Below are 57,671 nucleotides of genomic sequence, written 5' to 3'. Positions count from 1 at the left end.
CCCGCAATCGCATCGGCGTATTGTCTGCTGCCTTCGGCGATGATGGTGCTATCACTGACCTTGCAGTTTTGGATTGTTTTATAAGAATTATACCCCGCGATGCCTCCCGCGAAAGCAGAAGAGCTGGAGGTACGGGCTTTGATGACACAATCGGAAACTGCACAGACTACATTGCTGTCACCGCTGATGGTACCGTCATTAAATCCCGCGATGCCGCCAGCACGGGCATACAAATCAACGGCCTCAGCGGTAATGCTGCCGCCGGTAAGTGTGCAGCTTATGATCTGGCCGTCATCATCGTTAACTCCTGCAATGCCGCCAGCACGGGCTTGGGAGCCGGGTTGAGTGGTTTCAGCGAAAATACTGCCGGTACCACTCAAAGTTACGTGACAATCCTCGATAATCCCGGAATTGTACCACGCGATACCACCCGCAGCGGCATCTCTTCCTGTGTGAGTAACCTTCCCCCGAATCTCGAGATTTAGGTTTTTCAGTGTGACCTCTGCCTCGATTCTAGTAAAGAGTCCACCTTCAATGGTGACATTTTCGGGGATCACAATCCTTACGCCGCCGCAGTCCAGGGTGCCGCCTTGGATGCCAGCGTCTGCCAAAATTACTGTCGTTAAGTTGCCGGGCTTATACTTTGACGTCAGGACAATGGGTCTCGTACTGTTGTTCTCAATGGCGTCCTGAATGGCGGTTACAAGTTCGTCAGGAGTTGTTATCGGGGCAGGCTCCGAGGGTTCGTCGCCGCCCTGATTGCCAATCTGTTCCACCGTCAAATGAATGGCCAGGAAATAGCCGCTGCCAGAGCGGACAGCACTAACCCGGGCGGAGTATTGGTCCTCCTTAGGCAGGCCCTGCAAAACCAACTGCCACTGAACAGCGGCCCGCATGGCGGCGATATTGATATCGCTGTCCGAAACAAAGACCACGTTCACGGCCTGCTGTCCAGGGGTGGCGATTTCCAGAGCCGGAATGGAGAAATCTACCTGGTAAGGGGCTAGGTTCAGCTCCTTGGCCAGCGCGGCCTGAACATCCTCGGCATTGGCTCCGCCCTCTTGGATGGCAGTTTTCAACGCCCGGTCAAAGTCGGAATCCGTATCTACCTGGACGTTTTCCAGCTCGTCTTTCAGCAGACGGAACAGGACGTTCGAACGAATGTTTCCACTGCAGCCTGTTAACAGGCTGAGCACCAGCACCGCCGAGATAGACAGCGCCAGCCAACGTTTTAGATGCTTCATTGAGACCTCCTTTTTTTCTGGACTAAGACTGCGCCGGGGACGGCCCCCGGCTGATGGGGAAGGGACTTTCTTATAATAAAGAATACCGGAAGTGGGGTAGTATTGTCAATATCCTAGTCAAGACAAAATCAAAGAAGGTGACGATAAATAGTGAATTTCGGTTCCGCTCGGCTGTTCTTTGCATCTGCGGATGATTTTTAAGCCACTTTCTGTTATTCGATTGCTAACCGGAGCGCGGCTCGTTCGATGTTTTACAGAACCTTTGACTGCCGCAACGTGGGCCTATCGTTTTCTGCTCAAGGTACAGCCCAGACGAAAAACTGCCGAGATTCAGGGTTTGCACGAAGCTCAAAACCCTAGGGGTTCGCAGGGGTTGCGACTGTCGCGACTCGGGCCTTGCGGTCCCCGCCCAAGCTACGGCGCGGATGAAAAAGCGCGAATAAAAAGGCCCCGCCGGCAGAGGGAAGTGCCGACAGGGCCCGGGGGAATGTCAGGGATCAGGGGTTAGAGGGGGATCAGTCGTCCGCGCTCTCGTCCAGGTTGCCCAGCTTCTTGGCCTGCTCCACAACGCCGGCCACCAGGTTCTCGGGCAGAACCTCGTACCGGGCGAACTCGGTGGTAAACCAGCCGCGGCCCTGGGTGGTCTGACGGATGAAGGTGGTGAAACTGGTCAGCTCGGCCAGGGGCACCTCGGCGATGATGGTCTGCAGGCCGTCCTCATCGGGCTCCATGCCCAGGACACGGCCGCGGCGCTTGGTCACGTCGCCCATCACGTCGCCGGTGTTGTCGTTGGGAACATGGGCTTTCAGGGTGTGGACGGGCTCCAGAATCACCGGGCCAGCCTCGGGCAGAGCGGCCTTGTAGGCCAGCTTGGCGGCCATGATAAAGGCCATTTCGGAGCTGTCCACCGGGTGATAGCTGCCGTCCAGCAGGGTGGCTTTCAGGCCCACCACCGGGTAGCCCGCCAGAACGCCCTTCTCGGCGGCCAGACGGACGCCCTTCTCGACAGCGGGGAAGAAGTTCTTGGGGACGCTGCCGCCGAAGACCTTCTCCTCAAAGACCACGCCGTCGCCCTCGCAGGGCTCGAAGTTGATGATAACGTCGCCGAACTGGCCGTGGCCGCCGGTCTGCTTCTTGTGACGGCCCTGCTTCTGGCAGGCCTTGCGGATGGACTCGCGGTAGGCGATGCGGGGCGCTTCCAGGCCGATCTCGACGCCGAACTTGTTCTTCATCTTGGCCTTGACCACATCCAGGTGCTGCTCGCCCAGACCGCCGATGATCTGCTGGTGGGTCTCGGCGTTGTTCTCGTAGCTCAGGGTGGGATCTTCTTCCATCAGGCGGGCCAGAGCGCTGGAGATCTTGCCCTCGTCGCCCTTCTTAGCCACGGTGACCGCCATGAACAGGCTGGGCAGGGGGAAGACGGGGGCGGGCAGTTTCACCACACGGCTGGGATCACAGAGGGTGTCGCCGGTGCGGGCGCTGACCAGCTTGGCCACGGCGCCAATGTCGCCGGCGCCGATGGCGTCGGTCTCAATCTGCTTTTTGCCCGAAAGGAACATGGGCTTGCCCAGTTTCTCGGTCTCGCCGGTGCGGGCGTTCACCAGGTTCATGCCGGCGGTGACCTTGCCGCTGATGACCCGCAGATAGCTCAGCTTGCCCACGAAGGGATCGGCCACGGTCTTAAAGACATAGACAGCGGAGGGCTCGTCGTCGGAGCAGTGGAGCTCCACCGGCTCGCCATCGGCGTTCTCGGCCATGATGCCCTCGGCGTGGGCCGGGCTGGGCAGCAGTTTGTGCATATTATACAGCAGCATATCCAGAGCCTGCTGGTTCAGGGCGCTGCCGCAGAAAACGGGGGTAATCAGGCCGTCCTTGACGCCCTTGCGCATCCCCTCGACGATCTCCTCGGTGGTGAAGGGCTCGCCGCCGAAGAACTTCTCCATCAGCTCGTCGTCGGTCTCGGCGATGGCCTCGCTCATGGCCTCGATCAGGCCCTGGAACCGGTGGCCGATGTCGGGCAGATCAATCTGAATCTGCTTGCCGCTCTCATACTTGAACGCCTTCTGGCTGAACAGGTTGATGTACACGGTGGTGCCGTCGTCCAGCTTGGCGGGAACGACGCAGGGGCAGACAGTGGAGCCGAACTTGATCTTCATGTCCTCCAGGATCTTGAAGTAGTTGGTGTTCTCCAGGTCGCTCTTGGTGACGAAAACCATGGTGGCCTTGCCGTTCTTGCGGGCCAGCTGGAAGGCTTTCTCGGCGCCCACGGTGACGCCGCTGCGGCTGGACACGCAGACCAGAACGCTCTCGGCGGCGCGGATGCCCTCGTATTCGCCGGCCTCAAAGTCGAACAGGCCCGGTGCGTCGATCAGGTTGTACTTGATGCCATCATACTCCACCGGGACGACGGCGGCCGACAGGCTGGTCTTGCGCTTGATCTCCTCGGGGTCGAAGTCGGAAACGGTGGTGCCGTCTTCTACACGGCCCATACGCTCAGCAGCGCCCGAAAAATAGACCAATGCCTCGGTCAGCGTAGTCTTGCCGCTGCCGGCATGGCCTGCAATCAAAATATTGCGGATATTGTTGTTTGCGTATTTCATCGGTTCTTCCCTCATTTCCGCCTTGCGGAGCGTCCTCTCCGCTTTTGTGGCATATTTTACAAAGATAATACCACGACAAAGCTGAATTTTAAATAGAATGAATCAATTTTTTAGCAAAGTGACCGCCAAAATTCGGACAAAAGGTTTGTGCACTTTGCCCGCCCAGCGGGAAAATTGATTGTAATTCGTCGGCATTTGGGCTATAATTGCAGCGACAGCCCGGCCATTCTTTGACCCGGCCGGGCGGCTGGAACATAAGGGGGAGCCGCAATGAAGCGCACCGATTACATCAACTGGGACGAATATTTTATGGGGATCGCTCTTTTGACCGCCATGCGGTCCAAGGACCCGAGCAGCCAGGTGGGGGCCTGCATCGTCAGCCCGGAGAACAAGATCCTCTCTCTGGGTTACAATGGTATGCCCATCGGCTGCGACGACGACGCCATGCCCTGGGAGCGAGAGGGCTCGCCCCTGGACACCAAATATATGTACGTCTGCCACGCCGAGCTGAACGCTATCCTGAACAGCGCCCACAACAACCTGAAAGGGGCCCGGGTGTATGTCACCCTCTTCCCCTGCAACGAGTGCACCAAGGCCATCATCCAGTCGGGAATTCAGGAGGTGGTCTATTACAGCGACAAGTACCACGACTCCGATTCCAGCGTGGCAGCCCGCTTCATGTTCAAAAAGGCCGGTGTCCGCCTGACGCCCTACACCAATACCGAACGCAAAATTGAGTTGACTCTTTAATCCGCGCCGTAGCCTGGGCGGGAACCGCAAGGTCCGCGCCGCGACAGTTTTTCGTCCGCGCCGTAGCCTGGGCGGGAACCGCAAGGTCCGCGCCGCGACAGTTTTTCGTCCGCGCCGTAGCTTGGGTGGAAACCGCAAGGTCCGCGCCGCGACAGTTTTTCGTCCGCGCCGTAGCTTGGGTGGAAACCGCAAGGTCCGCGCCGCGACAGTTTTTCGTCCGCGCCGTAGCTTGGGTGGAAACCGCGAGGTCCGCGCCGCGACAGCCGGAACCGCTGCGAACCCCCAGGGTTTTGGGGCCCGTGCAGACCTGTGCCGGGCGCCTTTTTTGTCCGGGTTTTACTTTGCGCGGACAGGATTTCAATAAACATCTTGACCCGGCGGCCTTCCGGGACTATAATAACTGCATATTTATACGATGATATAGCCACGAAAGGGATGATTATACATGAACATGAAGAACCGCAGCTTTTTGAAGCTTCTGGACTACACCCCCGAGGAGATCGGCGAACTGCTGGACCTGGCGGCCAAGCTCAAGGCCGAAAAGAAGGCGGGCATCCGCCACGACACCCTCCGGGGCAAGAATATCGCCCTGATTTTCGAGAAGACCTCCACCCGCACCCGGTGCAGCTTTGAGGTGGCGGCCCACGATCTGGGGATGGAGGTTACCTATCTGGACCCCTCCGGCAGCCAGATTGGAAAAAAGGAATCCATCGCCGACACCGCCCGGGTGCTGGGCCGGATGTTCGACGGCATCGAGTACCGGGGCTACGGCCAGGAGATTGTGGAGGAGCTGGCCCACTATGCCGGTGTCCCCGTCTGGAACGGCCTGACCAATGAATTTCACCCCACCCAGATTCTGGCCGACTTCCTCACCATCCGGGAGCACTTCGGCCATCTGAAGGGGATCAACTTTGTCTATTTCGGCGATGCCCGCTATAACATGGGCAACAGCCTGATGGTGGGCTGTGCCAAGATGGGCCTGAACTTCACGGCCTGTGCCCCCGCCAAGTACCAGCCTGACCCGGCTCTGGTGGCCCAGTGCCAGGCCATCGCCGCCCAGACCGGGGCTACCATCCGGTTTGAGACCGACCCCCACAAGGCCGCCCAGGGCGCCGATGTCCTCTACACCGACGTGTGGGTCTCCATGGGCGAGCCGGTGGAGGTCTGGGCCGAGCGGATCGCCGACCTGGCCCCCTACCAGATCAACCAGGAGCTGATGGAGCTGGCCGGGCCTCAGGCGGTGTTCATGCACTGCCTGCCCGCTTTCCACGACCACAAGACCACTGTGGGCAAGGAGATGGGCGAGCGGTTCGGCCGGGACGCCATGGAGGTCACCGACGAGGTGTTCGAGGGCCCCCAGAGCATCGTGTTTGACGAGGCCGAAAACCGGATGCACACCATCAAGGCGGTCATGGCTGCTACCCTGGGCTATGAGGGGTAATCAAAACTTCTGAGACAAAAACACCCGCTGGGGAGAACCCGGCGGGTGTTTTTATTGGTTATTATTTTCAGAGCCGCAGCAGCCCGGCCTGGAGCAGGCGGCGGCGGATCAGGGCCCCCAGAGGGACGCTGACGGCGATCTTTAAAAGGTCGAAGGGGATGAAGGGCCAGACGCAGACGGTCAAAGCATAGCCCAGATCACACTGCATCTGGATCACAAACCAGGCGGTGCCCAGTACATAGCTGGCCGCGATGCCCAGGGCCAGGCCCACCGCCGAGGGCAGGGGACGGCCGTTGCTCCGTTCAATGAACCAGCCGCCGATGCAGGCGGTCAGCAAAAAGCCCACCAGATAGCCGCCGGTGGGGCCCGCCAGCTTGGCCAGCCCGGCGCCGTAGCCGGAAAAGACGGGCAGCCCCACCGCACCCAGCAGCAGGTAGACCAAAACGCTCAGGGTGCCCAGCCGGGCGCCCAGCAGCCAGGCGGCCAGGCAGATCACCAGGTTGGTCAGGGAGATGGGCACCGCCCCGATGGGGACGGACAAAGGCCCCAGAACGCACATGACGGCGGTTATCAGGGCGGTGACCGAGAGCTGGGCGGGGGTCAGGGTGAATTTATGTTCTTTCATGACGGCATCACACTTCCTTTTTTATATGAAAGTATAGCGGCCCGAGGCGCTGGGGTCAACCCTCCCGGGCGGCGGCCCGCAGGGTTTTTTCCAGTTCCAGGGCGGCGACGCTCAAGGGACGGCTCTTGTCCTTCACCAGGCTGATCCACCGGGCGGGGATGGGCTGGTCCAGGCTCAGCTGGATGACTTCCCCTTTTTCGAGAGGGCCCCGGGCCAGCTCCATGGGCACAAACCCCAGCCCCAGCCCGTACCGCACCATGGGAAGGATCTGGTCGGCGGTGGCGGCCTGGATATCAGGGGAGAGGGTGAGACCCTGCTGGGCGAAGAGCTGGCCGAAAAAGGTATAGGTAGAGCTGCCCGGCCCCAGACAGACCAGGGGCAGGTCCGCCACCTCCTGAAGGGTCAGAGGCCGGGCGGCCAGATCGGCATACTCCGGCCCGGCCACCAAAACATCCTGGGTGGGGCGCAGGGGGATCTCCGCCAGCGGTTTAGAAATTTCGTCGCAGGGGGTGCAGACCACCGCCAGCTCCACCAGCCCCGCCCGCAGGGCCGCCACCGCCTGGGGGGAGGAGTGGTTGGTGATCTGGAACCGGACCCCCGGGTGCTGCTGGCGGAATCGCCGAAGCACCGGCAGCAAAAGCCCATGCAGGGCGGTTTCGCTGGCCCCGATGGACACCGATCCGCTCTGGAGGCTGCGGCTGCCCGCCAGCTCGTACTCGGCGGCCTGCAGTTGTTCCTGCATGATCTGGACGTGGGCAAAGAGCTTTTCCCCCTCGGGGGTCAGGGTCACCCCCCGATGGGAGCGCTGGAACAGCCGGCACCCCAATTCCCGCTCCAGGGCGTTGATGGTGCGGGTGACGTTGGGCTGGTTGCTCTGGAGCGCATGCGCCGCCCGGGTCAGGCTCTGGTAACGCGCCACATAATAGAAAATCCGGTAGTAGTCGTAGGGGATGGACATGGTCTCACCTCGAAAATATGTCAAAAGCTGATGCCAGCCATACAAAAAATACCTTTTACATATGCCTGCAAAAAAATTATAATTCTTTTTGGCAAAAAATACAACAGTCGCTTTGTGAAAAAGCGGATGGAATGGGAGGAGATATTTCATGAATAAGGATTTAACGGTAGGCAACCCTTATACCGTGCTCTGGCGGTTCTGCCTGCCCATGTTCGGCAGCGTGATCTTCCAGCAGTTATATAACATTGCGGACAGCCTGGTGGCGGGCAAGTTTGTGGGCGAGAACGCCCTGGCCGCCGTGGGCAACAGCTACGAGATCACCCTGATTTTCATTGCCTTCGCCTTCGGGTGCAACATCGGCAGCTCGGTGGTGGTCTCCCGGTTCTTCGGCGCCAAGAACTACTCCGAGATGAAGACCGCCGTCTCCACCTCCATGATCGGCTGCGCGGTGCTCTGCGCCGCCCTGATGGGGGTGGGCCTGCTGGGCAGCGACGCTTTGCTCCGGCTCATCAACACCCCCGCCGAGATCCTGGCGGATTCGGAGCTGTATCTGGACATCTATGTGCTGGGCCTGCCCTTCATGTTCTTTTATAATGTAGCCACCGGCATCTTCTCGGCCCTGGGCGACAGCAAGACCCCCTTCTACTTCCTGGCGGCCTCCTCTACGGCCAACATTGCGGTGGATATCCTCTTTGTCACCGCCTTCGATATGGGGGTTGCGGGCGTTGCCTGGGCAACCTTCCTCTGCCAGAGCATCAGCTGCGTGCTGGCCCTGTGGGTGGTGTTCCGGCGTCTCAAGGGCGTCCACACCGAGGGCAAGATGGTTTGGTTCTCCTGGAAGATGCTCCGGACCATCGCCGTGGTGGTGGTGCCCAGTATTTTGCAGCAGAGCTTTATCTCGGTGGGCAATATCGTGATTCAGTCGGTCATCAACAGCTTCGGCGCCAGCGTCATCGCGGGCTACTCCGCTTCCATTAAGTTGAATAACCTGGTGGTCACTTCCTTCACCACCCTGGGCAACGGCATCTCCAACTACACCTCCCAGAACATGGGCGCCCAGAAAATGGACCGGGTGCGGGAGGGCTTTGTCTCCGGCATGAAACTGGTCTGGGCCATCTGCCTGCCCCTGGTGGCCCTCTACTTCTTCGCGGGGCGGTGGCTGCTTTACCTCTTCATGAACGACACCGCCAGCGCCATGGCCACCGAGACCGGCCTGCTCTTCCTTCGGATTGTGGCTCCCTTCTACTTTGTGGTCTCGGCCAAGCTGGTGGCCGACGGCGTGCTCCGTGGCTGCGCCATGATGGGACGCTTTATGGTGGCCACCTTCACCGACCTGATCCTGCGTGTGGCCCTGGCCATCTTCCTGTCGGGCACTGCCCTGGGCTCCACCGGCATCTGGCTGGCCTGGCCCATCGGCTGGGCTGTGGGCGCAGCGGTCTCCCTGGTGTTCTATTATACCGCCGTGGCCCGGGCGCCCCAGAGTGAACAAATCTGTGCAGAAGCGTGAATTTTTCTTGAGCGGATTTTGCCGAAGTTGAATAGAATCGCATAACGAAAGTAAAATTTGTTCAACCTGACAATAAAATCAGCTCATCTATGAAAAAACTATGTCTGCTTTGTGAATTGCAGCAAAATTGGCGGACAGCTATAATGATACCAAGCAAGGAGGCTTACGGAGAGAGGCCTCCTTGCTCTGTCTTTTCAGGCAGTCACACAGCAAAATGAACGACTAATGGAGGGTATACATATGAAAAAGCTGATTTCCCGCCGTCAGTTCCTGGCTGCTGCCGGCGTTGTGGCCGCAGCTGGTGCGCTGAGCGCATGCGGTTCTTCTTCCAGCACGGCGGGTTCCGCCGCCGCCTCTGCCGGTGATACCATCAAGGTGGGCGTTCTGGCTCCCCTGACCGGCGAGGTTTCCAACTACGGCCTGGCTGTTTCCAACGGCGTGCAGCTGTACCTGGAGCAGGTCAATGAGGCCGGCGGCATCAACGGCAAGCAGATCGAAGTCATCCTGATGGATGAGCAGGGCGACGCCACCCAGGCGGTCAACTGCTTCACCCAGATGGTGGACGAGGGCATCACCGGCCTGATCGGCGATGTCACCACCGCCCCCACCCTGGCGGTTGTGGCCGAGAGCCAGGACTACAATATGCCCATGGTGACCGCCTCCGCCACCGCCGAGGCTGTGACCTACGACGCCGAGACCGACACCGTTTACTCGAACGTCTTCCGCACCACCTTCACCGACCCCTACCAGGGCATCAAGATGGCGGATTACGCTTACGAGAAGCTGGGCTACCGCAAGGCCGCCGTCATCTTCCAGAAGGGCGCTGACTACAACGAGGGCCTGGCAGAGAACTTTGAGATCGAGTTCGAGGCCAACGGCGGCGAGATCGTCGCCTCCGAGAGCTACTCCAAGGGCGACGTGGACTTCAAGACCCAGCTGACCACCATCCTGGGCAAGAACCCCGAGGTCGTCTTCTGCCCCAACTACTACGAGGATGTGGGCCAGATCCTGGCTCAGGCCGAGAGCGTTGGCCTGGATGTGCCTTTCCTGGGCGGCGACGGCTGGGACGGCGTGGCCGGCTACGCCACCGCAGACCAGCTGAAGGACAGCTACTTCTGCGCCAACTACGCTGTGGGCGCGGCTCCTGAGTTCGAGAGCGCCTACGAGGAGAAGTACGGCGAGGCATACCCCAACGGCTTCGCGCCCCTGGGCTATGACGCCGCCGTCACCCTGTGCTACGGCATCCAGGCCGCCGAGGAGGCTGGTCTGGAGCCCGCTACCGACGAGTACAAGCAGGCCGTGATCGACGCCATCAAGAACGGCACCATCGAGGGCGTCACCGGCAGCTTTACCTTTGACGAGCACAACAACCCCATCAAGACCGCGGCGATCCTGACCTTTGAGAACGGCGAGGCTGTCCTGAAAGAGCAGTACTAATCCGGGCCTTGGGCATAAAGGACGTATGAACCCTGCGGAGATCGCTCGAACCGAAGTGCTCGGAGGTCTCCGCATTTTTCATGGTTTCAAAATTCGGGCGCGCCCGCGCCCTGAAGAAAGGATGTATCTGGAACAATGACCGTGTTCTTTAGTCAGCTGATCAACGGCCTTTCCCTGGGCAGCATCTACGCGCTGATTGCACTGGGTTACAGCATGGTGTACGGCATTATCCTGCTGCTCAACTTTGCCCACGGCGACATCATCATGGTGGGCGCCTATATGTCCTGGTTCGTCATGAGCCAGCTGGGCCTGGGCCCGGTGGCGGCGGTCTGCGCCTCCATCATCACCTGTACGGTGCTGGGCGTGGTGATCGAGAAGATCGCCTATACCCCCCTGCGGGGCGCACCCCGTATCTCCCTGCTGATCACCGCCATCGGCGTCTCCTTTTTCCTGGAGTACACCACCGAGCTTTTGCTGGGCTCGGGGGCCAAGGTGATCCCGGCCTACTTTGAGAGCAAAGTCTTCCGCCTGGGGGATGTCAACCTGGGCCTGACCGCCATCATCACCCTGACGGTGACGGTGGCCTCCATGCTGGTGCTCTCCTTCCTGGTGCGGCAGACCAAGCTCGGCAAAGCCATGCGGGCTGTCTCGGAGGATATGGACGCCGCCCGGCTGATGGGCGTCAACGTCAACAGCACCATCTCCTTTACCTTTGCGGTGGGTTCGGCCCTGGCCGGCATCGGCTCGGTGCTTTACTGCTGCAGCTACCCCCAGGCGACCCCCACCATGGGCTCCATGCTGGGCCTGAAAGCCTTCGTCGCCGCCGTTCTGGGCGGCATCGGCTCCATCCCGGGGGCCATGATCGGCGGCATCGCCATCGGCCTGTGCGAGAGCTTTGTCTCGGCCATCGGCCTGTCGGCCTGGCGTGACGCCGTCACCTTTGCGATCCTGATTCTGGTGCTGCTGATTAAGCCCACCGGCTTTATGGGCCGCAAGGTGCAGGAAAAGGTCTAAGGAGGGGTTTAAATCATGTACACTGTCAAACGCAAAACCCTCAAGATGCAGCTGCGCTACTCCATCAATGCAGTGCTGATCTGCGTTTTGTTCCTGGTACTCAACTACCTGACCCAGAACGTCCTGTCCACCTACCAGAATAAGGTTCTGCTGCTGGTGGGCATCAACATCATTCTGGCGGTTTCTCTGAACGTGGCCACCGGCTACCTGGGCCAGCTGCCCCTGGGTCACGCGGGCTTTATGGCGGTGGGTGCTTACACCTGCGCCCTCTTCACCAAGTACAGCCCCCTGCCGGAGAACCTCAACGGCCTGTCCTTCGCCCTGGGCCTGGCCCTGGGCGCCCTGATGGCCGGTCTCTTCGGTGTGGCCATCGGCATCCCCGCCCTGCGGCTCACCGGCGACTATCTGGCCATCCTGACCCTGGGTTTTGGCGAGATCATCCGGATCACCCTGAACAACATCGACGACGTGCTGGGGTACGACCTGTTCTACGGCGCAAAGGGCCTGAAGAACATTCCCAAGTACTCCAACTACTGGACGGTCTTTGTCTGCGTGGTCATCACCTGCTTTGCCATCCACGCCATGATGAAGTCCCGCCACGGCCGGGCCATCCTGGCCATCCGGGACAACGAGATCGCCGCCGAGTCCTGCGGCATCCAGACCACCTACTATAAGGTCATGGCCTTCTCCTTCTCGGCGGCCTTTGCGGGTCTGGCGGGCGGCCTCTACGCCTGCTACCTGGGCGTTCTGGACCCGTCCAGCTTCGGCTTCATGAAGTCCATCGAGATCCTGGTCATGGTGGTTCTGGGCGGCATGGGCTCCATGCTGGGCTCCATCCTCTCGGCCAGCGTGCTGACCATCCTGCCCGAGGCTCTGCGCAGCTTCGCCGATTACCGAATGGTGATTTACTCCCTGGTGCTGGTCTTTATGATGATCTTCCGTCCGGGCGGACTGCTGGGCAGCTATGACTTCTCCCTGAGCCGCATCATCGAAAAGGTTATGAACCGGAAAGGAGAGCGCTGAGCCATGAGCGATAAACTGTATAGTATTCCTTCCGGCGGTTTCCTGACCGAGCGGGACAAGGACAAGCGCCCCATCCTGGACGTGCGTGAACTGGGCATCGACTTCGGCGGCCTGACCGCCGTGGATGGCTTTAACCTGATGATCGGCCGCAACGAGATCACCGGCCTGATCGGCCCCAACGGTGCGGGCAAGACCACCGTCTTTAACCTCTTGACCAACGTCTACCAGCCCACCCGGGGCTCCATCCTGCTGGATGGCGTGCCCACCGCCGGCAAAAAGGCCTATCAGGTCAACCGGATGGGCGTGGCCCGTACCTTCCAGAACATCCGCCTGTTCAAGGACCTGTCGGTGATCGACAACGTCCGGGTGGGCCTGCACGAGTCCATGAACTACAACCTGGCCTCGGCGGTCTTCCGGATGCCCTCCTTCTGGAAGCAGGAGAAGCGGACCACCGAGGAAGCCCTGGAGCTGCTGGACCTGTTCCACATGGCCGACCTGGCCGAGACCACCGCGGGCAGTCTGCCTTATGGCGCCCAGCGCCGTCTGGAGATCCTGCGGGCCCTGGCCACCCGTCCGAAGCTCTTGCTGTTGGACGAGCCCGCCGCCGGCATGAACCCCTCTGAGACCGCCGAGCTGATGGAGACCATCCGCCGGATCCGGGAGGAGTTCGACCTGGCCATCCTGCTGATCGAGCACGACATGAACCTGGTCATGGGCATCTGCGAGGGCATCGCGGTGCTGAACTTCGGCCGGGTCATCGCCAAGGGCACCCCGGATGAGATCCGCAACAATCCCCAGGTCATCGAGGCCTATCTGGGCAAAAAGGAGGGCTGAGCCATGGCCGAAACGATGCTGAAAGTTGAGAACATCAACGTCTATTATGGCAACATCCACGCCATCAAGGATATTTCCTTCCAGGTCAACCAGGGCGAGATCGTCACCCTGATCGGCGCCAACGGCGCGGGCAAATCCACCACCCTGAAAACCATCTCCGGCCTGCTCCACCCCAAGACGGGCGAAATTGTCTACCAGGGCAAGAACATCCGGGGGATGCGGGCTCACAAGATCGTGGAGTCCGGCCTGGCCCAGGTGCCTGAGGGGCGCCGGGTCTTCCTCCACATGAGCGTGGAGGAGAACCTGGAGATGGGCGGCTTTACCCAGCCGGCGGGCACCATCGCCCCCAACATGGAGAAGGTTTACTCCCTCTTCCCCCGGCTGAAGGAGCGCCGCCGCCAGATGGCGGGCACCCTGTCCGGCGGCGAACAGCAGATGCTGGCCATGGGCCGCGCCCTGATGAGCGGGGCCTCCATGCTGATGCTGGACGAGCCCTCCATGGGCCTGTCGCCCCTGCTGGTGCAGGAGATCTTCAAGATCATCCAGGACGTCCACAAGCAGGGCATGACCATCCTGCTGGTGGAGCAGAACGCCCAGATGGCCCTTTCCATCGCCGACCGGGCCTATGTGCTGGAAACCGGCCGGATCGTCATGGAGGGCACCGGCAAAGAGCTCCTCACCAACGAGGAGGTCAGCAAGGCCTATCTGGGCGGCTGATCGAAACCCATAAACAGGAGAGAGCGAAAATGTGCGGGGGTATTATCTGCCAAAAAATTGCAGCAGCCCATGTGAACGTTTGAAAAACCAGTTTTAGATGTTTGCATGGGAGATACCGCAATGAAAGAGAATCACTACGACAACGAAACCTTTTTCCAGAAATACAGCCAGATGACCCGTTCCCAACAGGGCCTGCAAGGAGCCGGGGAGTGGTCCGAGCTCCAAAAGCTGCTGCCGGATTTCCGGGGCAAGCGGGTGCTGGATCTGGGCTGCGGCTACGGCTGGCACTGCAAATACGCGGCGGACCAGGGGGCGGCCTCGGTTCTGGGCACTGACCTCTCGGAGAAGATGCTCCAAAAGGCCGGGCAGCTCAACCCCGCGCCCCAGATCACCTATCAGCGGGCCGCCATGGAGGACCTGTGCTTTGCGGCGGGGAGCTTCGATGTGGTTTTGAGCTCCCTCGCCTTCCACTATGTGGAGGCGTTCGGGCCCCTGGTGGAGCGGATTTACAGATGGCTGACCCCGGGCGGGGACTTCGTCTTTTCGGTGGAGCACCCGGTCTTTACCGCCTACGGCAGCCAGGACTGGTACTACAACGAAAAAGGGGAGATCCTCCACTTCCCGGTGGATAACTACTATTACGAGGGCCGGCGGGAGGCCATTTTCCTGGGGGAAAAGGTGGTTAAATACCACCGGACCCTGACCACCTATCTGGACACCCTGCTCCGGGCGGGGTTTGAACTGTGCCGGATTGTGGAGCCCCAGCCCCCCGAGAATATGATGGATCTGCCGGGGATGAAGGACGAAATGCGCCGCCCCATGATGCTCCTAGTGTCGGCCCGGAAAAAGTAAAATCCAGCTTTTCTTCTACCGGCTGCTTCGGCGGCCGGTATTTTTCTGACCGATTATTACAGATCGGAATGGATGCCCTGGCGGGGACACCCCCGGGCACTGGCAATATAAACAAAAAAGCGCGGGCTGTTTTTACGCGGCCCGCGCTTTTCTTATACGTTTTGTAGAATTAGCCTTGGGGATAACACTCTGTTCCCAGCAGCTGCTGGGCCCGCCGGACGGCCTCGTCGGTGGGGGTGGGCACCCCTTCCAGGGGATAGGGGATGCCCAGCTGCTTCCACTTAAAGACCCCCAGGGTGTGGTAGGGGAGAACCTCTACTCGCTCCACCGTTTTCAGACTGGCGATGAACTCGCCCATTTGTTTGAGCCCCGCCTCGTCGTCGGTCAGGCCGGGCACCAGCACATGGCGGATCCAGAGGGGGATGCCCTTGTCCGAGAGGTACCGGGCCAGGGCCAGGATGTTCTCATTGGACTGGCCGGTGAGGGCCCGGTGCTTTTCCGGGTCCATCTCTTTCAGGTCCAATAGAACCAGGCTGGTGGATTCCAGCAGCTTGTCAAACCGGGCCAGATAGACCGGGTCCTCGGGGCGGAAGGGCTGCCCTGCCGTGTCCAGGGCGGTGTGGACGCCCTTCTCCCGGGCCAGCCGGAACAGCTCGGTGACAAAGTCCAGCTGCAACAGGGGCTCGCCTCCGCTGACGGTGATGCCGCCCTTTTTGCCCCAGTAGTTGCGGTACCGCCAGACGTGGCGGAACAGGTCCCCGGCGGTCCATTCCTGGCCGCCGCAGCCCTGGCCGCAGGCCCAGGTCTCGGGGTTATGGCAGTACTTGCACCGGAGGGCGCAGCCCTGCAAAAATACCACGAACCGGACCCCCGGGCCGTCCACCGAGCCGAAGCTCTCCAGGGAGTGGACCAGCCCCTTTGTCTCACATGCTTGCATGGCAGGTGCGGGCGATAACGTCCATCTGCTGCTCGCGGGTCAGGTCGATGAACTTGACCGCGTAGCCCGAGACACGGATGGTGAAGTTGGCATACTCCTCCTTCTCGGGGTGCTCCATGGCGTCCAGCAGCTTCTCTTTGCCAAAGACGTTGACGTTCAGGTGGTGGGCGCCCTGGTCAAAGTAGCCGTCCATCACCTGGACCAGGTTCTCCACCCGCTCGGCCTCGCTGTGGCCCAGAGCGTCGGGGTTGATGGTCTGGGTGTTGGAGATGCCGTCCAGAGCCCAGTGATAGGGCAGCTTTGCCACCGAGTTCAGACTGGCCAGCAGGCCGTTCTGCTCCGCGCCGTAGCTGGGGTTGGCGCCCGGGGCGAAGGGAGTGTAAGCCTTCCGCCCGTCGGGCAGAGCGCCGGTGTACTTGCCGTAGACCACGTTGGAGGTGATGGTCAGGATGGAGGTGGTGGCCTCCGAATTGCGGTAGGTGTGGCGCTTCTTGATCATCTCCAGGAAGGTCCGCAGCAGCCAGACGCCGATCTCGTCGGCCCGGTCGTCGTCGTTGCCGTACTTGGGGAACTCGCCCTCGGTGACGTAGTCCACCACCAGGCCGGCCTCGTTCCGGACGGTCTTGACCTTGGCGTACTTGATGGCGCTCAGGGAGTCGATCACGTGGGAGAAGCCTGCGATGCCGGTGGCGAAGGTGCGGCGGACGTCGGTGTCGATGAGGGCCATCTCGGCTTCCTCATAGTAGTACTTGTCGTGCATGTACTGGATCAGGTTCAGCACGTTGACGTACAGCCCGGCCAGCCAGTCCAGCATCTGGACGTACTTGGGCAGGACCTCGTCGTAGTTCAGGTACTCGCTGGTGATGGGGGCGTACTGGGGGCCCACCTGCTCGCCGTTCTTCTCGTCCACGCCGCCGTTGATGGCGTAGAGCAGGCACTTGGCGAGGTTCGCCCGGGCGCCGAAGAACTGCATCTCCTTGCCGGTCTGGGTGGCGGACACGCAGCAGCAGATGGAGTAGTCATCGCCCCAGACCGGCTTCATCACGTCGTCGTTCTCGTACTGCACCGAGCTGGTGTTGATGGACACCTTGGCGGCGTACTTCTTGAAGTTTTCGGGCAGGGCCGAGGAGTAGAGGACGGTCAGGTTGGGTTCGGGGGCGGGGCCCATGTTCTCCAGGGTGTGGAGGAAGCGGTAGCAGGTCTTGGTGACCATGCTGCGGCCGTCCATCCCGATGCCGCCCACCTCCAGGGTGGCCCAGACCGGGTCGCCGGAGAAGAGCTGGTTGTAGCTGGGGATGCGGGCGAACTTGACCATCCGGAACTTCATGACCATGTGGTCGATCAGCTCCTGTGCCTGGGTCTCGGTCAGCAGGCCACGCTCCAGATCCCGCTGGATGTAGATATCCAGGAAGGTGGAGATCCGGCCCACGCTCATGGCGGCGCCGTTCTGGGTCTTGATGGCGGCCAGATAGCCGAAGTAGAGCCACTGGCAGGCCTCCTTGGCGTTCTGGGCGGGCTGAGAGATGTCGTAGCCGTAGGCCTCGGCCATCTTCTTCATCCCCTTCAGGGCGGAGATCTGGCGGGCCACTTCTTCCCGCAGGCGGATCACGTCGTCGGTCATGGTGCCGTCGCCGCAGTTAGCCAGATCGTGCTGCTTTTCCTCGATCAGGCGGTCGATGCCGTAGAGGGCCACCCGGCGGTAGTCGCCCACGATCCGGCCGCGGCCGTAGGTGTCGGGCAGGCCGGTGATGATGTGGCTGTGGCGGGCCTTCTTCATCTCGGGGGTGTAGGCGTCAAACACCGCCTGGTTGTGGGTGCGGGTGTAGTCGGTGAAGATCTTGTGCAGCTCGGCGCTGGGCTGATAGCCGTAGGTGGTGCAGGCCTGCTCGGCCATTTTAATGCCGCCGTAGGGCATAAAGGCACGCTTGAGGGGTTTATCCGTCTGCAGGCCGACGATCTGTTCCAGATCCTTGAGGGCTTCGTCGATGTAGCCGGGACCGTAGGCGGTCAGACTGCTGACCACTTCGGTTTCCATGTCCAGCACGCCGCCCTTGGCACGCTCGGCCTTTTGCAGCTGCTGCAAAGCGCCCCAGAGCTTGTCGGTGGCTTCGGTGGGGCCGGCCAGGAACGACTCATCCCCGTTATAAGGGGTGTAGTTCTTCTGGATGAAATCCCGGACGTTGACTTCTTCTTTCCAGATGCGGCCCTCAAAGCCTTCCCACTGGGTATAATCCTTCATGAGTAACCTCCTGATTTTTATAGTTAGAAAACGCTAACCACTCGGAGTTATAGAAAGGGCCCGTACACAACGCAAAGGGCCCTTGATAACCGGAATGGTCTTTCCTGCCGGGGGTTGGACGCGCCCAGCCTCACCGGCTGTATTTATAATAACATGAAACCATAAAAAAGCAAGAGGGGGAGGGGGACTTTGGGCATCGAGAAATTTTGCCAGCCAAAACCCCATTTTTTGTGTAGATAGCACAAGCCACCCACAAGATACAGGATTTTCACCTCGGGGTGCGAATTCCTCTTGACAGGCGCGGCGGGATATGGTATTCTTTGGGTGCAGCAAGGTTAGATAAAACTAACTTAATGGAGAGAAAATTCTTCCGCTGCGCCATTCCTCCATTCTATTTTTCATTTTCTCCTTTCCCCGGGCGGATGCGGCGCGGCTTATGGTTTGCGCCCGCTGTATCCCCCACCAAGGCAGAAAAAGCGGGGCCCCGGTCTGACCAGCCGGATCGCCCCGCTTTTTATCTTGTAAGGAGTGGTTCAGGCTTTGTCCTGAGGCTCGGCCCCCAGACGGTGCTGAATCAGGAAGAAGGCCACGGCGCTCATGGCGAAGGTCAGGTAATAGCTGGCCAGCCGGTAGAGCACCAGCGCCGACATAGCGCCGCTGGCCCCCAGAAAGCTCTGGAACACCAGCAGAAAAGCGGTCTCAATGGAGCCCATCCCCGCCACGTTGGGCAGGGCGTTGGAGAGCAGCATCATCAGCGCCGCCAGCATCTGGGCCTGCCAGAAGCCCAGGGGTTCCAGCCCCATAAACCGGATGCCCAGCCAGGGGATGGTGTAGAGCAGAGACAGTTTGACCAGCTGAATGCCCAGCAGCCGCAGGCAGAGGGGCTTATTGGCCAGCAGGCGGCGGCTCTCGCCCCCCAGCTCGTTGAGCTGTTCGGTCCAGCCGGCCCGCCGCTTCTGCCAGGCTTCGGACTTGGGCAGAAGGTTCATGGCCCGGATCACCAGCCCCTGAACCCGGGCGCTGGCGCAGACCAGAATCAAAGCCAGGATGATGGCGGCCACCACCGCACAGGCGGGCAGGAGGTATTGGGCCGCCTCACGGGCGCCGCCCAGAAACCATTCCATTTGGAAAAACAGCAGACACAGCCCGTATAAAAGCACCGCTGTTTTATGGAAAACATAGGCCAGAGTCAGCAGACCCACGCCGGGGCCCACCATCACGCCGCAGCGGTAGAGGTAGTAGCCCTGCATGGGCAGAGTGCCGGCTCCAAAAGTGACCACGTTGCCGAAGGTGCCCAGCAGCGTCGCCCCCACACCCTGGCGGTAAGTGAAATCGGGTTTGCGGCTGCGGAGCATCTGCTGGGCGATCAGCCCGTCCAAAAGGGGAAAACTGGCCCCCAGGGCCAGCAGAAGCAGGGCCTGGGGCAGGGTGATCTGCTTCAGGGCGGCCTGGATCTCGTCCAGATGATCCTTGAACAGATAGAACATGAGGACCGTCAGCGCCAGCAAAACCAGCAGGGAAAGCAGCGCCCGCTTGCCGGAAGGGCGGCTGGAAGAAGATTCCGAATCCATCATAGAAAACTCCTTTCTCCGCCCGGCGGCCGGGGCCCTGGGGCGGAATATAGTCTAGTATAGCACAACCGATGGCAAAAGTTTACCGCCTGAATGTGAATTTTCTGTCTGAAAACAGCGCAAAACAGCCCGGAGAGGAAGAGCTCTCCGGGCCGGAATGGCTTGACGTTATTCCTCGGGGGCTTTGTCGAACTCCTGCACATAGGTGGTGAGGGTTTCTTCAAAAGCCCGGGGGGAGTAATATTTTTCGTAGAGGGTGCGGCAGGCCGACTGCATCCCGGCCAGCTGTTCGGGGTGGTCGATGGCGTACTGGAGCCGCTGGGCCAGCTGCGCGGGGTCGTCGTCCCGGTAGATGAAGCCGTCCACCCCTTCGGTGACCAGGCCGGCGGTGCCGGTGTGCTCCGAGACGATGGAGGGTTTGCCGAAGATCAGCCCCTCGGTGACAAAGGTGGGCATGGGGTCATCCCGGGAGCTGCACACCACACAGGCGCACTGAGCCATCAGGGATTTGATCTCGGGCCGTTCCAGCCGCTTGACGTAAAAGACGTCCTCGGGGCAGTCCCGGGTCAGCTCCCGCACCTGGGCCAGAAGGGCCTTGTCCGAACCTTTGCCCACAAAGAGGAAGGCCGCCCGGCGGCGGGTTTCCTCCGGCAGAAGCCGGATGGCCTGCACCAGGATATCCTGGCCTTTGCGCCGTTCAAAGGCGCCCACATTCACAAAGAGGGGGCGGCCCTGGGCGTAACCGGTGTCGTATGTCCCAAAGCTCTCCTGCGCGTAATCGGGCAGGCCATAGATCAGCTGCCGGATGAAAAAGTCGGGCCGGATGGAGTGCATGGCCGCTGTGGCATGGGAACCCACGGCGCAGACGTGGATATTTTCCGCCAGCTGTTTGGGGACCCGATGGGCGATGTAGCCGTACCCCGCGAACGCGTCGTGGAGCCACCACAGCACCGGCACCGGCGCGCCGTTCAGCATCCGGATGGCCTCGGCCTCCACCACCGTGTTGGCCAGGACAAAGTCGCAGCCGGTGGCCAGCCCCCACAGGGTGGAAGAGGTGACGCAGTCGGGGTTGGTGACCACCGATGCCCCCGCCTCCACAAAGAGGGGGAGGGAACCCCCGTCCGAGGGGCCCAGGACCGCCACTTCGTACCCCAGCTTTTGGAGGATGGGCAGGGCGCTCACCGCCACAATGGGGGCGCCGGTCATGTTCAGCTCGTGGCTCAGCAGCAGGGCCCGGCGGTCCTTCTCCCCAAAGATATCCCCGGCCGAGATCTCTCGCCGGTAGCGCAAAAGCGCCTGGGGAATGTGCCGGGGGTTTTGGGCCCGGCCGGCCGCCAGGGTCAGCAGAGCCCCGGGCTGGCCGAGGTCGCAGCCCGCATCCCGGCATTCTTCCAGCAGCCCCCGGGAGAGGACGGCGCACCGCGCCCCCGCCAGATGCTTGGGCCCGCGGTAAAGGGCGGTGTCGCCCTCAAAGCCGAACACAGCGTCACAGGCGGCGAAGTCTGATCCCTCCTGCAAAGCCTGGGCAAAGTAGGAGAGGGTGGTGCTCAGAAACTCTACGTCCTCAGCCACCACCACCACCCCCGCCACCGAGGGCGTGAGAGCTGCACCCAGCTCGGACACCAGCCGGAACTTGCGGTGCAGCTGAAAGTCCAGGGTGTTTTCCAGAGCGCGGCTGCGCCCTGGGGCATACACCAACAGATAGGTGTTCTGGGTCTCGTAATAGGGCTGTTTGGGCAGCTGGAGCTGCTGTAATTTGGCGTAGTTGCTATACATGTTTTATCCTCTTATGATCCGCAGAATGCCGCGCACCGGCGCAGTCAGCCGCCAGCAGGTGCTGGCTTGCATCTGCTCCAGGGAGACGCGGTAGGCCTCGGTCTGCTGCCGTGCTTCGGCCAACAGCCGGGAAAGCTGCTGAATCTCCTGGGCCTGCCGGGCCGCCTGCTGGGCTTGCCCGGCGGCGTCGGCCCGGGCGTCCGCCTCCTTTTTTTCGGTCTGCTCAATGGCCTGGAGCATGGCGTCAAACAGGGGCTCGTCGGCGCTCTGGATCAGGGGGTAGTAGTTGTACGATACAATGATTTTGGTTCCTGCGGGCAGCCGGCTCTCGCTTTCCAGCCGGTAGTTGGGGTCGGACCGGGCAAACAGGGTGCGGCCCTCTTCCAGCTGAATACCGTTCTGGGGGCAGGGGGTCAGCTCGTCGTCCGACAGGGTCAGCCCGGTGACATAGCAGGGCAGCTCGCCGGGGTCCAGCCGGAGGGCCCGGGCCTCACAGGGCAGCTCAAACACCGCCGAGACCGAACGGGTGGAGGGCTGGTAGGCCGACAGGGGCGCCGACAGAGAATCCTGCTCCGAAAAGCCGGTGCCGCGGTCGTAGAAGAGTTTGGGCTGTAACAGGGCAGGGTTGGCGTCGTTGTCGTGGCGGGCGTGCTTGGACAGATAGTCCTGCAGCTCCTGCTCCAGAGCCAGGCAGCGCCGGGCCAGTTTGGAGACGCCTTCATCCGCAAGTGCCAGCTGCTGTTCCAGCTCTGCGATCCGCTCGAGTGGGGTTTGCTTGGTTTCAGGGGGCATGCCAGATTCACCTCTCACAGTATTTTAAAAAGATCCGGCCGGAGCCCGGCGGGATCTGTATGGAGCGCGGTTCAGAGGGAGTTTGGGCGATTTTGCAAGGGATGATACGCCCCCCGCCGCAGGGGGGGCTGTTTTACCCGTGCCGGGAGGCGTAGCGGGAGAAGGGGGCGGTGGTTGTAGCTGTGGCGGTCGGAGCGGTGCGGGCGCTGCGCCGGGGCCGCAGCCGGAAGATCCGCCGGCGATTGACCAGGAACAGGCAGACGATTAAGATCAGCCAGCAGCGCAGGGCAAAATGCAGCAAAAGACCCAGCAGGGGGGTGGCGGCGAACTGAGCCGCAAAGAGGTACCAGGGCACCGCCGTCAGCTCCACCGTATGGACGCAGAAGATCTGGAGGGAGCGGCGGCCCACATTTTCCAGGGTGTGGGCCAGAGAGCCCTCACACTTCCGGCTCAGGCCCACGAACCAGTGCACCGCCCAGAAGCCGATGACCCCATTGCAGAGGATACCCACCGGGCCCAGGGTCCATTCGCCCATGGACATATTGTCGGTGGACTGGGTGGCCAGAGCGCCGCCGGCAGCCAGCAGAGCGCACAAAAGCACCAGGCCCTTGAACTTAAAGGACAGGGGCTGGTCGAACCAATGCCGCTTTTTGGCCAGATAGCCGATGTACAGATAGGGCACCACGGTCATGCCCTGGGACAGGCAGAAGGGCAGCTCCCACACCAGGCAGGTGGCCCAGCCCAGAACCATGGTAAACACCACCGCATAGGGGATGTACCGCTCGGGGAAGGTGTTCATCAGGATATCCAGGATGATCCAGCCCACCGCCATGGCCAGCAGGTACCACATGGGCCCGCAGGAGAAGAAGGTGATCCCGAAGTACTCGGCGGTGTGGGGCAGCCCCAGCAGCATCCCGCCCAGAACTTTGCCTGTCTCGGCCACAGAGTTTTCCCAGATGCCGAAACAGGCGTAGTGGAAGGCCAGGTGGATCACCGCAGTGGCGGCCACCGCGTACAGATAGGGCGGCAGCACGCCCTTAAGCTGCTGGTGGATGCATTTGCCGATGGACCGCTTCCGGAAGCCATAGCCGCTGGCGATATAGAACGCTGACATCAGCGCTTCGCGGTAAATAAAGATCAGGAAGGTGGAAATGGAGATACCGCCGCTGGTGTTCAGCGCATACAGCTCGGCGGTATGTACAAAAACCACGGTCGCTATGCCCAGTCCCTTAAAAAGGTCGAACATACCGAGGGAACTGGCAGTACGTGGCTTGGTGGATTTCATCAAAAAGCTCCTCCTCTTGGGCCACTTCCAGCGTTGGACTCAGGATGGAAGCGAAAAAATATAAGCAATCGACAAAATTTATTTGAATCAAGTATAATGCTTTTTAATCTGCCTGTCAATTTGAATTGAGTCCGCCAGGCAGGCATCCAGGGGGATGCCCGGGCAGAATTGTATCATAATTTCGTGATAATTGCAGCAAAAGGGAATAATTTCAAGAGGAAAAAACGCCCACATTAAGCAAAACGACTAAAACAAAAATTTATACGGGCTACCTGTAATACAGGTCTTGCATTGCGGAGTGTTAAGCGGTATACTCTTTGCCAAGGGGTGGTGCGCCGGGCCCGGCTTTGCCCTCGCCTGATACGATAGATGGATATTAGGGAGGAAGAACTATGATTTCATCTGTATACCAACTGGTCACCCAGAATATGGAACATACCTATGCAGAACGTATTGCGATGCGTTACTATAATGAGGCGCAGCAGGTCGTAGTGGAAAAAACCTATCGCACCTATGCCCACGAGATTCGCTGCGCCGTCACCAGCCTGCGGGAAAAAATCCCAGACCTGGCCGGGCGCAAAATCTGCATCCTCAGCGGGAATAACTATCACTACGCCGTCAATATCTTCGCGCTGATGCTGGCGGGGGCAGTTGTGGTTCCTCTGAACCAGAATAAGAGCTGGGACGAGCTTTCCTACGAGCTGGACCTGGTGGAGCCCGAGGCCGCGCTCTGGGACGGCGGGGATTACCCCTATAATGAGAGTCTGATCCAGCGGTTTGGCGACCGGCTGCTGCCCATCGACCATTATACGGCCTGCACAGTGCCCGCCGAGATCTCCGAGTGCGCCGACCTGGACGCCCTTTTGATGATCATGTTCACCTCGGGCACCACCGGCCGCAGCAAGGGCGTCATGCTCTCGCAGCGTGCAATTTTCAGTGTGATGCATCCGTTTACCGGAATAGGGGAGCGTTTTTGCAAGGAGCTTCAGAACGAAAACACCGTGCTGAGCCACTGCACCGTTCTGCCCATGTTCCATATGGCAGCGTTTACCTGCCTGTTCTCCTGGAGCATGAAGGGCTGGGCCCTCAACCTGTGCAGCCTGCGCAGCTTCTACCGGGATATAGCCCTGATGCCCAGCGAGGCCATGGGCGTGGTGCCGGTGATTATGCAGACCATCCACAGCGATATGATGCGGGGCCGGCGGGACCGGCTGAGGCCCCTGTGGTCTCCCGTCTGCGGTTCGGCCTCCTTTGACCCCCAGATGCTCTTGGATCTGGCCGGGCAGGGGATGTTCATCGTCCAGACCTACGGCCTGACCGAGACCTGCGGCGACGGCATGATCAACTACGCCCAGGACCCCAAACACATCGGGGCGGTGGGAAAACCGGAAGGCATCTGCGAGATCAAGCTGGATGACGGGGAGCTGTGCATCCGGGGCGACAGCGTGATGCTGGGCTATTACAAAGACCCAGAGGCCACCGCCCAGGTCATCGACTCGGAGGGCTGGTTCCATACCGGCGACCTGGCCCGGGTGGACGAGGAGGGATATTACTTCCTCACCGGGCGGAAAAAGAACCTGATCATCCTCTCCAGCGGCGAGAACGTCAGCCCCGAGGAGCTGGAGCAGGTGCTGGGCCGCTGCGACGCCATCCAGGAATGCCTCGTCAAAGAGAAAAACCGCAAAATCTGTGCGGTGATCCGCTGCCCGGAGGACCGGCAGAAAGAGGCCGAGGCCTACGTTGCCGACTACAACCGCACCCTGCCCCTGTATAAGCGGATTAACTTAATTGAGTTCTGCACCGAGCCCCTGCCCCGCAATGCCACGGGCAAGCTCGTACGCAAATAAAAACCAAAACCTGAAAAAGGCATAACAGAAAGGAACGGAAATAACTATGCAGAGATCGGAAATTCTGGCTCAGATCAAGGCAATTCTGGAGGACGTGGCGGAGATTTCTCCCGATGAGGTCACCGAGGACAGCGTTCTGATGGACGATCTGGATCTTTCCTCCATGGAGATCCTGACCATTGTGGCGGATCTGGAAGAGACCTTCGGCATCCGCATCCCCGAAAAAGAGCTTCGCGGCTTCGTCACCGTGAGCGACCTGGCGGACTATCTCACCGCCCAGGTGGTGTGATCCAATGGCCCAGAATCGCTCATCCGCCTATATTTTCCAGGGCGTGATGTACTTTTACCGGCAGGAGAAAATCTGCTGCCGCTACGAGATCACCCTGCGGGACGAGGTAGACCTCGCTTTGCTCCAAGCGGCACAGGACGAGGTCCTGTCCCGGGCGGAGTATTTCCGCCAGCAGCTGGTGTGGGAAAAGCGGGACGCCTATCTGGAGCCCAACGACCAGCCCTGTCTGGTCTTCCAGGGCAGCCAGCTGCGGGAGATCCCTGAAGAGACCAATGGCTATCTCTTCTACTTCTCCTGCGAGGGCCCGGTGATTTATCTTAACTGGCACCATTTCCTGTCGGATGGCCGGGGCATGGCCTCCTTTGCGGCCCTGGTGCTGGAGGCGTACTGCAACCGGCGGTATGGCGCGGGCTTTGTGGGGATGACTCTGGTGACCCCGCCCCCCTACGATGAGCAAGCCCTCTTTGATCGGTTCCCCAGCTGCCATGCGAAAAACGATCAGAGCGAGCAGGTGCCCGAAATCGCCGAGGGGGCCGCTCACCGGACCCTGGTTCGGGTGGATAAGGCGAGTTTGGTCCAGCGGGCCCTGGCCAGCGGGGTCAAGCCCTTCAGCTGCCTGACGGCGCTGCTGACTCTGTCCATGCGGCAGTACCTGGGCCGGGACGAGATCTTTTACTCTTATTCCGCCGATACCCGGGACGACATCGGCGCGCCGGACGCACCCTACAACTGCGTGACCTCCTTCCAGGGGCGGGCGGCGTTTGGCCCGGACCCCCGGCTGGAAGATTTTGTCGGCGCGTTGGACCGGGAGGTTAAATCCAATCTGGAACCCGAGCGCAAACTGGAGCGGATGGCCCAGCAGATGAACTGGATCTATGAGGTGTCCAAGCTGAAAGCCCCCCTCAAGATCAAGCAGCGAGTGTTCCAGATGGGCGAATACATGGGCGGCGTCCCGTCGGATTTCTGGATCAGCTATCTGGGCAATCCGCTCCGCCCCACCTCCCCGGAGCTGATGGACTACATAGAAGATTTTGAGGTTTGGGTTCCGCCCGATGGCGCTTCCATTTGTGTGGAGGCGGCCAGCGTCAACGGCCAGATTATCCTCTGCATTCAGGATAAGACCCTGCGCTCCGGCCTGGCAGACGTAATCCGCGCTGTCATGGAGCAGGAGCAGGTTCGGGTGATACAAGCCCAAGACCGGACCCCTGCCTTTACCTGAGAGATTGATTTACATAAAAAACCCCCGCAGCAGATGCTGCGGGGGTTTTTGGTTGGCGAATTACTGGGCGCCCAGAGCTTTGAGGATCTGGTTGCCAATGTACTTGTGGCCCCGGATGGTGGGGTGGGCGTCGTTGGCGGTGGAGGTCAGGGGCACCGGCACAAAGGTGGCGCCGGTCTGCTCACACAGCTCCCGGGCAAAGCGGTTCAGCTTGATGAAGTGATCGGTCACAGGGTAGAGAAGGGGCACCGGGTTGTAGTAGCCGATCACCAGGATCTGGGCGTCGGGGTTCAGCTCCCGCACGGCGGCGATCACCTGGGGCAGATATGTGGTGGTGTTGGCGTAGCCGTCCTGGCACTTCTGGTACATACCGGTGGTCAGCGCCTGGAACAGGTCGCTGAACTCCTGGGGGGTGAGGACCAGCTCCTGGACCGCCTCCATAAAGAGGGAGAAGCTCTCGAGGGTGAAGTCCCGCAGGGTGCCCGAGACAATGTAGTTGGCCAGCTTTTCGGATTTCCAGTTGGTGGCCTCGCCCAGAGAGACAATAAAGGGCACCGTGATGTCGTTGCAGCCGATGGCGATGCTGATGATATCGGCCTGACGGACGTACTCCTGGTATTCCGGGTAGGAGTAGTAGGTGCCGGCGAGGACGTTCACCCCCGACATGGAACCGGTCTGGAGCATTTCCAGCATGTCCTTGGTCATCAGGGCGGGCAGGCCCAGGTTGATGGCGTGGTCACGGTCCAGGCCCAGCCCCTCGGCCACGACGCTGACGTAGCAGTCCGGGGAATATCCTTTGAAGTTGGGGGTCATATCATAGCCGTACTGTGCGGGCAGGTAGACCACGTCTTTCAGGCCCACACCGGCGGCGATGCTGTCGCCCAGGGCCACATACATAAGGGAGTCATCCTCCTCGGCCTGGGGGGCCGGCGCAGCGGGCTCTTCCGGAGCCGCAGGGGCCTCCGGGGCGGGCGCCTCGGGCGGAGCGGGGGTCTCCTCGGGTGCCGCGGGTACCTCCGGTGCGGGGGTCTCAGGGGCAGCAGGGGCTTCCGGCGCAGTTTCTTCGGGGGTCAGCAGCACGGTGCCGGGGGCGGTCTCTACCGGAGGAACCGGTTCAGCCGCCAGCGCACCCAGGGGCAGGCTGGCCAGCAGTACGCTTGTCAGCGCAAGGCAAGCAATCAGTTTTTTCATGTCAGACTCCTTTTTGCGCGGGCCGGAGCCTGCGCGAGAAAATAGAGATAAGATACTGTCATAATAAACAGCAGTGCGGCAAATGTCAAGATTTGGACTTAGGTACAAAAGAACCGGGCCTTCCGTCAGGGGGACCCGGTATTTTTATTTCAGAGGGGGTTAGTAATCAGAGGGCTGGATCGACTGTTCCAGGGCCCGGTAGTCCACCTTGCCCACGGGGGTGTAGGGCGGGGTGTCCACAAACTTGTAGCCCACGGGCTGGACGTATTCGGGCAGCTCCTCCTGGCAGAGCTGGCGCAGCTCCTGAACCACCTGGCGTTTTTTCTTGTGGCAGGACGGGTCCAGCTGGATGAAGGCGAAGGGCAGCCGGCCCTGGAAATGGTCCTTGTCGGCGCAGCTCACCACCGAGCAGCCCCGGACCGCCGGGTGCATACTCAGGGCGTTCTCGATCATGGTGGGGAAAACCTTGAACCCGTCGTGGCGGATGATCATCCGCTTGATCCGGGAATCCAAAAAGACGTAGCCGTCCTCGTCCATGTAGCCCAGATCGCCGGTGTGGACCCACACCCGGCCGTCCGGGTGTTTGCGGAGGATGATCTGGGTCTCCTCGGGTTTGCCATAGTAGCCCTGCATGGTGGCGGGGCCGCAGATGCACACCTCGCCCCGCTCGCCGATGGGCAGCTCCTTGTCGGTGCCCGGCTCAAACACCGATACCAGGGTGTTCACCAGGGGGATGCCCACGCTGCCGGGCTTGTTGTGGTGGCCCGCGCAGGCGGTGGCGGCCGAGCAGACCTCGGTCATGCCGTAGCCCTTGGCCAGAGGATAGGGGGCGCCGTGGGCCGCCAGAAAATCGTTGACGGTTTTCTCCGCCCCCAGAGAGAGGGAGTCGCCGCCCGCTGCAAAGTTGAGGATGAAGGACAGGTCGGCGTTTTTCAGCTTCCGGTCTTCCGCCAGGGTCTGGTAATGGGTGGGCACGCCGAACATATGGGAGGGTTTGTGCTTGAGCACCAGACGGCCCAGTTTGGCGGGGTCCAGGTTGGGGACGATCACCACCGTGATGCCCAGGCAGAGGGGCAGGTGGACGCCGCAGGCAAAGCCGTAGGCGATGAAGGGGGGCATAACGTTCAGCAGCCGCTGCTGGCGCTCAAACACCTCTTCGTAGGCGGTGAACTGCTGAATCAGGGAGTTAAAGGCGTTGTCCCCCAGCATCACCCCTTTGGGGGAGCCGGTGGTGCCGCCGGTGTGGACCACAACACAGCAGTGGTCGGGGTCGTAGGGCTCGGCGGCGGTGCTTTCGCCCTGGCCGGCGGCGAGAAAAGCCTTCCACCGCACCACATTGGAGCCGTAGCGGTTTTTGTCGTGGTTCGCCAGGAGGTAGGCCAGCTTCACCGGCCCTTTCAGGGAGTCGGCGGGGGAGATGACCACCACTTTTTCCACCGAGGTCCGCTTGATGGCCTGGCGGCATTTTTCATAGGCCGCGTCCAGACAGAAGAGCAGCCGGGAATCTACTTCCTGAATGTAATCCCGAATTCCCTCCGGGCTGTAACGGGGGTCCACCAGGTTGAGGGTGGCGCCCAGCAGGTCGGCGGCGTAGTAGAGGTAGATGGCCTCGGGGGTCATGACGCTGACCACCGTGGCGATGTCGCCTTTTTTCATCCCGATGGCCCGCAGGGCGGCGGCTGTCTTTTTGACGTTGACGATCAGATCGGCGTAAGAGATGGTGTTGCCGTAGTAGCTGAGGGCGATGTCCGTCAGGTGGCCTTTGTTCTGCTGGCAGAGGTAGTCAAACACGGTGCAGGCCGGGGGCTCCATGTCCCAGAACTTTTTGTCATAAAAGGCGAGCCAGGGCCGGGCCTCGGAGGCGTACCGGACGGTTTTGACGGTTGTTTCCATAACAGATACCTTTCTGTTTTGAGATCCTGGCGGGGGTCCGCCAAAGGATTTTACAAGCTGAAAAACAGCTGTAGCATACCTATTATTATAGGTATAAATATAGGGGAATGTCAATGAACGGTCTGTGACAAAATCGTGTAGAATTGCTGCAAAAAAAGACCTGCCCGCAGGCAGGTCTCTTCGTTGCAAAATAGGGGGAAAAGGGGGGCAAAAATCAGACTTTGTAGCGGAAGAAGATGTCCCGCAGGAAGTTGATCAGTTTGCCCACAGAAGTGATGATATTCACCACGTTGTTGCTGCCGGAGTTGCTGGCCGGGGCCTCGCCGTCGGTGCGCCAGATCTGGGTGCCCATGAAGGGGTTGGCGGTGCCGATGAACATGTAGTCCTCGGTGGTGGCGAACACCCGCAGGCCGTGGTTGTAGGGATCGCCGAAGCCGTTGTCGGTGATCTCCTCAAAGTTCACGCCGTCCTCGCTGACGTACATGCCAAAGCCCCGTTTGGCGGTGGCCAGGTAGCGGATGCAGGTCAGGTAGGACCGGATGTTCTGCGCCAGGTTGTCGTTGACCAGCTCGCGGTAGGCCTTGCCCAGCAGGCCGTTCTGGCCCTCCAGCTTCTCGTCCAGATCCTCGTAGACCTCCAGGAACTCCTCGGGGGTCTGGGCGTCGAACATCTCGGTGCACTGGTCCAGCTCCTGGTTGATGGCCAGCAGCTCGGCGGCCTCCTCATCGGACAGGCTGCCGGGCACCAGCTCGCCGCTGACCAGAGCATCGGCCAGGGTATCGACCTGCTCCTCGGTCAGGGTGATCTGCTCGACCGCAGTCTCCCCGTCGTTGGACAGGGTGGACATCTGCTCCATGGACCAGCGGGTGTTGGCGCTGGCCAGAGCCTCCATCACCATGGCCTCGGCCTCCGCCTCGGTGGCCGGGGTCTCCGTGGTGCGGATGCCGTTCACCGCTTTGCGGATGGCCAGCTCGATCACGGTGCGGATATAGCCCAGCTGGCTCTTCCACTCCTCTTTGGTCATCCGCAGCAGGTTGCCGTTGACGAACTGGCCCAGGGGCTCCAGCAGGCTGGAGGTGTCAAAGGTGCCCAGGTACAGCTTGCCCTGCCAGACGGTGGACTGCCAGATGTACTGGTTCTCGTGGTCGCCGAAGCCGGAGCCGATGCCGGACAGGCTGCCCTCGGGGAACATCTCGGTGGCATCGCCCACCACCAGCTCGATGTTTTCGTTCTCATCCATCCGATACAGGTTGACCGACTGGGTCAGGTTCCGGGCCAGGAAGGTGAAGTCCTGGTCGAAGATGACCGACTGGAGGGGGATCTCCTCGTCGTTGTACTCGCCAATGTACAGGTAGCCGTCATACACCACCAGGTTGCAGGCGCCCGAGCGGGTGCGCTCCGGGTCGATGCCGAAGGTATACTTGGCGCCGTCGGCCTTGTCGCCGATCACCGGGGTCCAGGTCCAGCTGTCGGGGTTATCCACCGAGCCCTTTTCGGGATCGTAGTCGCCCCGCACGATGGCGAAGGACTGCATGGTATAATCGTCGGGCATGTTGTCGGGGGTACCGGTGCACAGGGCCACATACAGGCTGCCGTTGTAGGAGATCATCTCCCAGATGGAGCCGCCGTAGATGCTGTCCGAGTAGTGGTAGGCCGCATAGCCGAACAGGTCCTTGTCCTCGGTGGTCTCCTCATCGGAGGCGATCTTCACAAAGGCGTCCTGACCGTCCCAGGGGTGGTTGGAGGCCAGGATATAGGGGCCGTTAACACCCACGCAGCTGACAATCAGATAGCCGTTGAACTCGGTGATGCCCCGAACGCTGACGCAGATGTTCTTCTGATAGGCTTCGGCATACTCCTGTGCGCTGGCAAAGCCGGTGTACACCTGGCGGCACTCATCGGTCTCGGGGTCCACCTGCCAAACACTGGGGTAGCCCAGCTGGCTGCCCTCGGCTACGGCGCCGCAGAAGTACAGTTTGCCGTTGTACTCCACCGCGTTGCGCAGAGCGGCGGCCTGGCCGGTGGTGGCACGGGACATCAGAACCTTCATCTCACCGGTGTGGACGTTGAACTTGACCAGAACGCCGCCGGTGTTGGCGTCGTCCTCCTCCCCGTAGAAGAAGGAGCCGTTGAACAGAGCGTCCAGCTCGGCGGCCATCATCTCGTGATCGAATTTCTCACCCAGAACGCTGTCCATCATGTTCAGAGTCTGGGCCAGGGAGGCGTAGTTGGTGGAGACATAGAGATAGTCGCCGTAGGTGATGGCGGCCCAGGAATAGCTCTGGCCACGGGCGCCCTGGCCCTGGTCATAAGCGGCCACCTGGCCGTTGCCCACATAGTCCACCAGACCGTCGGGCTGCTTGGTGCCGCTCTCGGGGTGGGAGAACTTCTCGAACAGATAGTCCGCTCCGGTGTAGGTGTAACGCGCCGTGAAGGGCGCAGCGAAAACGTTGACCGCAGTGGATACGGCCAGCATGGTGCCGACGGCCAGAGCCGTAGTACGTTTGGCGATGTGGTTCTGTTTCATTGCTTTAATCCTCATGGAAAACCTAGATGGAAGAGTGCGGAGGGAGCAGGAGGTTTAGCAGGTACTCCCTGTGTGCGATTCCACCGCCGCGGCGGCCTCGGGGGCCGGTGCGGCGCTGGGGTCAGCGGCCTGAGCTGCCTTTTTTGCCGCCCGCTCGGCAGCCCGTGCCCGGGCCCGCTCGGCGGCTTCCTGCTGGCGTTTTTTGCTCCGCGCCCGGATCCTGCACACAGAGCACAGACCGTCGGCGCTGTCGGGTGCGACGGGTTTGCCGCACTCGGAGCAGAACGTCTTTTTGAATTTGAGTACGCTGACGGGGCCCAGGCTGGTCAGCTGGCGCAGCTTCATGCCGTCGATGGCGTGGTAGCTGCAAGCCGCCACGCAGACGCCGCATTCGCTGCACTTCCAGGGGGTGATGACCACCCGGGACTGCCCGTCGGGAAGATCCTCAATTTTGAGGGCGCCGGCGCGGCAGGATTTTTCACACTTGCCGCAGCCGAAACACTTGGAGTTGAAGGCGGGCAGATGCCAGCCGTAATGTATCGGCGTCTCGGTGGCCGCCTTCAGCTGTTTGATCCGCTGGTTGAGCAGCAGCCGGAAATCCAGCGCCTTGCCCCGGTCCGGGTCCTGAAGGCCGGGCAGCATCCGGAGCAGATACCGGCTGCCCGCCTTGGAGGAATCGGTCATGTGGGAGAACATCTCCCGCCGGGACAGGCTCTTGACCTGGTAGGGCGCCTCCTCCGGCTGATACGCCAGGGTGAAGCGGGCCTGGAACAGCGCCGTGCCGAAGAATTCCACCAGCCGGGTGAGTTCGGCCCGCAGCTTCTCGGCGCACAGATCGTTCTCACATTCCCCGCAGGGGGTCAGATCCAGAACAATCTTTTTGTTCAGCGCCAGATAGGCCAGGGACTCCCAGGACAGCGCGCAGATGCAGTCCCGCACCAGATCGTTGTGGCGGCTGCTCTTCTGGCATCCGATCCAGATGGTGTCGTTGTCGCTGTCTGCGGGGGCGATGTCCTGCTGGATCTGCTCGGGCGAGGGCTCGATGCACCGGCTGCGGCAGACCGAGACACACAGCCCGCAGTCGGTGCAGGCGGACCAGTCCCGGATCAGATTGGGGCGGGCAAAAATGCTCTCCCCATAGGGGCAGATATCCTTGCAGTCGGAGCACTTGGACCGGTGCGGGGAGAGATTCCAGCACTGGCGGCGGTCGATCTCGGGGTGGCTGGTTTTCATCAGCGCATCCATGGCATATTTCGTAAAAATACCCATAGAACATTAAACCTCGCTTGTCGATGAATTCTCAGGCGGGTCCTGCACTGTGGTAACGCAGGCGTTCTCCAGCAGGAAGGACTGCACCTTCTGCGCGGTCAGGGCGGCCGTCATGGCGTGAGGCGGGATCCGCAGAAGCAGATCGTCCTCGGACAGGTTCTGCGCCGCCGAGAGCCGCCGGTATTCGGCCCGGACCTCCGGGTCGGAGACGGTGATCCCCTCGGCCTCGGCGATGGCCTGGGCGGCCAAAACGCTCCGGATCTGGCGCTCGGCCGCGGCGCGGCACTGGGCCCGCAGCTGTTCGGGGGTGATCCCCTCGGCCTCGCAGTAGCCTTCCAGGCTGCCGCCCTCCCGCTGGAAGCGGGCGGCGCGGCGCTGGAGCTCCTGCTCGGCGGCGGCATCCAGACGGGCCGGGTCCAGCTGAACCGTCAGGTTGGCCCCGGCGGCAGCCAGCAGCTCGGCCCCGGCTTTGCGGTCGGCAGCGGCCTCGTGGGGCAGCTGCTTTTTCTGCCGGATGGCCTCCTTCATGGCGGCAAGGCTCTCATAGCCCCGCCCGCGGGCGAAGGCGTCGTCGGCCTCGGGCATCAGCTTTTCGGCCACTGTGTGAAGGGTGAGGGTGAACTGGGCGGTCTGGCCGGCCAGCTCCGGGATCTCGAACTCCTCGGGATAGGTGAAGTCAAATGTAAAGGTCTCCCCGGCGCAGTGCCCGTACACCGCCTGTTCGGCGGCAGGCACCAGCCGGCCGTTGCCCAAAACCAGGGCGGCGTTGGTCATCCGGCTGTCGGGGATGGGCTTGCCGTCCAGATAGCCCTCAAAATCCAGGGTGATCCGGCTGCCGTCCTGTGCGGGGCGGTCGGTGAGCTGGTAGTGGGCGTGCAGGCGGCACTGATGGAGCAGCTCCTGCTCCACCTCCTGGTCCGAGACCGTGCGGACATGCCGTGTTACCGGCAGGCCCTTGTACTGGCCCAGCGTGACGGGATGATGCGGTTTCGGTTGATTTGACATAATCCTCTGATGCGCCTCCTTATCAGGGTATGGCGCTCAGCAGTCGGCGCAGCGGAACTCGCCCTTCAGCCAGTTGGTGTCCAGCGAGACCGAGCCATCGTCCCAGACAAAGGTGGGGATGCCGATCCGGCCCTCCGCCTTGACGCTGTCGTACTGGGGCAGGGTGTCCCGCATGGCGAGAAACTCCTTCAGGTTCTTGGTACTTGCGGTGATGTCGACGTACTCATATTCAATCGACTGCTCCGCCAGCAGCTGCTTTGCCTCGCGGCAGGTGGAGCAGATTTCGGCGCCGTAAAGTTTCAGCATATTATGTTACCTCCTAAAATATTGAAAAATATGCAGAATGGCCATGGTGACAGTATACACCCTTGCGAGGCCTGGGGCAAGAGCTACAACTTGTGAAAAAAACGGTGAATCGCTGGCAGAATTGTCATATTAGTCCATTTTCGGCACACCAGCCCCAGATTACTTCGCTGTACAGCTCGGGGAAAAGGGCGTTTTCTTCGGCAAAAGCGTCCAAATACCGCTGCACTTCGTTTAAATCGGTGGGGGTGGTGCGGCGGTAGACATAAAATACGGTGCCGTTGCCCATATCAAAGCTGGTTTCGTAGGTGAAATACTGCTCCTGCATGGCCCAAAACTGTGTGTCCAGGGTTTCGGATACGTTGCTGACCTCAAAACACCAGGGGAAAGGCAGGGCCGTCAGGACATATTTTGCCTCAAACAGTTCGGTGGGGAAGGGCTGGGTGCCCAGGATGCCAAACCCGAAGCAGAGTTTGTTTTCCAGCGGGCGGTTGGGCAGATCACAGTTCAAAAACAGGTCGGGGTTATAGGGCAGAGAGTGGGGGATCATGTAGGCGAACTCCCCCTCGGCGCAGTTCTGGTCGATCCAGTCCGCTAACTGGCGGATCTGGGCCAGGTCGGTCCGGTCGTAGATCATGGCGTCCAGCCGGGTGAATTCCATGTCGAGGGAGTCCAGGATGAACCCCGGCAGGGCGATGGTGGTCAGGGGCGACAGCCACACCGAAAGGTAAAAAAGAACGGTAAACGCCCAAAATCCAAGCTTGAGGGCCCGGCGGCGGTTCAGGCTGTCGGCCAGGGCCGCCGCGCCCTCCAGCATCAAAAGAAAGTACCCCGGGATCAGGAGAAGGGTCTGGTGAGAGCCCAGGTTCTGCACCCGGGTAAAGAGAACCAGGCTGACGGCAAGCTGGCCCAGGGCCAGCGCGGGCAGAAAAGCCTGCTTTTTCTTCCGGGCGGCCCAGAGCCCCCAGCCCATCAAAAACAGGTAAAGGGGGCTGAGCCGGAAGAACTGGCTGTACAGCTCCAGAGCCAGGCCGCCGGTATTGTATACGGCATAATGCGATGAATAATTATACAGCAGAATGTGGCGAACGATGGGCCAGAGCAAAAGGCACATGGCCGCCGCCGACCCGGCCCCGAAGAGAACCAGATTCCGCAGCCGGCGGTTCCGGGCCCGGCGGGGCAGCCCCCGGCAGCTCAGAACCACCAGCACCGCATAGGTGAAGAAATATCCCACCAAAAAGTAGAGGTACCACCGCCGGGTGAGGATCAGCGCCTCGGTGGCGAAGAAGATGGCGGCGCACCGGCCGGGCTCCAGCCGGTCAAACCGGTAGTCCAACGTCAGCAGCAGAATCATAAAGGCGAAGATCAGCCCAAACCAGTCCGGCTGGCCCAGAGCCGCCGCCATCCGCAAATAGGGGAACACCACCGTCAGGGTCAGCCCCACCAGAAAATACCCGGATTCATTTTTTACGCCGATCAGCTGACCGGTTTTCACCACCAGACCCCCCAGCAGGAGCAGCAGAGTGGGGAAGACGCTCACCATCTGGCTCAAAACGTAGCTGTCCCCGGTGTGGTCGGTGAGACAGAAGGGGAACTCAGTGAAGAGGGTGATGAAGCTGGTGTAGTCCTCCCCCAGGGAGGTGTACAGATGCCAGAGCCCCACCCCCGCGCCGGACCCAAAAGCCGCCTCGGCGTCGTATTGGAGGAGAAGGTAGTTGCTGTAATCCCAGACATAGACAAAGGTGTGGCTGTTCACCTGTATAAAAGCATAGGCCAGGGCGGCCAGATAGACCCCGCCCAACAGGTACCAGTGGAACCGGGTCAGCCGGACCTCCGCCTTGCGCAGGGCCCCCAGGGCGCAGAAAAAGAGCAGAAGGTTCGCCCAGAGACTCAAAAGAGGGAAGAACAGGGCCCCCATCCCGCCCCAGAATCCCAGCAGCCCCAGCAGGAGCAGAGAGCCGGCAAAGAGCGCCGGGCAGAGCCCGGCCCGGCGGCGCCGGAGGACAGTGGTTGGCATGAGAAGATCATCCTTTCGCGTTTGAATGGGGCAAAAACTACGATTTTGTGAATAGAAATAGTATAACAGACCGACGATAAACCTGTCCAGAGGCAGAACCTGGCCGAACCAGAGCCGGGGGAATTTGCTCAAGAATTGGAATAAATGACGGATTTATCGGGATATGTTCAGAGAAAATCGGATAAAATCCACACAAAACCCAATTTTTGTGTTATACTATCCATGCTGCCGACAAGACAGGGGCCCAGCCCCGGCAAAGGGAGCAGATTTTTTGGATTCAGGAGTGGATTTTTGAATGGCTTGGTATGATAACGCGGTGTTCTATCACATTTACCCTCTGGGGCTGTGCGGTTGTTCCCACGAAAACGACGGCCAGGCGGTGCCCGGGGCCTTTGAAAAGCTGGATGCCTGGGCAGCCCACGCCGCCGAGCTGGGCTGTACGGCCATCTACATCGGCCCCCTGTTCGAGAGCGGGTCCCACGGGTACGACACGATCGATTACCGGCTGGTGGACCGCCGCCTGGGCACCAACGAGGAATTCCGGGCCTTTGTGGATGCCTGTCACGCCCGGGGCCAGAAGGTGATTGTGGACGGCGTGTTTAACCATGTGGGCCGGGGTTTCTTCGCCTTCCAGGATCTGAAAGCCCAGCGGGAAAACTCCCGTTGGCGGGACTGGTTCTGCGACCTGAACTTCTGGGGCAACAACGAGTACAACGATGGTTTCTCCTACGGCAACTGGGGCGGTTACAACCTGCTGGTAAAACTCAACCAGCGGAACCCCGAGGTGCAGCAGTACCACTTTGACACCGTGCGGTTCTGGGTGGAGCAGTTCGACATCGACGGCATCCGGCTGGACGCGGCCGATGTGCTGGACTTTGACTTCATGCGGGGGCTGCGCCGGTTCACCGAACAGCTCAAGCCCGAGTTCTGGCTGATGGGCGAGGTGATCCACGGGGATTACAGCCGCTGGGCCAACCCCGACACCCTCCACTCGGTCACCAACTACGAGCTGCACAAGGGCCTGTGGAGCGGCCACAACGACCACAACTATTTCGAGATCGCCCACACCGTCCGCCGCCTTCAGGGAATGTGCGGCAACACCCGGCTGTATCTCTTCTCCGACAACCACGATGTGGAGCGACTGCCCAACAAACTGCGGAACCGGGCCCACATCCGCAACATTGCGATCCTGCTCTATACCCTCTGGGGCATCCCCTCCATCTACTACGGCTCCGAGTTTGCCATCGAGGGCCGCAAGGAGTACGGCTCCGACTGGCCTCTGCGGCCCTGCCTGGAACTGGCGGATTTCTCCGACGCGTTCGAGTCGAACCCCGTCACCAGCCTGTATGCGGCCCTGGGCGGCCTGAAAGCCGATTACCCCGCTCTGACCGACGGCGAGTTCCGGGAATTGCAGCTGACCACCACCCAGTATGCTTTTGCCCGGGTGAAGGACGGCCAGGCTCTGGTCACCGTCCTGAACAACGCCGACAACCCCGCCCGGCTGGAGTTTGACCTGCCGGTGCCCGCCGAGGGGGCCGAGGATCTTCTAGCCGACTGCGTAGGCAGCCAGCCGGTGCAGGTGCGGATCGAGTGGGGCCGGGTGCAGGTGGAGCTGCCCCCGAACTACGGCACCATCCTGCGGCTGCCCGCCCAGCAGGCGGACCGCGCCCCCGAGACCCCCGAGCGGGAGAACGCGGGCCTGGGCACCGCCCAGCGGCGGGAAGTCATCCTCCAGATCCTCACCGACTCCGGCGACCCGGTGAGCGCCAGCGCTCTGGCCCGGCGGCTGGGGGTCTCCCGCCAGATCGTGGTGGGGGATGTGGCCCTGCTGCGGGCGGGCGGCGCCCAGATTGACGCCACCCCCCGGGGCTACCTGCTCCACCGGACGGGCGGCAGTGGGTATGTGGGCATCCTGGCCTGCGTTCACCAGACCGCCGAGCAGCTGCAAACGGAGCTGTATACGGTGGTGGATCAGGGCGGTACCGTGGTGGATGTTACGGTGGAGAACGCCCTCTACGGCGAGCTGCGGGGCAACCTGAACGTGGCCAGCCGGTACGACGCCGACGAATTCCTCCGTTTGGCGGCAGAAGCCCCCGACAGCCTGCTCAGCCGGATGACCGGCGGGGTTCACCTGCACCGGATTCAGTGTTCCAGCGAGGCGGCTTTCCGCCGGATCGAGGCCGAACTGGCGGCCCGGGGCATCCTCTACCAGAAAAACTAACCGACCAATGGCCCGGATGAAACCGGCCTGATAGAAACCGCCCGCCTGGCTGATGAACCAGGCGGGCGGTTTTGTGGTATCACAAAGGGTCAGGTCTGGCCGGAGGAGGTGTTCTCCTCGTTCGGGGGCGTCTGTTCCGCCTTGGCTTTGGCGGCGCAGCGGCGGCACCTGCCATAGAGGATGCTGCCCTCGCACTGGAGCTCGAAGCCGTGGCCCTCCATCAGATGGCGGCGCACCTCGTCCATGAAATCGCATTCCAGGTGGAAGATCCGCCCGCAGCCCACGCATTTCAGGTGGAGGTGTTCCCGGCAGTGATGCCCCTCGTCCACATACTGAAAGACGGCTTTCTGGCCCTTGTCGGCCACATACTTCATGATCCGCTGCTCCACGGCCAGCTTGTCCAGGTAGCGGTAGACGGTGGTGGGGTTGGGGCTGGCGCCCTGGGCCTCCAGATGTTCCAGAATGTTGGAGGCGCTGACGGCGTGCTGCCGGTTGTTGATGAGATAGTCCAGGATCAGCTGGCGGGTTTTGGTGTTGTAGCCATCGCTGCGTGCCATAGGGGGAGAACACTTCCTTTTTTGATCGTTGCAAAGTCTGGTTTCAGACAGTATAAACGATTTAGGGCCGAAAACGCAACCCCGGGCCGAAAATCGCCGGCCCGGCGGGGCCGGATACCTGTCCAGTCACCTCGTTTGACAGAGGAATGTTTTTCGGCCCGATTGGGCGAAATATGAAAAAAATCTGCATATTTTTCGTCAAAATCATAGACGGCGCCAAAGATAAAACAGGGGTCTTGTAAAGGAAAAGAGATTGTGAAATAATATACATATATAAAAACGTGTCGTGAAGATTTTTGAGGGGGCTTTTGGCCCGGTCCGCCGCAGCTCTGGCAGGGGAGCGCCCGGGGGCTTTGTAAAGTTGCGCGTTTTTTGGAGATAAAGGCAGGAGGCTACCAATGAAAGAACCGGAAGTACTGATGAAACCCAGCTTGAAACTGCAGGCCTATCAGTATCTCAAAGCAAAGATCATGAACTGTGAATATGCACCCAACCAGTTCCTCAACGAGCAGAAACTCTGCGCCGAGATGGGCAACATCAGCCGCACCCCCATGCGGGACGCCCTGGGCCGCCTGGAACAGGAGGGGCTGATCACCATCCTGCCCAAAAAGGGGCTGATGGTCTCGGCCATCACGGCGGAGGATGTGCGCAGCATGTTCGAGGTGCGGCTGCTGGTGGAGCCCTACGCCCTGCGGGTGTATGGTTCGGCGCTGCCCCGTCAGGCGCTGGAAGAGTTCGCCGAGCTGATGAGCAGCCCCGAGAAGATCGGGGATTTCTGTGAGACGGACGACGCTTTCCACGCGCTGTTGGTGAGCGGGCTGGAGAACAAATACCTCCGCTCGGCCTACGACTGCATTACCGGCCAGAATACCCGGTTCCGGATTCTCACCGGCCGGGTGGGGATGATTGGCCAGGCCGATACCTGTGAGGAGCACCTGGAGATTTTGGAGGCCGCTCTGGCCGGTCAGTGGAACGAGGCCGCCGACGCCCTCACTCGCCATCTGGAGCGGGCCCGGGATAAGGCCGAGGACGTCATCCACCAGATCCACCTGGGGGAATAAATAGATAATAAAGCCCCTGCGGCGTCTGCCGCAGGGGCTTTGCTGTGGGGCTGGGATGGTAAATCAGAGGCTGTCCAGCTCGGTTTGGAGCTGGGCCAGGGCCTGGCGGATGGGCAGGTGCTGGGGGCAGATGGCCTCGCATTTGCCGCAGCGGATGCAGTTTTTGGCCTTTTCTTTTTCCTCCATCCGGTTCCAGGCGTTTTTCACCTGCTCGGTGTTCCCGAACATGGCCAGCCGGTTCCAGAGGCTGAAATTGTCGGGGATATCCACCCCCATGGGGCAGGGCATACAGTACCGGCAGGCGGTGCAGCCGACCCGGATCTTGTTCCGCAGTACCTGGGCGGTCTGGGCCACGGCGGACTGTTCGGCCTCGTTCAGGGGCTCAAACTTCTGGAAGGTGGCCAGGTTATCCGCCAGCTGGTCCTCGGCACTCATCCCCGAGAGGATCACGTGGACGTTGGGGTGGCTGCCCACCCACCGCAGCGCCCAGGAGGCCGCGCTGGCCCCGGGCCGCAGGGCCTTGAGGGGGGCGGTGGCGTCGGCGGGGAGGTTGGCCAGAGTGCCGCCCTTGATGGGCTCCATGATGATCACCGGCACGCCCTTGGTCTCGGTCAGGGCATAGCCCCGGTCGCCGGCCTGCTCCTCGGCTTTTTCGTCGGTGTCCAGGTAGTTGTATTGCAGCTGGCAGAAGTCCCAGGGCTGGTCGTTCAGGATATGCTCCAGCGCCGCGTAGTGGTCGTGGAAGGAAAAGCCCAGGTTCCGGATCTTCCCGGCGACCTTCTGCTCCCAGAGCCAGTCCACGATCCCCAGGGCCTTGGCTTTGTCGTACCGGGGCTGGTGGAGAGAGTGCATCAGGTAGAAGTCGATGTACTCCACCCCCAGCCGTTCCAGCTGCTCGGCGAAGATTTTCTTGGCGTCCTCCAGGCTCTCGCACTTCCAGACCGGGAGTTTCGTGGCCAGATAAAAACTCTCCCGGGGCCACTGGGCGATCACCCGGCCCACGAAAGGCTCGCTGGCCCCGCCGTGGTAGTTGTAGGCGGTGTCGAAATAGTTCACCCCGGCGTCCCGGGCGGCGTTCAAAAGGGCGGCGGCCCGTTCCTCGTCGATGGAGCCGTCCGGCCGGGTGGGGAACCGCATGCAGCCGTAGCCCAAGAGCGAGGTCCGGGCGCCGGTGTTCCAGTCACGATATTCCATAGCTCTCTTCCAGAACGGGCCCCGAAACGCCCGTTCTTCCTCCTTTTGGATTGATGGCTCCAGTATACCACAAAGCCGAAAAATATGATAGAATAAGGGCTGCGGCCGCCCCGCGGCCAGCAACAGAACAGGAGATACAGATGGAACCCATAAAAATCGGAAATGTCATTCTGCCCCACCGTGCGGTCTTTGGCCCCATGGCGGGCTTTACCGACGCCCCCTGCCGTCGGCTGATGGCCGAGCACGGGGCGGGCTATACCGTCAGCGAGATGGTCTCCAGCCGGGCGCTGACCTACCACGACCACAAAACCGTCAGCCTGCTGAAAGCCGAGGACAACGGCGCCCCCTACGGGGTGCAGATCTTCGGCGAGGTGCCCGAGATCATGGGAGCCGCGGCGGCGGAGATCGAGCAGTACGACTTTGACTTTCTGGACATCAACATGGGCTGCCCCGCGCCCAAGATCGTCTCGGGCGGGGCAGGCAGCCGCCTGATGATGGACCCCGACCTCTGCGGCCGGATCGTGGAGCAGGTGAAGAAGAATACCTCCCGCCCGGTGACGGTGAAGATCCGCAAGGGCTGGGACGCCGATCATGTCACGGCGGTGGAGGTGGCCAAAGCCTGCCAGCAGGCCGGGGCGGCGGCCATTGCGGTCCATGCCCGGACCCGGGAACAGATGTACACCCCCGGCATTGACCTGTCCATTATTGCGGCCGTCAAAGAGGCGGTGCAGGTCCCGGTCTTTGGCAACGGGGACATTCACTCGGCAGAGGATGCGGTGGAGATGATCCGCCAGACCGGCTGCGACGGGGTGATGATTGCCCGGGCGGCCCTGGGGGACCCCTGGCTCTTTGAGCGGGTGAACGCTGCTTTAGAGGGCCAGCCCGCCCCCAAGGCCCCCAACCTTCAGGCCCGGATGAACGCCCTCCGCCGCCAGGTGGAGGAGATGGTGGGGCTGAAAGGCGAGTACGTCGCCATGCCCCAGGCCCGGGCCCAGGCCATCCACTATATGAAGGGCCTGCGGGGGGCGGCCAACCTCCGGCGAGTCTGCTGCGAGCTCCAATACCTCACCGACATTGACCGGCTGATCGAGGCTGTCTTTGAAGAGCAGCGGAAAGCCGGCGAGGCGGACGATCAGAGGGAAGTGCCCTTCCCCTGAAAGATCAGCCCTGGCCGGTCAGCTCGTCCAGGTTCTGGGGGTAGCAGGGCAGACAGTGCTCCATGAACCAGGCCGCCTCGGGGCAGGCCATGGCTTTTAGGGCCTCTTTCTGCTGCCGGAGGGCCGAGTCGAACTCGTGGTTGCCGCTGCGAGCCTCTTCCAGGCACTTGATGATGGCCGAGAGCCGGTCGGCGGCTTTCAGGATTTTCCGCTCCTCCGCCGTCAAAAGATTGCCGGTCAGATAGGGCAGCACCTCCTCTTCCAGCTCGTCGGGCAGCAGGGCGGCCATCTGGGCGGCGCTCTCGGCCTCGATGGCCTTATAGGCATCCCGCAGGGTGGCGCTCCGGTACTTCACCGGGGTAGGCAGGTCCCCGGTGATGATCTCGTGGGCGTCGTGGTAGAGGGCCGCCACCGCCACCGTCTTGGGGCGGCAGGGGGTGCCGGTGTACCGCCGGGCGATCAGGCAGAGCATATGGGCGATCAGGGCGGTGTCGCAGGTGTGCTCGCTCAGGGACTCGGGCCGGGTGGAGTGCATCAGGCTCCACCGGGTGATATACTTCATGCGGGCCAGCAGGGCGCTGAACGGATAGAGCATCGAATAAAACCTCCCAGCCGCCGGGCGCACCGGCGGCGTTTTATTTACCAAAATAGCCCCCGCCCCGGCCCTTGTCAAGGGCGGCGGGCCCCTCAGCGGGCCAAAGACGCTTTTTTTGCGGGGCAGAACGTGCTATACTATCCCTTGTATGGGTTTGGACCCTGGGAAAAATCCACAGCCGCCCCCTGGCCGGGCGGAGAAAAGAGGCACCATGAAACGCGCTAGTCTGGCCCCGCGGCATCTGCACGGCGGGGCGAATCAGAACAAATTCTGGCTGACGGTGGGGCTCTGCGCCCTTTGCGCCGCCCTGATCTTCCTGCCGTTCCAGCTGGTGGACGGCGGTTTTTTCCACTATGCGGGGGACTTTAACAGCCAGCAGATCTCCTTCTACCGGTATATGAACGGCTTTTTCAAGGGGGCGGGCTACCCGGACGGGCTGACCTCGGTGAACGGTCAGAGCCTGCCCACCAACACCTTCTCCTGGGCGACGGACCTGGGCAGCGGGGTGATGAACGCCTATTCCTTCTATCTCTACGGTTCGCCCTTCTTCTGGTTTTCGCTGATTTTCCCCCAGAGCTGGCTGCCCTATCTCATGTGCCCGCTGCTGGTTTTGAAATTCGCAGTGGCGGGGGGCGGCGCCCATCTGTGGCTCCGCCGGTATGTCCGGGACGAGAACTACGCCGTCCTGGGGGCCTGCCTCTATGCATTCTCAGGCTTTGCGGTTTATAACGTCTTTTTCAACCACTTTGTGGACGTGGTGGCCCTCTTCCCCTGGATGCTCTGGGCTCTGGACGAGTGCATCTATAACCGCCGCCGGGGGCTCTTCGCCTTTTTTGTGGCGGTAAATCTCTTAAATAACTACTTCTTCTTTGTGGGCCAGGCCCTGTTCTTGGCCATCTATTTTGTCTGCAAGCTGACGGCGGGGGAGATCAAGCTCACCCCCAAACTCTTCGGGGTGCTGGCCTATGAGAGCCTGTTGGGGGTGGCCATGGGCTGCCTTTTGCTCTGGCCGGCTTTCCTCTCCCTGATGCAGAACCCCCGCACCGTGGATCTTTCTTCCGGCTGGGGATTTTTGACCTACTCCAAGGTCCAGCAGTATCTGGCCATCCTCCTCAGCTGGATCATGCCGCCGGACTCCCCCTATCTGACCTCCATCTGGTCGGAGGGGATCATCAAGTGGACCAGCATGAGCGCCTATCTGCCCCTGTGCAGTCTGGCGGGCGCGGCAGCTTACTGGCGGCTCCACCGGCAGGACGGCAACAAGCGGATCATTGCCGTCTGCATGGTCTGCGCTCTGGTGCCGGTGCTGAACAGCGCCTTCTATGCCCTCAACTCCAGCTATTACGCCCGGTGGTACTATATGCCGGTGCTGATCCTCTGCGCCATGACCGTCCGCGCCTGGGAGGACCCGGCCTCGGATCTCGATTCTCCGGCCCGGACCCTCAGCTGGATTATGGTGGCCACGGTGGCCTTTGCCCTGGTGCCGGTAAAGGACAGCGAGACCGGCAGCTGGTCCCTGGGCGTTCTCGAGAACCCGGGCCAGTATATCGCGGTGCTGGCTTTCGGGCTGATCGGCCTGTGGATCTACCGGTGGATATGCCGCCACTGGGCCGGCCGAAAAGAGTTTGCCCGGCGGATGCTGGGGGCGGTGCTGGCTTTTGCCTGCGCTTTCAGTGTGGTCCACATCGGGATCGGAAAATTCGGCCAGTGGTACACCGACAGCGATCTCGTGGCCGAGTATACGGCGGCCCTGGAACTGAAAGAACAGCTTCCCGAGGGGGACTGGCGGGTGGATACCTACCAGACCCACGACAACCTGGGCCTCTGGCTGGACAAGAGCTGCCTGCAATACTTCGGCAGCACCGCCGCCCCCAGCATCCTCCACTTCTACCCCTCGGTGGGGGTCAAGCGGGACGTGCGCAGCGCCCCCGAGCTGAGCCAGTACGCCCTGCGGGGGCTCTTGAGCGTCAAATATATGATCCTCAACGAGGCCGACCGGGCCGCCTTTGAAGAGGAGGCCGACGAGGGCTGGGCCTATTACGACACCCGGGCGGGCTTTGCCCTCTACGAAAACCTCAACTATGTGCCCATGGGCTTCACCTATGACTACTATATCACCGAGGAAACTTACGAGGAAATCCCCACCGTCAACCGGGCGAACCTCTTGATGCGGGTGTTGGTGCTCTCGGCGGAGGACGCGGCCCGGTACAGCCAGTACCTGACCTCCGCCTCGGAGGAACAGCTTAACAGTCTCTACTATGAGACCTATGTGGAGGACTGCGCCGACCGCCGGGCCTCGGCCTGCAGCGATTTTGTCATGACGAATTCCGGCTTCAGCGCCGAAATCCAGCTGGACCAGGCTAACCTTGTCTTTTTCTCGGTGCCCTACGACGACGGCTTTACTGCCTATGTCAACGGCCAGGAGACCGAGATTCTGCGGGTGGACGACGGCCTGATGGCGGTTCTATGCCCGGAGGGCTGGAGCAACATCGACTTTGTCTATGAGCCGGACGGCCTGGCCCTGAGCCGGGGGGTGACCCTGGTGGCCATCCCGGTGTTTATCCTCTATCTGGGCTGGAATTGGTTCCAGCGCAGAAAGCGCACTTCCAAAACAAGAGCCTAAACAAAATCCCGCCGCCTGGTGTTTTCTGCACTGGGCGGCGGGATTTTTGTCAGGAGGATTCAGGGGCCGGGGCGGGGGATTTCTGGCTCAGCCGCACCAGGGCCGCCGCGGTCAAAAGCCCCAGCGGCGCGCTGATGTAGGAGGAGAGATAGAACCCGTCGAAACCCACCCGGGGCACCAGAATCACGCAGGCGGCAAGGTTGAGGGCCACCACCCCCAGGTTGGAGATTAGATAGAACCCCATTTTTTGGGCGCCCCGGAGCCGGGCCTCCTGCATATGCCGCAGACAGGTGAAGGGGTAGGCCAGGGCGTCCCGGCTGAGCATCAGCGCGCCGAAGGCCACCGCCCCGGCGTCCTCGGTGAAGAGCCCCAGCATGGGCCGGGCAAAGAGGACGCATCCCCCCACCACCAGGGCGGCATAGAGCAGGACCAGCCGCCGGGCCTCCCGCAGGCTCTCGGTCACCCGGCCGGGCTGGCCGGCGGCGGTGTTCTGGGCGATGAAAAACACCAGGGACTGGGCCACCCCGAACACCGGCATGAGCAAAAGGGTAGAGAGCTTGCTGGCGCAGGAGAAGCCGGCGATGGCCGCCACACCCAGAGTGCCCAAGAGACCTTGTTTCACCAGATTGACCACCGGCCCCGAGGCCTGCTGGACGGCGTTGGGGGCCGATAGCCGGAAGATATCCCAGAGCAGGGCGGGCCGGAGCATCCCGGGGCGGAAGGGCTGGATCAAAAGGGTTTTGTGCAGGTGGGCCAGCATCACCACCAGCCCCACCAGCTGGGAAAAGGCGGTGGCCGCCGCCGCCCCCGCCACCCCGAAGGGCCCCACCAGGACGATGTCCAGCCCCACGTTCAGAACCGAGGTGAAGAGCACCGCATACAAGGGCGTCTTGGAGTCCCCCGAGCCGATGACGATCTGCTTGGCCAGATCGTAGAGCATCAGGCAGGGCAGGCCGGGCAGGTAAAACCAGGCGTAGCGGGCGGCCTCGGGCAGGATCTCGGCGGGGGTGTTGATCCAGCGCAAAAACTGCTCGATCCCCCCGTAGCCCAGAGCCATCATCAAAAGACCGATCGCTCCGTCGATCAAAAGCAGGTTGTAGGTCATGGCACAGAGTTCTTCCCGGGTGGCGGTGGGGCGCTTGGCCGCCAGCAGCAGCCCACCTCCCAGTTCCATCCCGCCCGACACAAACAAAAAGATCATCAGGACGGTGGATGCGTTGGACACCGCTGCCAGAGCCGCCGCGTCCAGCCGCAGGCCGATCACCATGGTGTCGGCCACGGTGTAGAGCTGGGTGGCCAGCATGCTCAGGATCACCGGCAGGGCAAACCGGACCAGCCCCGCCCGCACCGGGCCATACAGCAGGGTGTTTTCTTGTTCGTTCATCGCTCTTTAAACCCCTCTCTTGTCAAATTGAGTTCTCTCTGTTACACTGACACTATCATAAACTGTCCAGTAACTGGACAGTCAAGAGGCTTTTGGGAGGGTTTTTATGAAAGATGGTTCCGGCCAGGGGTACTACCGCACCGCCGCCTTTGCGCAGTTGGCGGGGATGAACAAAAAGACTCTGCAATATTACGACGAGATCGGCCTGTTCCGCCCTGCCCGGGTGGAGGAAAACGGCTACCGGTACTACTCGATTTTTCAGCTGGACCGGCTGGCCCTCATCGCTGCCCTGAAAGACCTGGGCCTGCCCTTAAAGGAGATCAAGCGGTATCTGGACAGCGGAGACCTGGCCCTGATGGACCAGCTTTTGGACCAGCAGAGCCGGGAGCTGGCCCGGCGGCTGGCCCAGCTCAACGCCCGAAAAGCCATGCTGGAGCGGGTCCGGCGGGAAAACCGGGATTTTCTCCAGTACTGCGGCCAGGGGCCTCAGCGGCTCTGCCAGGAGCCGGACCGGCTGGCGGTGCTGCTCACCGATGCGGAGATGCGCAGCCATAAGCTGGTGATTATGAACTACCTCACCGATGGCCCCGGCACCGGCATGTGCAGCGAAGGGGAGGAGAGTTTCATCTACCAGCGTCGGGCGGACGGGCCCATCCCAATGCCCGGCGGGGAGTATCTCTGTCTCTTCGAGGCCTCCGACCAGCCCCTGCGGCTCTGGATGGCTGGGGCGCGAAAGACCCTGGAAGAATACGCCGGGGCCCATGGCCTTGCCCTCGAGGGCAAGAGTTACGCAGAGTTCAACGAGCTGAGCGTCAACCCCCAGGAGCCCCAGACCGAGGGCCTGCGGGTGCTGCGGGTGAGGATCCTTGAATAAAATAAGATTGATTCATCGTTTAGATGAAAATTTCCTGCTTGACTTTATGCCGATAAAGTGTATAATGCAGACAAACCGATGAGGCGGAAGAGATCCTGCACAGCGCATCTCAAGAGAGCCCGGAGCGATGGGAACGGGCGAAAGCGGGGCAGACATCGTGGGCCGCCGAGGGCCGGGCGAACCGGGGCTTGCTATAAAAGACCCGCAGTAGCTTTGGACGGGAGCCTCCGTTACAGGGCAGGGGAGTGTTGGCTCTCCGTGAGGGGCTCTGCAATGAAACGCAGAGCAAACAAGGTGGCACCGCAGAATCGTATTTTCCGATCCTGTCCTTGTGGCAAACACACAGGGACGGGTCGTTTTTTTATCCCAAAAGGCCCGTTCCGCAAGCAGTCGGAGCGGGCTTTTCTATTTGGAACGCCCCGCCCCCGCAGGAAAGGAGCTATCTCGTATGAAAAAACTGAACAAAATCTCCCGCCGCAGCTTCCTCAAGGCCGCCGCATACTCGGCCGCTGCACTCTCTGCCCTGGCCCTGACCGGCTGTTCCGGCAGCGCGTCCACCGCCGGTTCCGCCAGCGGATCTGAGGGCGGCTTCAAGGTAGGCATCGTAAACTATGTGGACGACGCCTCCCTCAACCAGATTGTGGCCTCCCTGGAGGCCCGGCTGGACGAGATCGGCGCGGAAAAGGGAGTCTCTTTTAATTATGGGGATTACTACTCCAACGCCCAGGCCGACCAGTCCAACCTGAACCAGATCGGCGCCGACCTGGTGGCCGACGGGGTGGATGTGATTGTGGCGGTGGCCACCCCCACGGCGGTTACCATGCTGAACGCGGTGGAAGACACCGAGATCCCGGTGGTGTTCGCGGCGGTCACCGACCCGGCCGGGGCCGGTTTTGAGGGGCTGGACAACATCACCGGCACCTCCGACGCCCTGGACACCCACGCCATCATGAACCTGATCCTGGCCGCCAACCCCGGCCTCGACAAGATGGGCCTTTTGTATGATCTGGGCCAGGATTCCTCCACCCAGGCCATCGCCGACGCCAAGGCTTTCTGCGACGAAAACGGCATCGAATACATTGAGAAGAACGGTACCACCACCGCCGAGGTCCAGATGGCCGTGGAGGCTCTGGCCGCCGCCGGGGTGAAAGTGGTCTTCACCCCCACCGACAACACCATCATGACCGCCGAGCTGGCCATCTATGAGACCATGATCGAGGCGGGAATGCAGCACTACACCGGCGCCGACAGCTTCGCGCTGAATGGCGCGCTGCTGGGCTACGGCGTGGACTACGTCCAACTGGGCGAGGCCACCGCCGATATGGTGGCCGAGCTGCTCTGCGACGGCAAGACCCCCGCCGAGCTGCCCTACCGCACCTTCGACAACGGCATCGCCACCATCAACACCGAGACCTGCGCCGCCCTGGGCCTGGACTACGATACCCTGGCGGTGGCCTTCGAGCCCTACTGCACCGAGGTGCAGCCTATCGCCACCGCCGAGGCTTTTGAATAATCCACGGCAGACGGGAGCGCAAACCCCATACCCTGCCCGGGAGTGCCCGGGCGGGTTTTTGATTTGAAACAAGGGAGCTTGAGGTAGATCATGCTGGCAAGTATTTTTTCGTTGAATGTATTGAAGACCGCCCTGGAGCTGGGCTGCATCTACGCGCTGGTGGCGCTGGCGCTGTTTCTGAGCTATTCCATCCTGAACATTGCGGACCTGTCCACCGACGGCTGCTTCACCCTGGGGTGTGCCGTCTGCTGCCAGGTGGCCCTGACCGGCCACCCGTTGCTGGCCCTCTTTGCCGCCATGGCGGCGGGGGTCTGCTCCGGGTTCATCACCGCCTTTTTGCAGACCCGCCTCGGGGTGGAGAGCATTATGGCCGGTATCATCGTCAACACCGGCCTGTATACCATCAACCTGGCGGTGATGGGCTTTTCTTCCAACATCAGCCTGGTCAAGACAGACACCGTCTTTTCTCTGGCCAAAGAGGCCCTCTCCTTTATGGGCGGGTGGCACATTCTGCTGCTGGCGGCTCTGGTGATCCTGGCGGCCGGGGGCGCTATGCTCTGGTTCCTCGGTACCCGGCTGGGCCTGTCCATCCGGGCCACCGGCGACAACGCCGCCATGGTCCGGGCCTCCAGCATTGACCCCGCCTACACCATCACGGTGGGCCTGTGCATTTCGGGCAGCCTGACCGCCCTCTCCGGCGGCCTGCTGGCCCAGTACCAGAAGAGCTGCGACATTAACGTGGGCACCGGCATGGTGACCATCGCCCTGGCCTCCCTCATCATCGGCGAGACCATCCTGGGCAAGCGGAGCATGCCCCGCCGGGTGCTGGGTGTGGTCTTCGGCAGCTGTCTCTACCGGTTTATCGTGGCGGTGGCCCTGCGGTTCAATGTGCCCGCTGCGGCCATGAAGCTGGTGTCGGCCCTGATTGTGGCGGTGGCCATCTCCATGCCCGCCATCCGCAAACGGATCGCCTTTGAAAAGCGCAAGCAGGAAGCTCGCCTGCGCCACGCTGAAACCTATGGAACTTCCGGGAAGGAGGGCGCCTGATGCTCAAGCTTCATAACATCCGCAAAACCTTTAACCCTGGCACCGTCAACGAAAAAATCGCCCTGGACGGGGTGAACCTGGAACTCAAGGCCGGGGATTTCGCCACCATTGTGGGTTCCAACGGCGCGGGCAAATCGACTTTGTTCAACGCCATCACAGGCGCCTTCATCGCCGACGAGGGCAGCATCATCCTGGGCGGGGAGGATATCACCTTTAAGCCCGAGTTCCAGCGCAGCCGGGTGATCGGCCACCTGTTCCAGGACCCCCTCAAGGGCACCGCCCCCAATATGACCATCGAGGAGAATCTGGCCCTGGCCTATCTGCGGGCGGGCCGGGCCCAGCGGGCCACCTTCTCCCGGATCTCCCGCAAGGACAAAGAATTCTTTCGGGAGCGTCTGGCCCTTTTGGACATGGGCCTCGAGGACCGGATGAAACAGCCGGTGGGGCTGCTCTCGGGCGGCCAGCGCCAGGCCCTGACCCTCTTGATGGCTACCCTCGTCACCCCGCGGCTGTTGCTCTTGGACGAACATACCGCCGCTTTGGACCCCGCCACCGCCGAGAAGGTCCTGGCCCTCACCAGCCGGATCGTGGCCGAGCAGAAGATCACCTGCCTGATGGTCACCCACAATATGCACCAGGCCCTGGAGCTGGGCAACCGCACCCTGATGATGGACGGCGGCCGGATCGTCTTTGACGTGGAAGGGGAAGAGCGCAGCCGGATGACGGTGGACGACCTCTTGGAAAAGTTCCGCCAGAACGCGGGCCAGCAGCTGGACAACGACCGGATTCTGCTCAGCAAGACGGAAAAGTGAGCTGTATGTTATGCACAATGAAACAATTTAAATGTGCATAACTTTTGTACAAATTCCTTGTGGATTCTGCGAATAGACAAACGGCACCGGGCTGGGTATAATAAAGCCAGAAACAGAGAAGTACAGCAGAAGATCAAAAGAGATCTAACCCCGCTGACTTGAAGCAGAAAGGAGCGAAGACCGATGGTTGATATGGATCCCGTTCAGTTTGGACAGACTGTCGGGAGTCGCTGAAAAACAAAAATAGCCGCTTTCCAGTACGGGATGTTTCCCCCGAAAATAAAAAAGCCGAAGGCTAAAGCGAAGTCTTGATGTAAATTCCAGCGACCTTGATGGTCTGTCAAATAAAAACCCCTGGCGATTCAAATAGATCCGCGGAAGGTGATCCCCATGAAAGGACTTGCACGGATTCGGATATTTGAATAAGAGTGAAGGAGTTACTCCAATGATCTAGTTAAGCGCGTCCCCTGAGCAATCCCAAATCGAAAGAACGTGACGGCATGAAGATTCTCTTAAGTCCGAAGTTCAACGATGTAAGATGAGGCATGAGACCAATGTACTAGTTAAAGCAGCTTCCCCTTCCCCCATCGCTCAAAAGGAGTGACCAACCTATGAAAGTTGAGGTCCCCTCCGAAAAATGAGGAATGTGAGGACATGAGGCTATGACTCCGAAGAAGTAAACCGCCTGGCGGATGAGAGCTTGCAACCGCTCTTATCCGCCAGGATTTTTTGTTTGTACGCCCCGGGAGGCCAAAAACTTTTGTCTTTCTGTTGACAAATCACGGCCCTTCGCATACAATAGACCCGATAGTATCAAATTGGCTGTGAAGAGAAGAGTAGGCTTTTGGTTAGCCCCTCGCAGAGAGCCCGGGCGGTGGAAACGGGCAGGGGACAGAGAGCTGAAAATGGTCTCGGAGCCGCACGGGTGAAGCGGGAACCGCCTAGCCCGGGACGGGAGCGCCCGTTACAGCGCCCAGCTGTACGCGCCCAAAACGCGCCGCAGCGCCGAGGCCGGCCCCCGCGAGGAGGCGGCGAACCAAGGTGGTACCACGGAAGCAGTTTCGCTCCCGTCCTTGCAGGGTGTCGGCCCAGCGAGGACGGGAGCTTTTTTCAACCGCGTCCAATTTAACAGGAAAGGCAGAGAAATCATGAGCGAGCACAATACCTTTTATATCACCACCCCGATTTATTACCCCAGCGACAAGCTGCACATCGGCCACAGCTACACCACCGTGGCCTGTGACGCGCTGGCCCGCTTCAAGCGGATGCAGGGCAAGGAGGTCATGTTCCTGACCGGCACCGACGAGCACGGCCAGAAGATTCAGGACAAGGCCGCCGATCACGGCATGGAGCCCAAGCAGTATGTGGACAACATCGTGGCCACCGTCAAGGATCTGTGGAAGCTGCTGGACGTCAGCTACGACCGGTTCATCCGCACCACCGACGACTACCACATCCAGTCCTGCCAGAAGATTTTCACCAAGCTCTATGAGCAGGGGGATATCTACAAGGGCGAGTATGTGGGCCACTATTGCAAGCCCTGCGAGAGCTTCTGGACCGACAGCCAGCTGGTGGACGGCAAGTGCCCCGACTGCGGCCGCGAGGTCTACGACGCCCACGAGGAGGCCTACTTCTTCAAGACCGGCAAGTACGCCGACCGCCTGCTGAAACTCTACGAGGAGAACCCCCAGTTCATCCAGCCCGAGAGCCGGAAGAACGAGATGATCGCCTTCATCAAGCAGGGCCTGCAGGATACCTGTGTCTCCCGTACCTCGGTCAAGTGGGGCATCCCGGTTCCCTTTGACCCCAAGCACACCATGTACGTCTGGGTGGACGCCCTGAGCAACTATATCTCCGCTCTGGGCTACGGCAACGACACCTATAACGAGTACGACAAGTTCTGGCCCGCCGACCTGCACATGGTGGGCAAGGAGATTCTCCGCTTCCACACCATCCTCTGGCCCGCCATGCTGATGGCTCTGGATCTGCCCCTGCCCAAGCGGGTATTCGGCCACGGCTGGCTCTTGATGAACGGCGGCAAGATGTCCAAGTCGGTGGGCAACGTGGTGGACCCCGTCATCCTCTGCAACCGCTACGGCGTGGACGCCATCCGCTACTTCCTGCTTCGTGAAATTCCCTTCGGCAACGACGGCATGTTCACCAACGAGGCCCTGATCAACCGGATTAACAGCGACCTGGCCAACGACCTGGGCAACCTGCTCAGCCGTACTGTTGCTATGTGTGAGAAGTACTTCGGCGGCACCGTCTCCGCCTGCCCCGGCACCGAGGCCATCGACGCCGAGCTGGAGGGGATGATCAACGGCCTGCTGGAGAAGGTTGCCGCCGATATGGACAACCTCACCATTCCCCAGGCTCTGATGGAGATCTTCGCGGTGATCCAGCGTGCCAACAAGTATATCGACGAGACCGCTCCCTGGGCCCTGGCCAAGGACGAAGCCAACAAGGAGCGCCTGGAGTGCGTCCTCTACCACCTGTGCGAGGCTCTGCGGGTCTGCGCTGTCCTGCTGAACGCTTACCTGCCCTCCACCGCTCCCAAGATGATGGAGCAGCTGGGCCTGGGCAAGGAGGCTCTGGTGCTGGCCGATGCCGTCTACGGCAAGCAGACCTGCTACACCGTCCACAAGGGCGAGGCACTCTTCCCCCGGATTGACGTGGCCAAGGAGATCGCCCACCTGAAAGCCGAGGACGAGAAGCGCCGCGCTGAGGCCGAGGCCGCCCAGAAGGCCAAGGAGGCCGCCGCCGCTCCTGCGGTGGAGGCTGCTCCCGCCGAGCCCATCGAGCACGAGCCCGAGATCGCCTTTGACGACTTCTGCAAGGTGGAACTGCGGGTGGCCGAGATCCGGGCCTGCGAGAACATGAAGGAGAGCAAAAAGCTGCTCCACCTGACCGTCTTTGACGGCGAGCGGGAGCGCTGCATCCTCTCTGGCATCGCCAAGTGGTACAAGCCCGAGGACCTGATCGGCAAGAAGGTGGGCATCGTGGCGAACCTCGCCCCCCGTCCCATGATGAAGGGCAAGTATACCAGCGAGGGCATGATCGTGGCCGCAGATACCGCCGACGGCGGCTGCGCCATCGCCTTCTACCCCGACAGCGTCCCCGCTGGCGCCCGCATCCACTAAGGAGGGCGCACTGTGACCACCCAAACCGCCCCGGCTTCCCGGCTGGATCGGGTGTTCGGCACCCCCTGGTGTGCGGCGGGGTTCGCCATCCTCTGCAACTGCCTGTGGGGCTCGGCTTTCCCTTTTATTAAACTGGGGTACCGGCTCTTCGGGATCGATGCCGCCGACACCGCTTCCATCCTCTGCTTTGCGGGGGCGCGGTTTGCCATCGCCAGCGTCTGGGTCTTTCTGGGCAGCTGCCTGCTCCAAAAGCGGCCGCCCATCTTCCCCCGGGGAAAGGTGCTGGCCGAGTGCTGCGCCCTGGGCCTCTGGCAGACCACCCTCCACTATGGCATCTACTACTTCGCCGTGGCCCTGCTCACCGGGGCTTTCGGCGGGATTCTCAACTCCACCCAGAGTTTCCTGGGGGTGATCCTGGCCCACTTCCTCTATGGAAAAGCCGACCGGATGACCCCCGCCAAAGCCCTGGGCTGTGCGGTGGGGTTCGGCGGGGTGCTGGTGGCCACCATCGGCAACCACGGCGGCGGCAGCGCTCTGGGCATCCTGTATATGATGACCGCTACTGTCATGTTCACCTTCTCGGGCCCCTGGAATAAATCCCTGACCCGGAAGGCAGACAGCTTCGCGGCCTGCTGCATCAATCTGGGCTTTGGGGGCGTGGTCCTCTTTGGGCTGGGTTTGGCCTTGGGCGGGTCCCTCTCGCCCCAGAGCCCCCTGGCTTTCGGGGTGCTGCTCTATCTGTCCTGCGTGTCGGGGGCGGCCTACCTGCTCTGGGCCCTGCTGATGAAGAACAACCCCGTCAGCCGGATCAGCGTCTTTGCGCTGGTCAACCCGGTAGTCAATGTGCTGCTCTCCGCCGTCCTCAACGGCGAACCCCTCTTTGACTGGCGGTATCTCGGGGCGCTGGCCCTGGTCTGCATTGGCATCTGGCTGGTCAACCGGCCCCAAAAGAAGGTGACTGTATGACGTTTTCCGGCCCCATCTTTGATACCCACGCCCATTATTCCTCCCGGGCCTTTGACGCCGACCGGGACGCCCTGCTGGCCAGTCTGCCCGGCCAGGGGGTGGTAGGGGTCTGCGAACAGGCTACCCACTCGGGGGACGCCCCCCGCTGTTTGGAGCTGGCCCACCGCTACCCCTGGATCTGGGCGGCCATCGGGATTCACCCCGAGAGCCTGCTCCCCGCCGAGGACTGCGGCGACGAGGCCCCGGCCCCTACGATTTCGGTGTATGGGGGCGACTGGGCCGCCGAGATGAAAGCCCTCGAACCCTATTACGACGACCCCAAGGTGGTGGCGGTAGGGGAGTGCGGCCTGGATTACCACTGGCCGGTGCCCAAGGACGCCCAGCTGGCCCTCTTTGAGGCGGAGATCCGGCTGGCCCTGGAACTGGATAAACCCATCATCGTCCACGACCGGCAGGCCCACGCCGACGTTTACGCCCTGCTGAAAAAGTACCGCCCCAAAGGGGTGCTGCACTGTTATTCGGGCAGCGCCGAGGACGCGGTCTGGCTGGCGGAACAGGGAATGTGCCTGGGCTTCGGCGGCGCGGCCACCTTTAAAGGGGCCAAGCGGGCCGCCAAGGCCATCGAGGCCCTGCCCCTGGAAGCCATCCTGCTGGAAACCGACTGCCCCTATATGGCCCCCGAGCCGGTGCGAGGCCGCCGGTGCGACAGCTCCATGATCCAGTACGTGGGGCAGTATATTGCCCAGCATAAACAGCTGCCCGCCGAGCAGGTCTTTGCCCAGACGGCGGCCAACGCCCGCCGGGTCTTTGGGCTGGAATAAGCCCCCTTCTTTACTCTGTTATCCCGAAAACCCCGGTGGTTTTCGTTTGGATGGATTTGAATTTCGATTCTTACTTTTAAAGGAGATTTTTACCATGAAAGCACGGATTCCCAAACACCGCGAGTTCCTGATCAACTTCCCCGACAGTGTGGACCAGGCCAAGGCCAACGAGGGCTGGGCCAAGCTGCAGCAGATCGTGGAGGACTACAAGAAGGCCCACAACGGCGCTTCGGTCTACGCCCCCACCTTCATCGAGGACTGCGAGCCCGCCGTCAAGAAGCTGCAGGAAGAGTACGGCTTCGAGTATACCGTGGAGTACGTCAAGTAATCTCCCGGCCGGACAAAACAGAAAGGAGCCCCCGCCCTGGGCGTTGTGAACCGCTCTAGTAAAAACGGACAATGAAAAAAGAAGGCCTCCTGTGGTAGAATAAAACTACTACAGGAGGTCTTTGCTATGCCCAGAAAATACAGCCACATTCAGGAACACGAGAAGGAAATAATAGAGCTTCGCAGCCAGGGAATGACTCTGCGTCAGATTGGAGAG

General features: G+C 61.2%; 45 protein-coding genes and 1 pseudogene (1 of these 46 running past the window's edge). 25 read left to right on the top strand and 21 right to left on the bottom strand.

The features are described from left to right. Both JCM17207_RS03225 and JCM17207_RS03220 read right to left on the bottom strand, forming a co-directional pair. On the bottom strand, window positions 1-1,244 hold the 5' portion of the coding sequence (locus JCM17207_RS03225) for a hypothetical protein (protein ID WP_238316225.1). It extends 58 nt beyond the left edge of the window; only the first 1,244 of its 1,302 coding nucleotides appear in the window; the start codon lies at window positions 1,242-1,244; its stop codon lies beyond the left edge, outside the window. A gap of 515 nt (window positions 1,245-1,759) precedes the next feature. After that, on the bottom strand, window positions 1,760-3,844 hold the full coding sequence (locus JCM17207_RS03220; RefSeq protein WP_238316224.1) for an elongation factor G: 2,085 nt from the start codon (window positions 3,842-3,844) through the stop codon (window positions 1,760-1,762). Between the two features lie 270 nt (window positions 3,845-4,114). Here JCM17207_RS03220 and JCM17207_RS03215 point away from each other — a divergent pair, with 270 nt between their 5' ends. Both JCM17207_RS03215 and argF read left to right on the top strand, forming a co-directional pair. Then, window positions 4,115-4,594, top strand: coding sequence for a deoxycytidylate deaminase (locus JCM17207_RS03215; protein WP_238316223.1), 480 nt, complete (start codon window positions 4,115-4,117; stop codon window positions 4,592-4,594). Between the two features lie 445 nt (window positions 4,595-5,039). Beyond that, window positions 5,040-6,035 carry an ornithine carbamoyltransferase gene (gene argF, locus JCM17207_RS03210; protein WP_238316222.1) on the top strand — a complete coding sequence of 332 codons (996 nt, stop codon included), beginning with the start codon at window positions 5,040-5,042 and terminating at the stop codon, window positions 6,033-6,035. A gap of 67 nt (window positions 6,036-6,102) precedes the next feature. Here argF and JCM17207_RS03205 read toward each other — a convergent pair whose 3' ends face one another. Beyond that, on the bottom strand, window positions 6,103-6,660 hold the full coding sequence (locus JCM17207_RS03205) for a biotin transporter BioY (protein ID WP_238316221.1): 558 nt from the start codon (window positions 6,658-6,660) through the stop codon (window positions 6,103-6,105). Window positions 6,661-6,715: 55 nt separating this feature from the next. Further along, window positions 6,716-7,642 (bottom strand): LysR family transcriptional regulator, encoded by a 927-nt coding sequence (locus JCM17207_RS03200; protein WP_309295401.1) that lies wholly within the window; start codon window positions 7,640-7,642, stop codon window positions 6,716-6,718. A gap of 124 nt (window positions 7,643-7,766) precedes the next feature. Between JCM17207_RS03200 and JCM17207_RS03195 the strand changes: the two genes are divergently transcribed. From JCM17207_RS03195 to JCM17207_RS03165, 7 genes are all read left to right on the top strand, one after another. Further along, complete coding sequence (locus JCM17207_RS03195) at window positions 7,767-9,125, top strand: MATE family efflux transporter (RefSeq protein WP_238316220.1); 1,359 nt, start codon at window positions 7,767-7,769, stop codon at window positions 9,123-9,125. 240 nt (window positions 9,126-9,365) lie between these two features. Continuing rightward, a complete protein-coding gene (locus JCM17207_RS03190) occupies window positions 9,366-10,562 on the top strand; it encodes an ABC transporter substrate-binding protein (RefSeq protein ID WP_238316219.1) in 1,197 nt (398 codons plus the stop codon). A gap of 135 nt (window positions 10,563-10,697) precedes the next feature. Beyond that, on the top strand, window positions 10,698-11,576 hold the full coding sequence (locus tag JCM17207_RS03185; protein ID WP_238316218.1) for a branched-chain amino acid ABC transporter permease: 879 nt from the start codon (window positions 10,698-10,700) through the stop codon (window positions 11,574-11,576). Window positions 11,577-11,591: 15 nt separating this feature from the next. After that, window positions 11,592-12,599: a branched-chain amino acid ABC transporter permease gene (locus tag JCM17207_RS03180; protein ID WP_238316217.1), complete on the top strand. Its 1,008-nt coding sequence runs from the start codon at window positions 11,592-11,594 to the stop codon at window positions 12,597-12,599. A gap of 3 nt (window positions 12,600-12,602) precedes the next feature. Further along, window positions 12,603-13,433, top strand: coding sequence for an ABC transporter ATP-binding protein (locus JCM17207_RS03175; protein WP_238316216.1), 831 nt, complete (start codon window positions 12,603-12,605; stop codon window positions 13,431-13,433). 3 nt (window positions 13,434-13,436) lie between these two features. Beyond that, the gene (locus JCM17207_RS03170) at window positions 13,437-14,150 is read left to right on the top strand and encodes an ABC transporter ATP-binding protein (RefSeq protein ID WP_238316215.1); all 714 of its coding nucleotides are present in this window, start codon (window positions 13,437-13,439) and stop codon (window positions 14,148-14,150) included. Window positions 14,151-14,270: 120 nt separating this feature from the next. Beyond that, on the top strand, window positions 14,271-15,002 hold the full coding sequence (locus JCM17207_RS03165) for a class I SAM-dependent methyltransferase (RefSeq protein WP_238316214.1): 732 nt from the start codon (window positions 14,271-14,273) through the stop codon (window positions 15,000-15,002). A gap of 169 nt (window positions 15,003-15,171) precedes the next feature. Here JCM17207_RS03165 and pflA read toward each other — a convergent pair whose 3' ends face one another. From pflA to JCM17207_RS03135, 6 genes are all read right to left on the bottom strand, one after another. Next, window positions 15,172-15,939 carry a pyruvate formate-lyase-activating protein gene (pflA, locus tag JCM17207_RS03160; protein ID WP_238316213.1) on the bottom strand — a complete coding sequence of 256 codons (768 nt, stop codon included), beginning with the start codon at window positions 15,937-15,939 and terminating at the stop codon, window positions 15,172-15,174. After that, a complete protein-coding gene (pflB, locus tag JCM17207_RS03155) occupies window positions 15,926-18,178 on the bottom strand; it encodes a formate C-acetyltransferase (protein ID WP_238316212.1) in 2,253 nt (750 codons plus the stop codon). Before pflB ends, pflA begins: the two co-directional genes overlap by 14 nt. A 533-nt stretch (window positions 18,179-18,711) precedes the next feature. Further along, window positions 18,712-19,752: a lysylphosphatidylglycerol synthase transmembrane domain-containing protein gene (locus tag JCM17207_RS03150; protein ID WP_238316211.1), complete on the bottom strand. Its 1,041-nt coding sequence runs from the start codon at window positions 19,750-19,752 to the stop codon at window positions 18,712-18,714. Between the two features lie 165 nt (window positions 19,753-19,917). After that, entirely contained in the window at window positions 19,918-21,525 is a 1,608-nt protein-coding gene (locus tag JCM17207_RS03145) for a glycosyltransferase family 4 protein (RefSeq protein ID WP_238316210.1), read from the bottom strand. Window positions 21,526-21,528: 3 nt separating this feature from the next. Beyond that, a complete protein-coding gene (locus JCM17207_RS03140; RefSeq protein WP_238316209.1) occupies window positions 21,529-22,317 on the bottom strand; it encodes a hypothetical protein in 789 nt (262 codons plus the stop codon). 133 nt (window positions 22,318-22,450) lie between these two features. After that, window positions 22,451-23,602, bottom strand: coding sequence for an acyltransferase family protein (locus JCM17207_RS03135; RefSeq protein ID WP_238316208.1), 1,152 nt, complete (start codon window positions 23,600-23,602; stop codon window positions 22,451-22,453). 392 nt (window positions 23,603-23,994) lie between these two features. On the opposite strand from JCM17207_RS03135, the gene JCM17207_RS03130 reads away from it, so the two are divergent. Genes JCM17207_RS03130 through JCM17207_RS03120 form a run of 3 tightly spaced genes read left to right on the top strand, consistent with a single transcriptional unit; the run spans window position 23,995 to window position 26,957 of the window. Then, window positions 23,995-25,449, top strand: coding sequence for a class I adenylate-forming enzyme family protein (locus JCM17207_RS03130; RefSeq protein WP_238316207.1), 1,455 nt, complete (start codon window positions 23,995-23,997; stop codon window positions 25,447-25,449). Between the two features lie 46 nt (window positions 25,450-25,495). Beyond that, complete coding sequence (locus JCM17207_RS03125; protein WP_238316206.1) at window positions 25,496-25,738, top strand: acyl carrier protein; 243 nt, start codon at window positions 25,496-25,498, stop codon at window positions 25,736-25,738. A gap of 4 nt (window positions 25,739-25,742) precedes the next feature. Next, window positions 25,743-26,957 (top strand): hypothetical protein, encoded by a 1,215-nt coding sequence (locus JCM17207_RS03120; RefSeq protein WP_238316205.1) that lies wholly within the window; start codon window positions 25,743-25,745, stop codon window positions 26,955-26,957. Between the two features lie 60 nt (window positions 26,958-27,017). Here the strand turns inward: JCM17207_RS03120 and JCM17207_RS03115 are convergent, their stop codons facing one another. The 7 genes from JCM17207_RS03115 to JCM17207_RS03085 all read right to left on the bottom strand — a co-directional run bounded on the left by JCM17207_RS03115 (window position 27,018) and on the right by JCM17207_RS03085 (window position 37,162). Then, window positions 27,018-28,148, bottom strand: coding sequence for an SGNH/GDSL hydrolase family protein (locus tag JCM17207_RS03115; protein ID WP_238316204.1), 1,131 nt, complete (start codon window positions 28,146-28,148; stop codon window positions 27,018-27,020). 159 nt (window positions 28,149-28,307) lie between these two features. Further along, the gene (locus JCM17207_RS03110; RefSeq protein WP_238316203.1) at window positions 28,308-30,041 is read right to left on the bottom strand and encodes a class I adenylate-forming enzyme family protein; all 1,734 of its coding nucleotides are present in this window, start codon (window positions 30,039-30,041) and stop codon (window positions 28,308-28,310) included. A gap of 214 nt (window positions 30,042-30,255) precedes the next feature. After that, window positions 30,256-32,568, bottom strand: coding sequence for a hypothetical protein (locus JCM17207_RS03105; RefSeq protein ID WP_238316202.1), 2,313 nt, complete (start codon window positions 32,566-32,568; stop codon window positions 30,256-30,258). 54 nt (window positions 32,569-32,622) lie between these two features. Further along, window positions 32,623-33,837 (bottom strand): 4Fe-4S dicluster domain-containing protein, encoded by a 1,215-nt coding sequence (locus JCM17207_RS03100; protein ID WP_238316201.1) that lies wholly within the window; start codon window positions 33,835-33,837, stop codon window positions 32,623-32,625. 6 nt (window positions 33,838-33,843) lie between these two features. Beyond that, window positions 33,844-34,842 (bottom strand): trigger factor, encoded by a 999-nt coding sequence (tig, locus tag JCM17207_RS03095; RefSeq protein ID WP_238316200.1) that lies wholly within the window; start codon window positions 34,840-34,842, stop codon window positions 33,844-33,846. A 36-nt stretch (window positions 34,843-34,878) separates the two neighbouring features. Then, complete coding sequence (locus JCM17207_RS03090) at window positions 34,879-35,148, bottom strand: glutaredoxin domain-containing protein (RefSeq protein WP_238316199.1); 270 nt, start codon at window positions 35,146-35,148, stop codon at window positions 34,879-34,881. A 124-nt stretch (window positions 35,149-35,272) separates the two neighbouring features. Continuing rightward, a complete protein-coding gene (locus tag JCM17207_RS03085; RefSeq protein ID WP_238316198.1) occupies window positions 35,273-37,162 on the bottom strand; it encodes a hypothetical protein in 1,890 nt (629 codons plus the stop codon). A gap of 295 nt (window positions 37,163-37,457) precedes the next feature. Between JCM17207_RS03085 and JCM17207_RS03080 the strand changes: the two are divergent. Both JCM17207_RS03080 and JCM17207_RS13920 read left to right on the top strand, forming a co-directional pair. Next, a pseudogene (locus JCM17207_RS03080) lies at window positions 37,458-38,807 on the top strand (alpha-amylase family glycosyl hydrolase); the annotation flags it as partial. Further along, the gene (locus JCM17207_RS13920) at window positions 38,796-39,383 is read left to right on the top strand and encodes a transcription repressor NadR (protein WP_444979634.1); all 588 of its coding nucleotides are present in this window, start codon (window positions 38,796-38,798) and stop codon (window positions 39,381-39,383) included. The pseudogene JCM17207_RS03080 and the gene JCM17207_RS13920, both read left to right, overlap by 12 nt. 89 nt (window positions 39,384-39,472) lie before the next feature. Here the strand turns inward: JCM17207_RS13920 and JCM17207_RS03075 are convergent, their stop codons facing one another. Beyond that, window positions 39,473-39,940: a Fur family transcriptional regulator gene (locus JCM17207_RS03075; RefSeq protein ID WP_238316196.1), complete on the bottom strand. Its 468-nt coding sequence runs from the start codon at window positions 39,938-39,940 to the stop codon at window positions 39,473-39,475. Between the two features lie 398 nt (window positions 39,941-40,338). On the opposite strand from JCM17207_RS03075, the gene JCM17207_RS03070 reads away from it, so the two are divergent. Then, window positions 40,339-41,001 (top strand): GntR family transcriptional regulator, encoded by a 663-nt coding sequence (locus tag JCM17207_RS03070; protein ID WP_238316195.1) that lies wholly within the window; start codon window positions 40,339-40,341, stop codon window positions 40,999-41,001. A 63-nt stretch (window positions 41,002-41,064) separates the two neighbouring features. On the opposite strand, the gene JCM17207_RS03065 is transcribed toward JCM17207_RS03070, so the two are convergent. After that, window positions 41,065-42,195: an aldo/keto reductase gene (locus tag JCM17207_RS03065; protein WP_238316194.1), complete on the bottom strand. Its 1,131-nt coding sequence runs from the start codon at window positions 42,193-42,195 to the stop codon at window positions 41,065-41,067. A 140-nt stretch (window positions 42,196-42,335) separates the two neighbouring features. On the opposite strand from JCM17207_RS03065, the gene dusB reads away from it, so the two are divergent. After that, window positions 42,336-43,352, top strand: a complete 1,017-nt coding sequence (gene dusB, locus JCM17207_RS03060) for a tRNA dihydrouridine synthase DusB (RefSeq protein ID WP_238316193.1) — start codon at window positions 42,336-42,338, stop codon at window positions 43,350-43,352. 4 nt (window positions 43,353-43,356) lie between these two features. Here the strand turns inward: dusB and yfbR are convergent, their stop codons facing one another. Then, window positions 43,357-43,947 carry a 5'-deoxynucleotidase gene (gene yfbR, locus JCM17207_RS03055; protein WP_238316192.1) on the bottom strand — a complete coding sequence of 197 codons (591 nt, stop codon included), beginning with the start codon at window positions 43,945-43,947 and terminating at the stop codon, window positions 43,357-43,359. 211 nt (window positions 43,948-44,158) lie between these two features. On the opposite strand from yfbR, the gene JCM17207_RS03050 reads away from it, so the two are divergent. After that, complete coding sequence (locus tag JCM17207_RS03050) at window positions 44,159-46,570, top strand: YfhO family protein (protein WP_238316191.1); 2,412 nt, start codon at window positions 44,159-44,161, stop codon at window positions 46,568-46,570. Between the two features lie 49 nt (window positions 46,571-46,619). On the opposite strand, the gene JCM17207_RS03045 is transcribed toward JCM17207_RS03050, so the two are convergent. After that, window positions 46,620-47,954 (bottom strand): MATE family efflux transporter, encoded by a 1,335-nt coding sequence (locus JCM17207_RS03045; protein ID WP_238316190.1) that lies wholly within the window; start codon window positions 47,952-47,954, stop codon window positions 46,620-46,622. A gap of 106 nt (window positions 47,955-48,060) precedes the next feature. Between JCM17207_RS03045 and JCM17207_RS03040 the strand changes: the two genes are divergently transcribed. The 8 genes from JCM17207_RS03040 (at window position 48,061) to JCM17207_RS03005 (ending at window position 57,455) form a co-directional block, all read left to right on the top strand. After that, window positions 48,061-48,828 carry a MerR family transcriptional regulator gene (locus JCM17207_RS03040; protein WP_238316189.1) on the top strand — a complete coding sequence of 256 codons (768 nt, stop codon included), beginning with the start codon at window positions 48,061-48,063 and terminating at the stop codon, window positions 48,826-48,828. A gap of 448 nt (window positions 48,829-49,276) precedes the next feature. Beyond that, on the top strand, window positions 49,277-50,341 hold the full coding sequence (locus tag JCM17207_RS03035) for an ABC transporter substrate-binding protein (RefSeq protein WP_238316188.1): 1,065 nt from the start codon (window positions 49,277-49,279) through the stop codon (window positions 50,339-50,341). A 90-nt stretch (window positions 50,342-50,431) separates the two neighbouring features. Continuing rightward, entirely contained in the window at window positions 50,432-51,388 is a 957-nt protein-coding gene (locus tag JCM17207_RS03030) for an ABC transporter permease (RefSeq protein WP_238316187.1), read from the top strand. Continuing rightward, window positions 51,388-52,200: an ABC transporter ATP-binding protein gene (locus tag JCM17207_RS03025; protein WP_238316186.1), complete on the top strand. Its 813-nt coding sequence runs from the start codon at window positions 51,388-51,390 to the stop codon at window positions 52,198-52,200. The genes JCM17207_RS03030 and JCM17207_RS03025 overlap by 1 nt, the downstream gene beginning before the upstream one ends. A gap of 1,148 nt (window positions 52,201-53,348) precedes the next feature. Then, window positions 53,349-55,340 carry a methionine--tRNA ligase gene (gene metG, locus JCM17207_RS03020; protein ID WP_282449838.1) on the top strand — a complete coding sequence of 664 codons (1,992 nt, stop codon included), beginning with the start codon at window positions 53,349-53,351 and terminating at the stop codon, window positions 55,338-55,340. Window positions 55,341-55,352: 12 nt separating this feature from the next. After that, window positions 55,353-56,306 carry a DMT family transporter gene (locus tag JCM17207_RS03015; protein WP_238316185.1) on the top strand — a complete coding sequence of 318 codons (954 nt, stop codon included), beginning with the start codon at window positions 55,353-55,355 and terminating at the stop codon, window positions 56,304-56,306. Continuing rightward, complete coding sequence (locus JCM17207_RS03010) at window positions 56,303-57,127, top strand: TatD family hydrolase (protein WP_238316184.1); 825 nt, start codon at window positions 56,303-56,305, stop codon at window positions 57,125-57,127. Before JCM17207_RS03015 ends, JCM17207_RS03010 begins: the two co-directional genes overlap by 4 nt. A 94-nt stretch (window positions 57,128-57,221) precedes the next feature. Then, window positions 57,222-57,455 (top strand): methylenetetrahydrofolate dehydrogenase, encoded by a 234-nt coding sequence (locus JCM17207_RS03005; protein WP_238316183.1) that lies wholly within the window; start codon window positions 57,222-57,224, stop codon window positions 57,453-57,455. Window positions 57,456-57,671: the final 216 nt, after the last annotated feature.

The organism is Faecalibacterium gallinarum, from assembly GCF_022180365.1.
Classification (GTDB): Bacteria; Bacillota; Clostridia; order Oscillospirales; family Ruminococcaceae; genus Faecalibacterium; species Faecalibacterium gallinarum.
Note: the sequence above shows the minus strand (reverse complement) of the source record. Positions and strands in the feature narration are given on the sequence as shown.

What these genes read in the sequence shown, in the direction of transcription:
- JCM17207_RS03135 (WP_238316208.1), bottom strand. Translation starts at nt 23,602, where the DNA reads ATGAAATCCACCAAGCCACGTACTGCCAGTTCCCTCGGTATGTTCGAC.
- JCM17207_RS03180 (WP_238316217.1), top strand. Translation starts at nt 11,592, where the DNA reads ATGTACACTGTCAAACGCAAAACCCTCAAGATGCAGCTGCGCTACTCC.
- JCM17207_RS03045 (WP_238316190.1), bottom strand. Translation starts at nt 47,954, where the DNA reads ATGAACGAACAAGAAAACACCCTGCTGTATGGCCCGGTGCGGGCGGGG.
- JCM17207_RS03150 (WP_238316211.1), bottom strand. Translation starts at nt 19,752, where the DNA reads ATGATGGATTCGGAATCTTCTTCCAGCCGCCCTTCCGGCAAGCGGGCG.
- JCM17207_RS03130 (WP_238316207.1), top strand. Translation starts at nt 23,995, where the DNA reads ATGATTTCATCTGTATACCAACTGGTCACCCAGAATATGGAACATACC.
- JCM17207_RS03220 (WP_238316224.1), bottom strand. Translation starts at nt 3,844, where the DNA reads ATGAAATACGCAAACAACAATATCCGCAATATTTTGATTGCAGGCCAT.
- JCM17207_RS03110 (WP_238316203.1), bottom strand. Translation starts at nt 30,041, where the DNA reads ATGGAAACAACCGTCAAAACCGTCCGGTACGCCTCCGAGGCCCGGCCC.
- JCM17207_RS03085 (WP_238316198.1), bottom strand. Translation starts at nt 37,162, where the DNA reads ATGCCAACCACTGTCCTCCGGCGCCGCCGGGCCGGGCTCTGCCCGGCG.
- JCM17207_RS03115 (WP_238316204.1), bottom strand. Translation starts at nt 28,148, where the DNA reads ATGAAAAAACTGATTGCTTGCCTTGCGCTGACAAGCGTACTGCTGGCC.
- JCM17207_RS03185 (WP_238316218.1), top strand. Translation starts at nt 10,698, where the DNA reads ATGACCGTGTTCTTTAGTCAGCTGATCAACGGCCTTTCCCTGGGCAGC.
- JCM17207_RS03190 (WP_238316219.1), top strand. Translation starts at nt 9,366, where the DNA reads ATGAAAAAGCTGATTTCCCGCCGTCAGTTCCTGGCTGCTGCCGGCGTT.
- JCM17207_RS03035 (WP_238316188.1), top strand. Translation starts at nt 49,277, where the DNA reads ATGAAAAAACTGAACAAAATCTCCCGCCGCAGCTTCCTCAAGGCCGCC.
- metG (WP_282449838.1), top strand. Translation starts at nt 53,349, where the DNA reads ATGAGCGAGCACAATACCTTTTATATCACCACCCCGATTTATTACCCC.
- tig (WP_238316200.1), bottom strand. Translation starts at nt 34,842, where the DNA reads ATGTCAAATCAACCGAAACCGCATCATCCCGTCACGCTGGGCCAGTAC.
- pflB (WP_238316212.1), bottom strand. Translation starts at nt 18,178, where the DNA reads ATGAAGGATTATACCCAGTGGGAAGGCTTTGAGGGCCGCATCTGGAAA.
- pflA (WP_238316213.1), bottom strand. Translation starts at nt 15,939, where the DNA reads ATGCAAGCATGTGAGACAAAGGGGCTGGTCCACTCCCTGGAGAGCTTC.
- JCM17207_RS03205 (WP_238316221.1), bottom strand. Translation starts at nt 6,660, where the DNA reads ATGAAAGAACATAAATTCACCCTGACCCCCGCCCAGCTCTCGGTCACC.
- JCM17207_RS03105 (WP_238316202.1), bottom strand. Translation starts at nt 32,568, where the DNA reads ATGAAACAGAACCACATCGCCAAACGTACTACGGCTCTGGCCGTCGGC.
- JCM17207_RS03050 (WP_238316191.1), top strand. Translation starts at nt 44,159, where the DNA reads ATGAAACGCGCTAGTCTGGCCCCGCGGCATCTGCACGGCGGGGCGAAT.
- JCM17207_RS03025 (WP_238316186.1), top strand. Translation starts at nt 51,388, where the DNA reads ATGCTCAAGCTTCATAACATCCGCAAAACCTTTAACCCTGGCACCGTC.
- JCM17207_RS03195 (WP_238316220.1), top strand. Translation starts at nt 7,767, where the DNA reads ATGAATAAGGATTTAACGGTAGGCAACCCTTATACCGTGCTCTGGCGG.
- JCM17207_RS03165 (WP_238316214.1), top strand. Translation starts at nt 14,271, where the DNA reads ATGAAAGAGAATCACTACGACAACGAAACCTTTTTCCAGAAATACAGC.
- JCM17207_RS03145 (WP_238316210.1), bottom strand. Translation starts at nt 21,525, where the DNA reads ATGTATAGCAACTACGCCAAATTACAGCAGCTCCAGCTGCCCAAACAG.
- JCM17207_RS03175 (WP_238316216.1), top strand. Translation starts at nt 12,603, where the DNA reads ATGAGCGATAAACTGTATAGTATTCCTTCCGGCGGTTTCCTGACCGAG.
- dusB (WP_238316193.1), top strand. Translation starts at nt 42,336, where the DNA reads ATGGAACCCATAAAAATCGGAAATGTCATTCTGCCCCACCGTGCGGTC.
- JCM17207_RS03140 (WP_238316209.1), bottom strand. Translation starts at nt 22,317, where the DNA reads ATGCCCCCTGAAACCAAGCAAACCCCACTCGAGCGGATCGCAGAGCTG.
- JCM17207_RS03070 (WP_238316195.1), top strand. Translation starts at nt 40,339, where the DNA reads ATGAAAGAACCGGAAGTACTGATGAAACCCAGCTTGAAACTGCAGGCC.
- JCM17207_RS03215 (WP_238316223.1), top strand. Translation starts at nt 4,115, where the DNA reads ATGAAGCGCACCGATTACATCAACTGGGACGAATATTTTATGGGGATC.
- JCM17207_RS03125 (WP_238316206.1), top strand. Translation starts at nt 25,496, where the DNA reads ATGCAGAGATCGGAAATTCTGGCTCAGATCAAGGCAATTCTGGAGGAC.
- JCM17207_RS03075 (WP_238316196.1), bottom strand. Translation starts at nt 39,940, where the DNA reads ATGGCACGCAGCGATGGCTACAACACCAAAACCCGCCAGCTGATCCTG.
- JCM17207_RS03100 (WP_238316201.1), bottom strand. Translation starts at nt 33,837, where the DNA reads ATGGGTATTTTTACGAAATATGCCATGGATGCGCTGATGAAAACCAGC.
- JCM17207_RS03120 (WP_238316205.1), top strand. Translation starts at nt 25,743, where the DNA reads ATGGCCCAGAATCGCTCATCCGCCTATATTTTCCAGGGCGTGATGTAC.
- JCM17207_RS03090 (WP_238316199.1), bottom strand. Translation starts at nt 35,148, where the DNA reads ATGCTGAAACTTTACGGCGCCGAAATCTGCTCCACCTGCCGCGAGGCA.
- JCM17207_RS03030 (WP_238316187.1), top strand. Translation starts at nt 50,432, where the DNA reads ATGCTGGCAAGTATTTTTTCGTTGAATGTATTGAAGACCGCCCTGGAG.
- argF (WP_238316222.1), top strand. Translation starts at nt 5,040, where the DNA reads ATGAACATGAAGAACCGCAGCTTTTTGAAGCTTCTGGACTACACCCCC.
- yfbR (WP_238316192.1), bottom strand. Translation starts at nt 43,947, where the DNA reads ATGCTCTATCCGTTCAGCGCCCTGCTGGCCCGCATGAAGTATATCACC.
- JCM17207_RS03005 (WP_238316183.1), top strand. Translation starts at nt 57,222, where the DNA reads ATGAAAGCACGGATTCCCAAACACCGCGAGTTCCTGATCAACTTCCCC.
- JCM17207_RS03170 (WP_238316215.1), top strand. Translation starts at nt 13,437, where the DNA reads ATGGCCGAAACGATGCTGAAAGTTGAGAACATCAACGTCTATTATGGC.
- JCM17207_RS03040 (WP_238316189.1), top strand. Translation starts at nt 48,061, where the DNA reads ATGAAAGATGGTTCCGGCCAGGGGTACTACCGCACCGCCGCCTTTGCG.
- JCM17207_RS03065 (WP_238316194.1), bottom strand. Translation starts at nt 42,195, where the DNA reads ATGGAATATCGTGACTGGAACACCGGCGCCCGGACCTCGCTCTTGGGC.
- JCM17207_RS03010 (WP_238316184.1), top strand. Translation starts at nt 56,303, where the DNA reads ATGACGTTTTCCGGCCCCATCTTTGATACCCACGCCCATTATTCCTCC.